Annotated in this window: 76 protein-coding genes and 1 pseudogene (2 of these 77 only partly in view); 14 read left to right on the top strand and 63 right to left on the bottom strand. The window is 70.0% G+C overall.

Annotated elements, in window-relative coordinates; all coding sequences use genetic code 11:
- The 43 genes from ACIHAD_RS12465 to ACIHAD_RS12255 form a co-directional block, all read right to left on the bottom strand.
- Window positions 1–133: the 5' portion of a hypothetical protein gene (locus tag ACIHAD_RS12465; RefSeq protein ID WP_397354445.1), read on the bottom strand. 104 nt of this gene lie to the left of the window's left edge; 133 of the gene's 237 nt are visible here — the first part of the coding sequence; its start codon is at window positions 131–133; its stop codon lies beyond the left edge, outside the window.
- Window positions 134–195: 62 nt separating this feature from the next.
- Entirely contained in the window at window positions 196–534 is a 339-nt protein-coding gene (locus ACIHAD_RS12460; RefSeq protein WP_397354444.1) for a hypothetical protein, read from the bottom strand.
- A gap of 118 nt (window positions 535–652) precedes the next feature.
- Window positions 653–1,495 carry a hypothetical protein gene (locus tag ACIHAD_RS12455; protein WP_397354443.1) on the bottom strand — a complete coding sequence of 281 codons (843 nt, stop codon included), beginning with the start codon at window positions 1,493–1,495 and terminating at the stop codon, window positions 653–655.
- 39 nt (window positions 1,496–1,534) lie between these two features.
- The gene (locus tag ACIHAD_RS12450) at window positions 1,535–2,113 is read right to left on the bottom strand and encodes a DUF4192 family protein (RefSeq protein WP_397354442.1); all 579 of its coding nucleotides are present in this window, start codon (window positions 2,111–2,113) and stop codon (window positions 1,535–1,537) included.
- A 20-nt stretch (window positions 2,114–2,133) separates the two neighbouring features.
- The gene (locus tag ACIHAD_RS12445; RefSeq protein ID WP_397354441.1) at window positions 2,134–2,622 is read right to left on the bottom strand and encodes a DUF6349 family protein; all 489 of its coding nucleotides are present in this window, start codon (window positions 2,620–2,622) and stop codon (window positions 2,134–2,136) included.
- 56 nt (window positions 2,623–2,678) lie between these two features.
- Window positions 2,679–3,185: a DUF6349 family protein gene (locus ACIHAD_RS12440; protein WP_397354440.1), complete on the bottom strand. Its 507-nt coding sequence runs from the start codon at window positions 3,183–3,185 to the stop codon at window positions 2,679–2,681.
- 19 nt (window positions 3,186–3,204) lie between these two features.
- Window positions 3,205–3,777: a DUF4192 family protein gene (locus ACIHAD_RS12435; RefSeq protein ID WP_397354439.1), complete on the bottom strand. Its 573-nt coding sequence runs from the start codon at window positions 3,775–3,777 to the stop codon at window positions 3,205–3,207.
- Between the two features lie 64 nt (window positions 3,778–3,841).
- On the bottom strand, window positions 3,842–4,342 hold the full coding sequence (locus ACIHAD_RS12430) for a hypothetical protein (RefSeq protein ID WP_397354438.1): 501 nt from the start codon (window positions 4,340–4,342) through the stop codon (window positions 3,842–3,844).
- Between the two features lie 124 nt (window positions 4,343–4,466).
- Window positions 4,467–5,024: a hypothetical protein gene (locus ACIHAD_RS12425; RefSeq protein ID WP_397354437.1), complete on the bottom strand. Its 558-nt coding sequence runs from the start codon at window positions 5,022–5,024 to the stop codon at window positions 4,467–4,469.
- A complete protein-coding gene (locus tag ACIHAD_RS12420) occupies window positions 5,021–5,287 on the bottom strand; it encodes a hypothetical protein (protein WP_397354436.1) in 267 nt (88 codons plus the stop codon). The genes ACIHAD_RS12425 and ACIHAD_RS12420 overlap by 4 nt, the downstream gene beginning before the upstream one ends.
- Window positions 5,288–5,408: 121 nt before the next feature.
- Complete coding sequence (locus ACIHAD_RS12415; RefSeq protein ID WP_397354435.1) at window positions 5,409–5,795, bottom strand: hypothetical protein; 387 nt, start codon at window positions 5,793–5,795, stop codon at window positions 5,409–5,411.
- 213 nt (window positions 5,796–6,008) lie between these two features.
- Window positions 6,009–6,467, bottom strand: coding sequence for a hypothetical protein (locus ACIHAD_RS12410; protein ID WP_397354434.1), 459 nt, complete (start codon window positions 6,465–6,467; stop codon window positions 6,009–6,011).
- Window positions 6,468–6,588: 121 nt separating this feature from the next.
- Complete coding sequence (dnaN, locus tag ACIHAD_RS12405; RefSeq protein ID WP_397354659.1) at window positions 6,589–7,767, bottom strand: DNA polymerase III subunit beta; 1,179 nt, start codon at window positions 7,765–7,767, stop codon at window positions 6,589–6,591.
- Window positions 7,768–8,144: 377 nt separating this feature from the next.
- Complete coding sequence (locus ACIHAD_RS12400) at window positions 8,145–8,315, bottom strand: hypothetical protein (protein WP_397354433.1); 171 nt, start codon at window positions 8,313–8,315, stop codon at window positions 8,145–8,147.
- Window positions 8,316–8,392: 77 nt separating this feature from the next.
- Window positions 8,393–8,755 (bottom strand): hypothetical protein, encoded by a 363-nt coding sequence (locus ACIHAD_RS12395; protein WP_397354432.1) that lies wholly within the window; start codon window positions 8,753–8,755, stop codon window positions 8,393–8,395.
- A complete protein-coding gene (locus ACIHAD_RS12390; protein ID WP_397354431.1) occupies window positions 8,742–9,227 on the bottom strand; it encodes a hypothetical protein in 486 nt (161 codons plus the stop codon). Before ACIHAD_RS12390 ends, ACIHAD_RS12395 begins: the two co-directional genes overlap by 14 nt.
- Before the next feature lie 19 nt (window positions 9,228–9,246).
- Entirely contained in the window at window positions 9,247–9,570 is a 324-nt protein-coding gene (locus ACIHAD_RS12385; RefSeq protein WP_397354430.1) for a hypothetical protein, read from the bottom strand.
- A gap of 82 nt (window positions 9,571–9,652) precedes the next feature.
- Window positions 9,653–9,895: a hypothetical protein gene (locus tag ACIHAD_RS12380; protein ID WP_397354429.1), complete on the bottom strand. Its 243-nt coding sequence runs from the start codon at window positions 9,893–9,895 to the stop codon at window positions 9,653–9,655.
- 315 nt (window positions 9,896–10,210) lie between these two features.
- Complete coding sequence (locus ACIHAD_RS12375; protein ID WP_397354428.1) at window positions 10,211–10,549, bottom strand: hypothetical protein; 339 nt, start codon at window positions 10,547–10,549, stop codon at window positions 10,211–10,213.
- A gap of 32 nt (window positions 10,550–10,581) precedes the next feature.
- Window positions 10,582–10,857: a hypothetical protein gene (locus ACIHAD_RS12370; protein WP_397354427.1), complete on the bottom strand. Its 276-nt coding sequence runs from the start codon at window positions 10,855–10,857 to the stop codon at window positions 10,582–10,584.
- Complete coding sequence (locus ACIHAD_RS12365; protein ID WP_397354426.1) at window positions 10,854–11,300, bottom strand: hypothetical protein; 447 nt, start codon at window positions 11,298–11,300, stop codon at window positions 10,854–10,856. Before ACIHAD_RS12365 ends, ACIHAD_RS12370 begins: the two co-directional genes overlap by 4 nt.
- Window positions 11,301–11,319: 19 nt before the next feature.
- Window positions 11,320–11,580: a hypothetical protein gene (locus ACIHAD_RS12360; protein ID WP_397354425.1), complete on the bottom strand. Its 261-nt coding sequence runs from the start codon at window positions 11,578–11,580 to the stop codon at window positions 11,320–11,322.
- Window positions 11,581–11,783: 203 nt separating this feature from the next.
- A complete protein-coding gene (locus tag ACIHAD_RS12355) occupies window positions 11,784–12,239 on the bottom strand; it encodes a hypothetical protein (protein ID WP_397354424.1) in 456 nt (151 codons plus the stop codon).
- Window positions 12,240–12,378: 139 nt separating this feature from the next.
- Window positions 12,379–12,822, bottom strand: coding sequence for a hypothetical protein (locus ACIHAD_RS12350; protein ID WP_397354423.1), 444 nt, complete (start codon window positions 12,820–12,822; stop codon window positions 12,379–12,381).
- Window positions 12,815–13,201, bottom strand: a complete 387-nt coding sequence (locus ACIHAD_RS12345; RefSeq protein ID WP_397354422.1) for a hypothetical protein — start codon at window positions 13,199–13,201, stop codon at window positions 12,815–12,817. Before ACIHAD_RS12345 ends, ACIHAD_RS12350 begins: the two co-directional genes overlap by 8 nt.
- Window positions 13,202–13,652: 451 nt before the next feature.
- Entirely contained in the window at window positions 13,653–14,084 is a 432-nt protein-coding gene (locus tag ACIHAD_RS12340; protein WP_397354421.1) for a hypothetical protein, read from the bottom strand.
- A gap of 68 nt (window positions 14,085–14,152) precedes the next feature.
- Window positions 14,153–14,395 (bottom strand): hypothetical protein, encoded by a 243-nt coding sequence (locus ACIHAD_RS12335; protein WP_397354420.1) that lies wholly within the window; start codon window positions 14,393–14,395, stop codon window positions 14,153–14,155.
- Window positions 14,396–14,457: 62 nt separating this feature from the next.
- Window positions 14,458–15,228: a hypothetical protein gene (locus ACIHAD_RS12330; protein WP_397354419.1), complete on the bottom strand. Its 771-nt coding sequence runs from the start codon at window positions 15,226–15,228 to the stop codon at window positions 14,458–14,460.
- A complete protein-coding gene (locus ACIHAD_RS12325; protein ID WP_397354418.1) occupies window positions 15,221–15,703 on the bottom strand; it encodes a hypothetical protein in 483 nt (160 codons plus the stop codon). The genes ACIHAD_RS12330 and ACIHAD_RS12325 overlap by 8 nt, the downstream gene beginning before the upstream one ends.
- A complete protein-coding gene (locus ACIHAD_RS12320; RefSeq protein ID WP_397354417.1) occupies window positions 15,696–16,037 on the bottom strand; it encodes a hypothetical protein in 342 nt (113 codons plus the stop codon). The genes ACIHAD_RS12325 and ACIHAD_RS12320 overlap by 8 nt, the downstream gene beginning before the upstream one ends.
- Window positions 16,024–16,386 carry a hypothetical protein gene (locus ACIHAD_RS12315; protein ID WP_397354416.1) on the bottom strand — a complete coding sequence of 121 codons (363 nt, stop codon included), beginning with the start codon at window positions 16,384–16,386 and terminating at the stop codon, window positions 16,024–16,026. Before ACIHAD_RS12315 ends, ACIHAD_RS12320 begins: the two co-directional genes overlap by 14 nt.
- A gap of 11 nt (window positions 16,387–16,397) precedes the next feature.
- Window positions 16,398–16,688 carry a hypothetical protein gene (locus ACIHAD_RS12310; protein ID WP_397354415.1) on the bottom strand — a complete coding sequence of 97 codons (291 nt, stop codon included), beginning with the start codon at window positions 16,686–16,688 and terminating at the stop codon, window positions 16,398–16,400.
- 37 nt (window positions 16,689–16,725) lie between these two features.
- Window positions 16,726–16,932, bottom strand: a complete 207-nt coding sequence (locus tag ACIHAD_RS12305; RefSeq protein ID WP_397354414.1) for a hypothetical protein — start codon at window positions 16,930–16,932, stop codon at window positions 16,726–16,728.
- Window positions 16,929–17,162 (bottom strand): hypothetical protein, encoded by a 234-nt coding sequence (locus tag ACIHAD_RS12300; RefSeq protein ID WP_397354413.1) that lies wholly within the window; start codon window positions 17,160–17,162, stop codon window positions 16,929–16,931. The genes ACIHAD_RS12305 and ACIHAD_RS12300 overlap by 4 nt, the downstream gene beginning before the upstream one ends.
- 104 nt (window positions 17,163–17,266) lie before the next feature.
- Entirely contained in the window at window positions 17,267–17,650 is a 384-nt protein-coding gene (locus tag ACIHAD_RS12295) for a DUF6907 domain-containing protein (protein WP_397354412.1), read from the bottom strand.
- Complete coding sequence (locus tag ACIHAD_RS12290; RefSeq protein WP_397354411.1) at window positions 17,647–18,258, bottom strand: hypothetical protein; 612 nt, start codon at window positions 18,256–18,258, stop codon at window positions 17,647–17,649. Before ACIHAD_RS12290 ends, ACIHAD_RS12295 begins: the two co-directional genes overlap by 4 nt.
- Before the next feature lie 13 nt (window positions 18,259–18,271).
- Window positions 18,272–18,517, bottom strand: a complete 246-nt coding sequence (locus ACIHAD_RS12285) for a hypothetical protein (RefSeq protein ID WP_397354410.1) — start codon at window positions 18,515–18,517, stop codon at window positions 18,272–18,274.
- A 56-nt stretch (window positions 18,518–18,573) separates the two neighbouring features.
- Window positions 18,574–19,005, bottom strand: coding sequence for a hypothetical protein (locus ACIHAD_RS12280; RefSeq protein WP_397354409.1), 432 nt, complete (start codon window positions 19,003–19,005; stop codon window positions 18,574–18,576).
- Window positions 19,006–19,162: 157 nt separating this feature from the next.
- Complete coding sequence (locus tag ACIHAD_RS12275; RefSeq protein ID WP_397354408.1) at window positions 19,163–19,786, bottom strand: hypothetical protein; 624 nt, start codon at window positions 19,784–19,786, stop codon at window positions 19,163–19,165.
- Entirely contained in the window at window positions 19,783–20,043 is a 261-nt protein-coding gene (locus tag ACIHAD_RS12270) for a hypothetical protein (protein WP_397354407.1), read from the bottom strand. The genes ACIHAD_RS12275 and ACIHAD_RS12270 overlap by 4 nt, the downstream gene beginning before the upstream one ends.
- 40 nt (window positions 20,044–20,083) lie before the next feature.
- Window positions 20,084–20,479 (bottom strand): hypothetical protein, encoded by a 396-nt coding sequence (locus ACIHAD_RS12265; protein WP_397354406.1) that lies wholly within the window; start codon window positions 20,477–20,479, stop codon window positions 20,084–20,086.
- A gap of 51 nt (window positions 20,480–20,530) precedes the next feature.
- Complete coding sequence (locus ACIHAD_RS12260; protein WP_397354405.1) at window positions 20,531–20,971, bottom strand: hypothetical protein; 441 nt, start codon at window positions 20,969–20,971, stop codon at window positions 20,531–20,533.
- Between the two features lie 13 nt (window positions 20,972–20,984).
- Entirely contained in the window at window positions 20,985–21,338 is a 354-nt protein-coding gene (locus ACIHAD_RS12255; protein ID WP_397354404.1) for a DUF6011 domain-containing protein, read from the bottom strand.
- Between the two features lie 546 nt (window positions 21,339–21,884).
- Here ACIHAD_RS12255 and ACIHAD_RS12250 point away from each other — a divergent pair.
- On the top strand, window positions 21,885–22,304 hold the full coding sequence (locus tag ACIHAD_RS12250; RefSeq protein WP_397354403.1) for a helix-turn-helix domain-containing protein: 420 nt from the start codon (window positions 21,885–21,887) through the stop codon (window positions 22,302–22,304).
- A 285-nt stretch (window positions 22,305–22,589) separates the two neighbouring features.
- Window positions 22,590–23,555: a hypothetical protein gene (locus tag ACIHAD_RS12245; RefSeq protein ID WP_397354402.1), complete on the top strand. Its 966-nt coding sequence runs from the start codon at window positions 22,590–22,592 to the stop codon at window positions 23,553–23,555.
- A 417-nt stretch (window positions 23,556–23,972) separates the two neighbouring features.
- Here the strand turns inward: ACIHAD_RS12245 and ACIHAD_RS12240 are convergent, their stop codons facing one another.
- Window positions 23,973–24,392 (bottom strand): hypothetical protein, encoded by a 420-nt coding sequence (locus ACIHAD_RS12240; RefSeq protein WP_397354401.1) that lies wholly within the window; start codon window positions 24,390–24,392, stop codon window positions 23,973–23,975.
- Window positions 24,393–24,565: 173 nt separating this feature from the next.
- Here ACIHAD_RS12240 and ACIHAD_RS12235 point away from each other — a divergent pair, with 173 nt between their 5' ends.
- Entirely contained in the window at window positions 24,566–25,303 is a 738-nt protein-coding gene (locus tag ACIHAD_RS12235) for an XRE family transcriptional regulator (protein WP_397354400.1), read from the top strand.
- Window positions 25,300–25,794 carry an NUDIX domain-containing protein gene (locus ACIHAD_RS12230; protein WP_397354399.1) on the top strand — a complete coding sequence of 165 codons (495 nt, stop codon included), beginning with the start codon at window positions 25,300–25,302 and terminating at the stop codon, window positions 25,792–25,794. Before ACIHAD_RS12235 ends, ACIHAD_RS12230 begins: the two co-directional genes overlap by 4 nt.
- Before the next feature lie 343 nt (window positions 25,795–26,137).
- Here ACIHAD_RS12230 and ACIHAD_RS12225 read toward each other — a convergent pair whose 3' ends face one another.
- From ACIHAD_RS12225 to ACIHAD_RS12165, 13 genes are all read right to left on the bottom strand, one after another.
- On the bottom strand, window positions 26,138–26,440 hold the full coding sequence (locus ACIHAD_RS12225; RefSeq protein WP_397354398.1) for a hypothetical protein: 303 nt from the start codon (window positions 26,438–26,440) through the stop codon (window positions 26,138–26,140).
- A 39-nt stretch (window positions 26,441–26,479) separates the two neighbouring features.
- Entirely contained in the window at window positions 26,480–26,776 is a 297-nt protein-coding gene (locus tag ACIHAD_RS12220; protein WP_397354397.1) for a hypothetical protein, read from the bottom strand.
- Complete coding sequence (locus ACIHAD_RS12215) at window positions 26,773–28,140, bottom strand: hypothetical protein (protein ID WP_397354396.1); 1,368 nt, start codon at window positions 28,138–28,140, stop codon at window positions 26,773–26,775. Before ACIHAD_RS12215 ends, ACIHAD_RS12220 begins: the two co-directional genes overlap by 4 nt.
- A 42-nt stretch (window positions 28,141–28,182) precedes the next feature.
- A complete protein-coding gene (locus ACIHAD_RS12210) occupies window positions 28,183–28,590 on the bottom strand; it encodes a hypothetical protein (RefSeq protein WP_397354395.1) in 408 nt (135 codons plus the stop codon).
- 126 nt (window positions 28,591–28,716) lie between these two features.
- Window positions 28,717–31,080 (bottom strand): hypothetical protein, encoded by a 2,364-nt coding sequence (locus ACIHAD_RS12205; RefSeq protein ID WP_397354394.1) that lies wholly within the window; start codon window positions 31,078–31,080, stop codon window positions 28,717–28,719.
- A 2-nt stretch (window positions 31,081–31,082) separates the two neighbouring features.
- Window positions 31,083–31,478, bottom strand: a complete 396-nt coding sequence (locus tag ACIHAD_RS12200) for a hypothetical protein (protein WP_397354393.1) — start codon at window positions 31,476–31,478, stop codon at window positions 31,083–31,085.
- A 3-nt stretch (window positions 31,479–31,481) separates the two neighbouring features.
- Window positions 31,482–31,913, bottom strand: a complete 432-nt coding sequence (locus ACIHAD_RS12195; protein ID WP_397354392.1) for a hypothetical protein — start codon at window positions 31,911–31,913, stop codon at window positions 31,482–31,484.
- Window positions 31,910–32,353 carry a hypothetical protein gene (locus ACIHAD_RS12190; protein ID WP_397354391.1) on the bottom strand — a complete coding sequence of 148 codons (444 nt, stop codon included), beginning with the start codon at window positions 32,351–32,353 and terminating at the stop codon, window positions 31,910–31,912. Before ACIHAD_RS12190 ends, ACIHAD_RS12195 begins: the two co-directional genes overlap by 4 nt.
- Before the next feature lie 144 nt (window positions 32,354–32,497).
- Window positions 32,498–32,830, bottom strand: a complete 333-nt coding sequence (locus ACIHAD_RS12185; RefSeq protein ID WP_397354390.1) for a hypothetical protein — start codon at window positions 32,828–32,830, stop codon at window positions 32,498–32,500.
- A 245-nt stretch (window positions 32,831–33,075) separates the two neighbouring features.
- Window positions 33,076–34,056, bottom strand: coding sequence for a hypothetical protein (locus ACIHAD_RS12180; RefSeq protein WP_397354389.1), 981 nt, complete (start codon window positions 34,054–34,056; stop codon window positions 33,076–33,078).
- Window positions 34,057–34,460: 404 nt separating this feature from the next.
- On the bottom strand, window positions 34,461–34,613 hold the full coding sequence (locus ACIHAD_RS12175; protein ID WP_397354388.1) for a hypothetical protein: 153 nt from the start codon (window positions 34,611–34,613) through the stop codon (window positions 34,461–34,463).
- Window positions 34,614–34,759: 146 nt separating this feature from the next.
- Window positions 34,760–36,217, bottom strand: a complete 1,458-nt coding sequence (locus tag ACIHAD_RS12170; protein ID WP_397354387.1) for a recombinase family protein — start codon at window positions 36,215–36,217, stop codon at window positions 34,760–34,762.
- Window positions 36,214–36,702 (bottom strand): recombinase family protein, encoded by a 489-nt coding sequence (locus tag ACIHAD_RS12165; RefSeq protein WP_397354386.1) that lies wholly within the window; start codon window positions 36,700–36,702, stop codon window positions 36,214–36,216. Before ACIHAD_RS12165 ends, ACIHAD_RS12170 begins: the two co-directional genes overlap by 4 nt.
- Window positions 36,703–37,208: 506 nt before the next feature.
- Here ACIHAD_RS12165 and ACIHAD_RS12160 point away from each other — a divergent pair.
- Window positions 37,209–38,171, top strand: coding sequence for a GlxA family transcriptional regulator (locus tag ACIHAD_RS12160; protein WP_397354385.1), 963 nt, complete (start codon window positions 37,209–37,211; stop codon window positions 38,169–38,171).
- 4 nt (window positions 38,172–38,175) lie between these two features.
- Window positions 38,176–38,799: a DJ-1/PfpI family protein gene (locus tag ACIHAD_RS12155; RefSeq protein ID WP_397354384.1), complete on the top strand. Its 624-nt coding sequence runs from the start codon at window positions 38,176–38,178 to the stop codon at window positions 38,797–38,799.
- Between the two features lie 69 nt (window positions 38,800–38,868).
- Here the strand turns inward: ACIHAD_RS12155 and ACIHAD_RS12150 are convergent, their stop codons facing one another.
- On the bottom strand, window positions 38,869–39,474 hold the full coding sequence (locus ACIHAD_RS12150) for an ArsR/SmtB family transcription factor (RefSeq protein ID WP_397354383.1): 606 nt from the start codon (window positions 39,472–39,474) through the stop codon (window positions 38,869–38,871).
- Between the two features lie 65 nt (window positions 39,475–39,539).
- Between ACIHAD_RS12150 and ACIHAD_RS12145 the strand changes: the two genes are divergently transcribed.
- Window positions 39,540–40,793, top strand: coding sequence for an MFS transporter (locus ACIHAD_RS12145; RefSeq protein WP_397354382.1), 1,254 nt, complete (start codon window positions 39,540–39,542; stop codon window positions 40,791–40,793).
- Between the two features lie 56 nt (window positions 40,794–40,849).
- On the top strand, window positions 40,850–41,656 hold the full coding sequence (locus ACIHAD_RS12140; protein WP_189652565.1) for a serine/threonine-protein kinase: 807 nt from the start codon (window positions 40,850–40,852) through the stop codon (window positions 41,654–41,656).
- Window positions 41,657–41,672: 16 nt separating this feature from the next.
- Here ACIHAD_RS12140 and ACIHAD_RS12135 read toward each other — a convergent pair whose 3' ends face one another.
- Window positions 41,673–42,419 (bottom strand): lysophospholipid acyltransferase family protein, encoded by a 747-nt coding sequence (locus ACIHAD_RS12135; protein ID WP_397354381.1) that lies wholly within the window; start codon window positions 42,417–42,419, stop codon window positions 41,673–41,675.
- A 155-nt stretch (window positions 42,420–42,574) separates the two neighbouring features.
- On the opposite strand from ACIHAD_RS12135, the gene dhaK reads away from it, so the two are divergent.
- The 3 genes from dhaK to dhaM are packed head-to-tail and all read left to right on the top strand — an operon-like array spanning window position 42,575 to window position 44,564.
- Window positions 42,575–43,555, top strand: a complete 981-nt coding sequence (gene dhaK, locus ACIHAD_RS12130) for a dihydroxyacetone kinase subunit DhaK (RefSeq protein ID WP_397354380.1) — start codon at window positions 42,575–42,577, stop codon at window positions 43,553–43,555.
- Complete coding sequence (gene dhaL / locus ACIHAD_RS12125; protein ID WP_397354379.1) at window positions 43,555–44,202, top strand: dihydroxyacetone kinase subunit DhaL; 648 nt, start codon at window positions 43,555–43,557, stop codon at window positions 44,200–44,202. The genes dhaK and dhaL overlap by 1 nt, the downstream gene beginning before the upstream one ends.
- A complete protein-coding gene (gene dhaM / locus ACIHAD_RS12120; RefSeq protein WP_397354378.1) occupies window positions 44,190–44,564 on the top strand; it encodes a dihydroxyacetone kinase phosphoryl donor subunit DhaM in 375 nt (124 codons plus the stop codon). Before dhaL ends, dhaM begins: the two co-directional genes overlap by 13 nt.
- Window positions 44,565–44,568: 4 nt before the next feature.
- On the opposite strand, the gene ACIHAD_RS12115 is transcribed toward dhaM, so the two are convergent.
- Window positions 44,569–46,260 (bottom strand): thiamine pyrophosphate-binding protein, encoded by a 1,692-nt coding sequence (locus ACIHAD_RS12115; RefSeq protein WP_397354377.1) that lies wholly within the window; start codon window positions 46,258–46,260, stop codon window positions 44,569–44,571.
- A gap of 2 nt (window positions 46,261–46,262) precedes the next feature.
- Window positions 46,263–46,829 (bottom strand): annotated as a pseudogene (locus ACIHAD_RS12110) (cyclase family protein); the annotation flags it as partial.
- Window positions 46,830–46,876: 47 nt separating this feature from the next.
- On the opposite strand from ACIHAD_RS12110, the gene ACIHAD_RS12105 reads away from it, so the two are divergent.
- The gene (locus ACIHAD_RS12105) at window positions 46,877–48,349 is read left to right on the top strand and encodes a recombinase family protein (protein ID WP_397354376.1); all 1,473 of its coding nucleotides are present in this window, start codon (window positions 46,877–46,879) and stop codon (window positions 48,347–48,349) included.
- A gap of 436 nt (window positions 48,350–48,785) precedes the next feature.
- On the opposite strand, the gene ACIHAD_RS12100 is transcribed toward ACIHAD_RS12105, so the two are convergent.
- Complete coding sequence (locus ACIHAD_RS12100) at window positions 48,786–49,433, bottom strand: hypothetical protein (RefSeq protein WP_397354375.1); 648 nt, start codon at window positions 49,431–49,433, stop codon at window positions 48,786–48,788.
- Window positions 49,434–49,692: 259 nt separating this feature from the next.
- Between ACIHAD_RS12100 and ACIHAD_RS12095 the strand changes: the two genes are divergently transcribed.
- Window positions 49,693–50,073 carry an HNH endonuclease signature motif containing protein gene (locus tag ACIHAD_RS12095; RefSeq protein ID WP_397354374.1) on the top strand — a complete coding sequence of 127 codons (381 nt, stop codon included), beginning with the start codon at window positions 49,693–49,695 and terminating at the stop codon, window positions 50,071–50,073.
- Between the two features lie 54 nt (window positions 50,074–50,127).
- Window positions 50,128–50,577, top strand: a complete 450-nt coding sequence (locus tag ACIHAD_RS12090) for a hypothetical protein (protein ID WP_397354373.1) — start codon at window positions 50,128–50,130, stop codon at window positions 50,575–50,577.
- A 45-nt stretch (window positions 50,578–50,622) separates the two neighbouring features.
- On the opposite strand, the gene ACIHAD_RS12085 is transcribed toward ACIHAD_RS12090, so the two are convergent.
- Window positions 50,623–50,725, bottom strand: the final stretch of a protein-coding gene (locus tag ACIHAD_RS12085; RefSeq protein WP_397354372.1) for a hypothetical protein. 233 nt of this gene lie beyond the right edge of the window; only the last 103 of its 336 coding nucleotides appear in the window; its start codon lies beyond the right edge, outside the window; its stop codon occupies window positions 50,623–50,625.

Here is a 50,725-nt window from a genome sequence, read left to right as displayed (position 1 = left end):
ACCAGCGGCCCGCACCGGCGACCCAGCCCCTCTCCTCGGGGGTGACGCCCTCCCATTCGGTGTGCTCGGCCTGGTGGCCGCACACGAGGTGCAGAGTGAAGGAGGTGGTCGGGGTGCCGGCGGGGAAAGACATGTGACGCTCCTTCGCTGAGGGGGGCGGAGGCGGCGCGGATCGCCGCCTCCGGCGCGTGCGGGTTACTCGCAGCCGGTCTGGCCGGGCGCGTGGGGCATGAAGCACGACGAGCAGCTAGCGGCTTGGATCTTCGCCGCCTGCCGCTCGTTGATCGCGCGCTGGCGGTTCGCCTCGAGTGCCGCGGCGTGTGTGTCGATCCGCTGCTGCAGCTGGTGGGCTTCCGCGGTGCGGGCCCATGCCTCGTAGGCTTCGATCTCTTTGAAGACGCTGCGGATGTCTTCGAACGAGCTGTGCAGGGTGAGCGGCCGGGTGGGTAGAGCGACTCCCGCTCGTGCCTTCGCCGCGGCGAGGTCTGCGGCGAGCTGGTCGTAGTAGGCGGTGGTGCCGGGGAGAACGCTCATGCCCTGCTCCTTTGCTAGCTAAGCCCGAATTTGTATATCTTGATCATAGCTTTCTATTTTTCTGATATTGTCTTGGGCGGCGGGATGAGCCGAAGAATTTTCCGGCCCCGGGAGCGGGTCAGGCGGCGAACAGGTGGAGTTGCTTGGGCTGGGCCAGGTGCCAGCTGTGGTTGCGTATCGTGCACCCGTCCTGGCCGGTCGGGATGACGGCCAGGACGGTGTTGATGGTGGTCCCGGACTCCTTGAACGACTCGGCCGGTAGGGGGATGAGCTCGCCTCCGTTGTGATGGACGAGCTCGCGGAACTCGGCGTAGACGCGGTCGGTTCGCCACGTGACGGACGCCGGGAGGACTGACACCAGGACCGCGTCGTCGGCCATGAAGCCCATCGCATGGTTGACGTGATCAAGGGCATAGTCGAACGGCGGATTCATAACCACCCGTTGGAAACCGGTCGCGTAGTCCAGCGGCTTGACGTCGGTGAGGAAGTTGCCGTGCAGGACGAGGCGGGCGTAGCCGCTGTCCTGCAGAACGGCGGCGCGCCGCTCGTCGATCTCGACGCAGTCGACGATGCCGCCACGGGTGGCGGCCGGACCGGCGATGCAACCGGTCCCGGCGGACGGCTCCAGGACGGTCAGGCCCGCGTACTGCTCGCTGATGCCGGCGAGGAACAGGATCTCCTCCACGACCCGCGGCGGGGTCGGGAACCATCCCAGGTCGCTGCCGGAGACGAACTCGCCGGACAGGACGATCTGCCGCACCAGCTCGGTGACGTCGAACGGGAAGACGACGCGTGCGTTGGCCTTCCTGCGGCCGTCCCAGTTCCCGCCGACGGCCCTGAGCACCTTGGTCGTGGCCTCGTACAGGGGCTTGCCCAGCTCCCAGGGGATGCGGATGCTGTCGCCGTCGACCACCAGGCGCGGGTCGGCCAGCACATCGAGGACATCGGGGCGAATCTTCAACGGGGTGTCCCTTCTCGGAGGTACAGCGGGGGTGTCGGGTCAGTGCTTCTGCGTGGGTGCGGGGAGGCCACGCTGGCGGAACCACTGCAGGCGCGCGGTGAGCGGCCGCAACCAGTCGGCCGTGGGCTGCATCGCGTCCAACTGCTCGGCGGCGTCGTCCATCGGTATGGAGCGATCGCCGGCCACGACGAGATCAGCGAGCAGTCGCGCCGCCTTGTAATCCGGCTGGAAGGACAACGCGACCTCCAGGGCGGCGCCGGTGGCGGCCACCTCGCCGCTGAGGCTGAACGCGTGAGCGGCGACGAACGCGGCGGGAGCGACGAACGCGGGGTGCAGGCTCGTGGCCACGCGTGTCCATGTGACGCCCCGGGCCCGGCCGTTGCCGGAGGTGATGGTGGTGAGGGCGTAGTCGCGCAGCCACATGACGTGCAGGGCGATGCCGAGCTTCATCGCCTCCTCGTCGGACAGCTGCTCGCCGCCGTCGCTTTCGTGGTTCAGGGCGTCGATGCGAGGCCGGGTTTCGGCGACGAGCTCGCGCGGGTAGTCGCGCCGGTTGCCGTTGGCGTGGATGCGGTTGAGGATTTCCTGGCAGTGGCCGCGGGTGGCGTGGAGGTCCATGGCGTTGGTTTCCTTTCGGGTCAGCCGAACAGGCTGGTCTGGACGGTGCGGACGGGGGCGGGCTTGGGCATGGTGCACATGACCGCCATGCAGTAGCCGCCACCGGGCGCGAAGGCGGGCACGTGCCGGGTGCCTCCCGAGGGGCGGTACTCGCGGACGGGGCCTTGGCGGTCGAACCAGCCGGGCGGGTAGGCGCGGCGGCAGTCGGCTTCCCAGCGGGGGCGGTCGCCGAGCTTGTAGGGGCGGGGCTCGACGACGGGCATGGTGCGCCAGCCCGGGTAGGCGTGGTCGCAGGCGTCCTCGACCGCGGCGCCTTCGCTGCTGCGGATGGGGCCTTCGTCGCCGCAGGCTCGGCAGGAGGCGCGGTAGCGGGCCACGCGGCGCCGGGCGCCGGTCGGCGGGGCGGGTTCGCCGTCTTCTACGCGCCAGGAGCGGATGGTGGCGCGGCAGTCGTCGCCCGGCGGGCGCGGGTGGCCGGTGGCGGGCTGGCCGGCGCTGGCGGGGATCACGGGTGTCTGTTCCTTTCATTCACGGGCGGGCTGAGCGGGGGGCCGGCCGGGGCGGGTCAGCCGAACAGGGCGCCCTGTACGGCGGCCGGGGTGGGGTGGTTGGGCTGCGGTCGCTGGCGCAGGACGGCCATGCAGTAGCCGCCGCCGGGCGCGTAGCCGGGCACGTGCCGGGTGCCTCCCGGGTTCCGGTATTCGCGGACGGGGCCCTGCCGCTCGAACCAGCCGGCCGGGTAGACGCGGCGGCACTCCTCCTGCCAGCGGGCCAGCGGCTTGCCCTCGTAGGGGCGGTGCTCCATGACGGGCAGGTCCCGCCAGCCCGGGTAGGCGTGGTCGCAGCCGTCTTCGGCGGCCTCGTTCTCGCGGGAGCGGACGGGGCCTTCGTCGCCGCAGCCGCCGCAGTGAGAGCGGTAGCGCATGTGGAAGGTCGGGTCGTGGACGGTCGGCGGGGAGGGTTCGCCGTCCTTGACGTGCCAGTAGCGGACGGTGACCCGGCAGTGGCCGCCCGGGTGGCCGGGGTCGGGGTGGCTGATGGCGACAGACGGTTGGGTGAGCGTCGCGGTCATGGCGCTGGTCGTCCTTTCTTCAGTTCTGGGAGGGGAGCCCGTCGAGCTGGTGGAACAGGTGGATGCGGTCGCGCAGCGGCTGCAACCACTCGGCAGCGGGGGCGCTGGTCAGCAGGCCCACGGCATCGTCCATCCGTAGGGGCAGCACTTCGTGGGCGACGTCGGAGAGGAGCAGCAGGGCGGCTCCGTAGTGCGGGTTGCACGTCAGCGCGACCTCCAGCGCGGCCCGGGCGCTGGGGAAGTCGCCGGCTGAGCTGGCGGCGTAGGCGGCGAGGAACGCGGCGGGCGTGATGAACGCGGGCGGCAGGGTTACGGCGACGGATGCCCACTGTTCAGCGCGAGCCTGGGCGTTGTCGGTGGTGATGTCGGCCCAGGCGCGGTCGCGTAGCCACCAGATGTGCAGGGCGATGCCGAGCTTCATCGTCTCCGCTGCGGTCAGCGGCGCGCCGGCGGTGTCGTCGCCGTACAGGCGGCGGAGCCGGTCGGTGTTCTCGGCGATGAGCTGGGCCGGGTAGTCGCACCGGTTGCCGTTGGCGTCGATGCGCTGGAGGAGGTTCCGGCAGTGGGCGCGGAGGTCGTCGTGGTCGGTCATCAGGGTTCCGCTTCCTCGACGGCCGGGGCGGGCGAGCCACCCCGGCGGGTTGGTGGGTGGGGGGTCAGCGGCGGCTGGCGCGGGTGCCACGCGGCCGGCGGGGGGCGCGGGTCGGGCGGGCGGGGGTCCGCTTGACGCGGCGGGCGATGCGGGCGCCGTGCACGCGGATCGCGTCCGCGGTGCAGCTCGCGCGCACGCAGTCGGCGCACATGCGGTCGGCGCGGGCGCGCACGCAGTCGTAGCCGAGGGAGTCGACGATGTGGGTGGCGCCCTCCGTGAGGGCGCATACAAGGATGGCCCAGGTGGAGGCGGAGAACGCCAGGGTGATCAGGCCGTGCCGGTCGCCGAGCATGCGGGTGATCTCGGCGGCCAGCTCGCGGTACTCGTAGGCGCGGTCTTCGCGCTCGCCGCAGGCGCGGCAGATGTCGTTGCCGTCGGCTTCGGGGCAGAAGCACCAGCCGGGGCCGTCGGAGGCGAAGCCGGCCTCGGCGAGGCCGTCGAGGATGAGCTCCCACTGGGTGCGCCGCAGGGCGGCGGTGATCTTGTGGGTGCGGGTTCCGAGCATGCTGACGCCTCCTGGTGAAGTGGGGGAATCAAGTTCTTATATCAAAATCATATGTTGCCATGACTTTGATAGTACAGCGTTTTCGCAGGTGAGAGCCCAGAAAGTCCCCCCCAGGGGCCGCTTTTCAGCTTCGCGCCGCCGCGTTCAGCCGGTCGCAGATCTCCTGCATGACCTCGCGGCCCGCCTGCAGGGCCGCCCGGCCGGGCCCCTCCCGGTAGGCGAGCCCCGTCTCCAGGTCGAGGACCTCGAAGTGCGTCGGCCACGTCATCGACAGCACCACGTACCGCTCGGACACGTCATACGGCGGCCGCCGCTGCTCGATCCACGCATTGCCGGTCATGAACCAGCCGCCCGTCACGCGGGGGCTGCGCTGAACCTGCAGCCGGGTACAGCCGTCGGCTCGCAGGCTCCGCATGAACTCCAGCGGCGTCGGGTCGCTCTTCCCCGCCCGACGCGCCAGCGGCTCCAGCTGCATGTACGTGGGCTCACCGGCCGGCGGCCCGTCGCACTCCAGCGACGCGATCACCGCCGAGCTGCCCTTGGTGAACCGCAGCCGGGTGCCGTCGACCGCGATCTCGATTGCCGCGCCCGGATCGGCCTCGGCAGCCGTTTCGGCGTGCGCGAGCACCTCGGCCAGGTCGAACATCGTCTGGAACCCGTCCTCCACCTCGGTCATCGTCACCGTTGTTCCTCCTCGTCGTTGTCGTCGTCGATGGGTGGCGCCTGCACCAGGACGGCGCCGCAGCCGCTGCAGAGCAGGTCTTCGCCGCCTGGGTCCAGGTCGACCGTCCACGAGTGGACGTCACCGGCGCGCTGGTCGGCGTCGGCGAGTTGCTGCGCATCCTCGTGCGACAGGCAACCGGGCGCGCACAACACCCGCCGGTCGCTCACCTGGTAGGCGATCGGTTGCGGCCCGGGGGTGCGCGCCCGGAACCCGGCGATCATGCGGCGCCTCCGGCGCCCACACGGGCCGCGCGGCACAAACGGCCGGTTGTGACGATGCTTTTCACGGTCTCCCCTTTCCGCTGTCGCGGCCCGGGGCGGGCGGTCCGCCCCAGGCGGTGGTTCACGGTCGGCTGTTGATCAGGTCGTAGTAGTCGGCCCACACCGCGATCAGCTCCCCCTCGACGAGGGCGAGGGCGGCCAGGCGGCTGCTCCTGGAGGCCGGCCCGTCGGCCTGCTCGACGAACTCCGTGGCGGCCTTCTTGGTGCGGCCCTCCAGGCGCCGGGCGGCGACCAACTGGTGGCGGTGCGCGTCGTAGCGCCCTTCCGCCCGCTGCCGGGCCTCGGCCGAGCCGTAGAAGCCGTTGCGCTTGTCGTCGCGGTCCACGGCCTGGAGCCACTCGCTGCGGGAGCTTTCCTCTCCGACCTGGGCGGCCAGCAGGTTCCGTCCCGCGCGCAGATAGGCGTCGGCGGCCGAGTTGCCGGGGTAGACGAGACGGTCGCGGATCATGGAGGCCTCCAGCACTGCTCGGGTGGGTGGGAAAAGCCGGTCTTTCATATCTAAATCATATCTTACTATCTTTCTGATATTAGAATGTTTGGCGAGATGGAGCGTAGAAAAAGCCTTCCGCGGGCGCACGGCCGACGAAGATCACCCGGAGGCCGGCCGGGTCGCGGGCCGTTTCGAGCAGCGCCCCGCAAGAGCAGACGGGAGGGGGCCTGATCACACCTGTGATCTCGCTTGAGCCGCGGTCAGGTGGTGGGATGGGCGGGCATGCCGAAAGGGGCTGAGATCGGCCGTGGGCGCGCCGTGGCGGGCGGCGGCCGGGGGGCGGGCGTAGCCGGCCAGGTACGACGGCGGTGCGATCTCGCCCTCATCGGCGGCGCGGCGCGCGGCGCGGCACTGCGCCTCGTCGCAGGTGGTCAGCTCACGCCTGACCTCGCACTGCCACTCCCAGGCGCGCGGCCGGGCCCTGCACCAGGAGCACGCCCTCACCGCGTCGGTGCGGGTCGTCGAGGTGACCGTGATGGGCAGCCCCCATTCGGTGGCGGCGCGCAGCATGCTCGCCACCCGGGCGTTGCCGAGCTGGTCGGCGTACAGGTCCCTGGTCGTGCCCATGTAGACGACGCGGTAGAAGCGGCGCGTCCGGCTGGCCCTCACGGTCCTCACGGTGATCATCACGTGTCCTCCATGGTCGAAGCCCCCTGCGGCTGGCAACCAGCCGCACGAGGCTATGAATTTGATATTGATCTGGGCGGCGTCCGGGGTGCTGTCGGCCATGCCCCCGGACGCCGCGCCATGGTCAGCTCAGCCGGATCGGCATGATCAGGTACGTGTATCCGGGGGCGACCTCCCCCTCGGCGGTGATCTCCACGAGGACTGCGGGCAGCGTGTCGCTCGTCATCTGCAGTCGCACCGTGGAGGTCGAGGCCGCGCCAATCCCGTCCAGCAGGAAGCCGTGGTTGAACGCGATCGAGAACGGCTCGCCGCCCCAGGTGACCGGCACCTTCTCGACGCCCTGCGTGTCGCCCCCGCCACCGGCCTCGATCGCCACCTGGCCGTCGGCGAAGCTGAGCCGGATGGGTGTGTTGCGGTCGGCCACCAGCGCGACCCGCTTGACCGCCTCGGTGAACGCGGCGGCGTCCAGGTCGACGTGCAGCGGGAACTCGGTGGGGATCAGCTTGGGGTAGTCCGGGAAGACCGGGCCCAGCAGCCGGGTCGTGGTCCGGCGGCCCGCGCCGGACAGCCCCAGGAGTTCGTCACCGGCCGCGCCCGTGGCGGGCATGGCGACCTCGATTTCGCCGGCGGAAACCAGCGATTTGGTGGAGGCGCTCAGCACTCTGGCGGGCGCGATGAGCGTGGCCGAGTAGTTCGGCGTGGGCGGCTGCCAGGTCAGCTCGCGGACGGCGAGCCGGAATCGGTCGGTCGCCGCCAGCGTGACCTTCTCTCCTTCGAACCGCACGTGGATGCCGGTCAGCATCGGCAGCGTCTCGTCCTTGCCGGCCGCGATGACGACCTGGGCGGCTGCGGCTGCGAAGGCGGCCGCGTCGATCCGGCCGGCCACCGGGGGCATCTCCGGTAGCGTCGGGTAGTCCTCGACCGGCATCGTCAGTAGCGTGAACCGGGCCGCACCGCAGGCCACGATGACCTTGACGCCGTCGACCGTGAAGTCCACCGGCTGAGCGGGAAGGGCCTGCGCGATCTCGGCGAGGACCTTGCCCGGCAACAGCAGTTGCGCGGCGCTGTCGGACTCCGCGGGGATGACCGCCTCGGAGGACACCTCGTAATCGAACGCCGACAGGCGGAGCTCGCCGCCGGCGAGGTCGAGGCGAATCCCGGCCAGCACCGGAACTGAGGGGCGGGAGGGCAGTGAGCGGGCGATCCAGGTGACGGCCTGGGCGAACTCGTCGCGGTCGACACGCCAGGCGGTGGCGGCAGGCGCCTTGACCTTCGGTGCGCTCTCCGGTGCGGCTTCGGCCACGACCTCCGGCGTGCTCTCGGTCACGGCCTCGGCCACGCCCTCCGGCTTGGCCTCCGTCACGGCCTCCGCCTGGGGTGCGGCCTCCGGCTTGCTCTCGGCCGCGACCTTCACTTCGGGTGCGGCCTTGGCGGCCCTCCCCCTGCTCTTGGGCTCTGCCTTGACCCCGGGCTGAGTGGCGGCCCGCGCCCTCCCCTTCGGCTTGGTCTCGGTGGCGGGCTTGGCCGCGGCCCTCGCCCTGCGCTTCGGCCCGGCCTCGGTGGCGGGCTTGACCTCGGTCTCGGTGGCGGGCTTGGTCTTGGTGGCAGGCATGCGAACTCCTCATTGAGAGATGGGATGGGCGGGTAGCCGGCCGGGCGCGGACCGGCTACTCGGGGTTGCTACGGGAGGACCTTCCAGTTACCGGCCGGGAGCTGGCGGACGAGCTGGCCGTAGATGCCGTGCTCATCGACCCTGTTGCCGGTGACGGTGTTCTCGAAGATCCAGCCGCCTTCGCCGCGGGGCTTGCGGCCGTGGCTGGCTTCGAAGCTCAGGGTGTCGATGGCGCACATGGCCGCTCTCCTGGGGGTAGTAATGGCCGGTTGTTATATCTCAATCATAGCAATCCGTGATCTTGATATATATCTGTTTACGGCTTTGAAGTGCAGAAATATCGGTGAGAAGGTCCGGCGCTGCCGCCCTCCGGTGAGTCCAGACCGGCCTCCACGATGGCGTTGCCGATCGTCTCGGACGCCGCCACCCGGCTGCATGCCTCCTGGGAGAGGTCGCCCCACGAGCCACTCGCGCGGACCCGCTCCCATTCGCCGTCCGTCAGCCGCCGCCCCTCGGGCAGCCCCTGGTCCGCGGTGTCACGGCCCCAGCAGGCGACGGTGATGCCGGCGTGGGAGGCGAGCTCCAGGAGCAGGTCCAGGGAGCGCTGCGGCGTCAGTTCCTCGCGCGCGGCCAGCTCGGCGACCCGACCCTCGGCCCACGAGTCGTTACTGGGATACATCGCCCTCCTTCGTGATGCGCACGTAGCTGTACTGCATCCGCTTGCCCGGGGTCACCTTGGACTGCTTGGTGACGGCGACCATCTCGATGCGCCCCTCGTCGATCAGCTCGTGCATCGACGGCGCCTCCCGCACCGGCAGCCAGCCGATCGGCATCCCCGGCCACCCGCCCTGTTCGATCTTGCGGTGTGCGCGGCGGATCGTGGCCAGGACCCACGCCTTGCCATCCTTGCTTGCCGGCGCGAACTCGAACCCCGTCGCGGAGACCAGGGCGGCCACCCGCTCGGCGTCGGCGTCCCGGCGGACCTTCTCGATCAGCGAGACCAGCGCTTCGGAGGATCCGTTCCAGGCGGTGGCGCAGACGAACGCGCGCTCCTCCTGCGCCAGTTCGATGCCGCCCAGCGCGCCGTAGATCTTTTCGCGGCGGGCCTTCGCGATGCGGCTCGCGGTCTCTGCGTAGTCGCCGGCGTTCATGGCCGTCTCCTCCGGGGCGTCAGGCGGCGAGGTTGGCGATGTGGGCCAGGCGGGAGGCGAGCTCCTCGCGCAGGGGCGCGGTCTCCGGGTCGCATCCCTCCTCCAGGTCGGCGCGCATCTCCTCGAGCGCTTCGGCCTCGGTGATGACGTCGACCGGCTCGGCCGGCCCGGACTGGGGGTCGCACAGGATCAGGGTGGCCAGCATTGCCAGCTCGACGCGCTCGGAGGACTCGATCCGGCCGACGAGGGTCCGGGGGCTCACATAGGTTACGGTGAACCGCTCGGTCGGGTGGTGGGGCGAGTGGACGTGGTCGATGCCGGGGGTGCTGCAGGTGATCTTCATGGGTGCGACTCCTTCGTGCTCGGTGGGTGGATGGTCGTGCCGGGGCGGGGCGGGAGAGCAGTGCGCCTCCCGCCCCCGCGGGTCAGTCGTCGAGGTTGGCGGGGTCGACCGAGAGGATGTCGTTGGCCATCTGGACGATCATCTGTCCCCACTTCGCGCTGTCCGTGCCGGCCTCCGGGTCGTTGACGCAGAGCTCGATGTAGTTGAGGACCTTGTGGTGGGGGACGTTCTCGTGGAGGCGGTTGGCCTGGGCGAGCAGGTCGGCCATCTCGGGGGCAGTGAGCTTGGCGCGAAGGTCGGCGGTGAGGGTGTCGAGAAGGTCCATGTCGGGCCCCTTTCCAGGGTTAGAGTGGCGCTTTTTCTTATATCTTAATCATAGCAATCGGTTATTCTGATATACATATTTTGAGCTTCTGGGCCGAAAAAATGTCCGGCTGGTTTTTCGCCCCCAAGCGCACCGGGGCGTTCCACGAGGGCACCCTGAGCAGTGGTCTGCGGTCGCGCACCATGTCCGGCGGGTAGATCGCCGGCCCCGCCGCGATCCGGCCCTGGCGGGCCTGCCTCGCACCACACAGCGCGGCCTCGCCGTCCGCCGGCGGGGCGACCGCCCTTTAAGGTGCGCCGTCCACGGTGGCCGGCATCAGGCGTTCGCCTCCATCGGCGCCTCGGGAAGCCAGGCGCGAACGATGACCGGCGCGCCCTGGTGCTCGCCGGCCGCGCAGTACTCGCCGCCGGTGCCGGTGCCGGTGCGCCTCCAGACCGGGGTGACCCTCAGGTGGTGCGCCCAGGCGTCGACCGCGTCAACACGCTCGGGCGCCTCGCCGCCGTCGCAGACGCCAACCAGCGTTCCAGCGGCGGCGCCCGTCTGCGGGACATGCCAGTTGAGCTCGGCCAGGTCGAGGCCGAGGAGCTCGACCAGGGCGCGAGAGGCGGCCTGCTGCAGGGTTCGGGGGCTACCGTCGCACACGGTGGCGGTCACAGGGTTTCTCCTTCGTTGCCGTTTCTGACGGGTTAGGGGATGGGCGACATCCGCTGCCACTGCTCCCGGGACACACAGGACACAAGCTCTCCCGGGCGGATGTGCAGGATGCCGGTGTTCGGCTGGTCGAGCTGGGGGCGGCTGAGCAGGTCCCAGCGGATCCGCCAGTAGCCACCCCCCATGTCCTTCGTGGCGCGCACCGCGCCGTACGCGTCGCTGGCGCTCAGGATCTCCGATTCGGTGACGCGGACGATGTGGCCGCGCCGGACAGCGGCGGGGTCGACGTGCTGCAGGCTCGGGAGAGTCACGCCACCTCCTGGACGAACAGGTCAAGCTGGGCGGGCCGGGCGGGCTGGGCGTGGTGCTCGGCGTCACCTGGCAGTACGGCCGCGGGGTCGAGTGTGGGGCTGCTGCGGGTGACGTGGTGGATGCAGCAGGAGCCGAGGTGGAACTGGCAGCCGTCGACGAGGCGGCCGCCGGCGCGGCGCGCGGTGTACCAGCCGCGGTTGTGCTCACCGGCCTTGGCGCGGGCCTCGGCGATGGTGTCTGCCCGCACGTACAGGCGCGTGCCGCAGCCGTCGATCTCGCAGTCCAGAGCGATGCGGGAAACTTTGCTCGCCGCCGTCTCCGGGTGCATGACGGCCAGCAGGGCACGGGCCGAGGCCACCGTCTCGACGGCGAAGCCGTGGTCGTCGTCGCACCGCAGCAAGTCCGGATGCTCGGGGCAGGACAGGAAGATGTGCGCGGTCATCGGCTTTCCGCCTTCGAGATCAGATGCAGGAGATGGCCAGCTGGAGGTGGTTGACCGCTTCGAAGTACGTTCCGGCCGGGGCTGCGACCCGGCCGTAGAGGCGGTTCGTCCACTCGTCCGGAGCTCCTTCTTCCCAGACGATCGTCCACTGACGGTCGTCGAAGCCTTCCTCCATGAGGTGGGGCCCATAACCGGGCTCGTGGAGGAAGGCGGCGGCGATGTCGTCGCGGGCCTGCTGGGCTTCGGCGAGGGTGCAGACGCAGGTGAGCTCGTCGAACACGGTGACTCCTAAGGGGCGATAACCAACCATTGTTATATCAACATCATACCTTTTTACTATTTAGATACTCTCCTGGTCGCGGAGAATGACTAAGAAAAATGCCTGGCCGGAGCCCCTCCCGGCCGGTTCCGGCGCGGCCGCCGTGAGACAGCACAACGCCCCCGACCCTCATCGGGGGCGGGGGCGGCGGCCGGGCAGGCGGGCTACCGCTTCAGGGCGTCCGCGCGCACACTCACCGTGCGCTCCTCAACCAGGAGCGGCCGGAACTTCACGATCGCGTTCGACTCCAACATCTCCACCCCGGCCGCGATGTCCCCCCAGGCGACCCTTGCGGTACGCGCACCGGCCACCGCTTGCAGCTCGGCCATTTCGGCCCGCTGGTGCGCCTCGTACGCCATGCGCACGGCAGCCCGCGCAAGAAGCTGCGGAGCCACCTCATTCGGCCACAGATTCCGAGGAGTCCCGGCGTCCACGAAAGGCTTGTACTTGCGCGTCGCGTTCGGCTGGGCAATGCCCAGCTCCTCGGCAATCTCCCGCCACGTGACCTTCACATGGCGCGCGTCCACGATGGCCTGCGCCACGGCCTTCTCCGCCGCCTTCAAATTCCGGTGCGCGACGCCAACGGCTTCCCGCGCGGAGTCCTTCCCATCCTCATTCATAACAAAACCATTGCATACTACTGATCTGATATCAAGGCTGTTCGGTGGTGTCGGCGTTCCGGAACAGCGCAGCGACTGGCCATGGCCTCCACCGGGCACAGGCGGAGGCGCCACGTCGCAATGAGGCCAGGGGCACAGCTCAGGGAGTCAGCTGCACTTTCCGCAGCGACTCCGCCGTACTCCGGCCCCTTTCGATCTTCGCGAGTACCGCGTCCATGACGCCCGCGTACACGTTGCCCGCGAGCATCTCCGGGGTCACGATCTCCGCGATCTCCAGGCTGTCACCCACGGCAAGAGCCACCGTGATCACCCCTGATCGCATGACGGCGTCAACGCGGCCGGCGAACTCCGCACCGTTAGCGGCGCGCAGCTCGGCGACCTGGGCCGGCGACACGGGAACGTACGCCCACACGTTGATGTCCCAGGCGTGGCCTTCGACGCAGTCGAACAGGTAGCGCTGATCGTGCTGTTCGAGCAGTCCGCACGTGGGCCGGTCGTGCCGGTCGAACACCTCGATGAGGCTCGCGCTGTCGGCGGGATCCCACGGCTTCGCTCCGAAGCGGAGGTGAATCTGATCAGGCATCGTTCTCCTCCATCCATGTCGGGCCACCGAAGCAGTCGTTGAAGCGTGCGCTTTCATCGTCTGTCCATTCAGTGTCCCCGTCCAGGCTCACGGACACGTGATTGGGGTTCCTTTTCCCTCCGTCGAGAGTGAGGGTGAACCCGGCTGCGCGGAGCCGGCCCGCGGTTGTACGCCGCACCCCGTCGTGCATGCTGGCACTGCGACGGCCCCGGTACAGCAAGTCGACCACCTCTTTGACGCTGGGCTCTCCGAGCGTGAGCGACAGCCCCTTCTCTCCGAGGCGCAACTGGTTACGGAAGGGGAAGATACAGAACCCAGGGTTCAACCTGTTGCCGAACTGGGTGAGGATCGCATCGTCGGGGATGTCGGGGGGCGGCATAACTCAACATCGTTGCCCCGTTACTGATCGTTAGCAGGGGACTCCTGGAATTCAGCTGCCACGTCGGGGAACTCCTCGGGTGCACCTCGCCCTGACCGGGCCGTGAACGTCCGACGCCCCTCGCATCCGCACGATACGAGGGGCGTCGTCGCATTGGGGCGCTTAGAGCACGCTCACGAAGATGATCGCGTGGTTCAGCACATCGTTCAGAATGTTGATCATGACCTGCTCCTTTTCGCTGTTATCAACTGGGCTGTCTGTCCCTCGGCCGCGGCCCGAGGCCGCCCGCGGAGGCCCGCGCGCATAGCCGCGCCCGCTCATAGCCGGCCCTGCTCGGGGCAGTGAGCCAGGCGTACACCGCCGTCCGCCTGGCGCCAGTGGCCGGCACACTCCAGCGTGTTGCCCCGCACGAGGTACACCGCGGCGTGCAGCCGCGCCTTCGCCCCCCAGGTCATTGCGGAGGCGCGCCCGCGCACGAGCCTGGGCAGCCTTGGTCGGCCAGCAGGTTCAGGCCCGGAGCGGCGCTGGACTGGTCGGCCGTCAGCGGGCTGGACTGCTCGCAGACGGTCATCTCCCCGCCGGGTGCGGCCGCAACGCCGAGGAGGTCGCCGCGGGGCGCGGTGCCCGCGCCGGAGCTGGGGCATCCGCCTGGGCGGGCATCCGGGTCGGGGGCCAGGGCGAGTCCGGCGTTCGCCCACATCGCGACCTGCCTCAGGTGCCAGAGCGCACCGTCCAGCTCGTTGCTCGGCGGCACCGTGTCCGCGAGCTGGTGGGCCAGGGTCCGGCAGCCGTCCCGGACTGTGACGTGCGCCTGCCGGCGCGTGTCGGACTGCGGCGGGTGGAAGGTGAACCACTCGTCGACCTGGTCGTGGATGTCGCGCATGTTCCTATCCCCTGCCTCGTGTTGAAGGTGTCGGCCGGCCAGGGCGGCGCCGGCGGGAGGGCCGTCGCTCACGCCTCGATGCCATTCCGCACACCCCCGCCATTAACAATCTTCGCGTTGTGTGTCGGGGCCGCGGGGGCGGGCTGGTGCGCCGTGGTCGTGACGGTCTTCACGGGGGCGGTGGCGCCGGTCCTGCGCTTCTCCGCGTCCGCTTCCCGGGCAGTGGTGTACGGGGCGCTCTCGGTGCCGTCGTTGTAGACGACGACGAACCGGCTGGCCTGCTGGTTCCTCTTGTTGCAGCCGCATCCCATGGGGTCCTCCTATCGAATGCCGGCGGCCGCGCGGCCGCGTCGGCGAGCAGGTGCGAGGCACGTCATGCGCCGCTGCACACGCCTTGGTCGATCGTGTACAGCAGTTGGATCGCCCAGCTGCGCCAGGCGACGACCTCGAGTTCGGCTGTGTGACCGGGGCAGTGCGCGCACCGGCCGAGCAGCCGGTGCGCGGATTCGCTGTGCCCGATCGAAATCCAGTCGCGCGGCGGCGCACCGGTCGACGGGCAGCGTGTGCTGCGCGGGATCGGCGCCACGCGGCTCGCCGACGGGTCGTAGGCGCAGGGGTCTTCACCGGCGTAGGCGTCCAGGTCGATGCCGGTCGCCAGCAGCGCGGCCCGGCACTGCTCGCAGATGCCGGGGCCGCCGCACCGCCACCCCCACGATTCACGGCGGGCGGCGTAGACGACTTCCCGCCACTCCTGCCGGCACACCTGGCACTCGGCTGGGCCTCCGCACCGCGCCTTACCGCCGTCCGGCAGGGGGATGACCCAGCCGTGCGCGCCCATCGGCGGGTTCGGCGGCGCCTGCCCGGCCGGGCTGCTGTGGTCATCGGCGTGCTCAACGGGCGTGAACTCAGCGATCTTGCCCTGCGGGTCGAAGGTGAGCTGATGCTCGGTGAGGGGGATGTGGTGGGAGCAGCTGGTCATCCAGGCGATCACCCGGGAATGGGGGGCTTCCCGCATGCCTGGAGTGATCTCGGCGTTGTCGTAGTCGACGATGACGGGGGCGACGGTGCAGCGTTGCCCGCACTGGGGGCAGGCCGTCCTGTACGGCTCTGCTGTGCCCGGGATCAGCGCTTCAAGCTCAGGCATTGTCGTCTTCCTCGAAGGCGGTGCGCGCGGCTTCGACGGTGTCGAAACGGCCGGACAGCGGGCCGGTGCGGTCGGAGATCCGGAAGAACAGCTGGTTGTCCTTGCGCAGGAAGTAGATGCGGCGGTCGCGGTGCTCCTCGACGAGGCCCTCGGGGTAGCCCAGGGCCAGCCGGCCGCCGGGCGTCGCGTGGTCGTGGGCGTGCTGCAGCAGACCTTCGGGGAGGTGCACGTCGATGTGGAGCTGCTGGTGGATCCGCTGGTACAGGCCCGTCAGCAGGAACGCGAACTCGATGTCGCCGGGCGGTGTCGGCCCGACCTCGGCGGTGATCGCCGTGATGCGGCGCATCAGGTTGCGGCACTGGGGCGACTGCTCGGGCGGGTTGGTGCGGCTGCGACGGTGGGCGGCGGCCAGGTCGTGCCACAGCTCGGCCAGCTCTTCCCGCAGGGCCGCGCGGAGGCGGCGCAGGTCAGTCACTGGCCGTCCTCTGCTCGGGGACGCCCGCCGGCTGCGCCATCGCGTCGTCGATGGCGGCGTTCACGGCAGCCAGCGCGGTCGGGTACGGCGCCAGCGCTCGTGCGATGACGGCTGCGAGGGAGCGCCACAGGTGCGGCTGGTCGGCCGGGACCATCGCCCAGCCGGGGTGCCCGCAGCGGCGGGCGCAGAACGCGGCTTTCGGCTGCAGGAACAGGCCGCCCACGATGTGCTCCAGGTCGTGGCCGTGGCGGGCGCACTCCAGCCGGTCGAGTTCGGCCTGGGCGCCGCCCAGCGTGTAGAGCGGCTCGTCGGCCGGGACGCTACGGGCGTTCACGTTCATCTCCTGTCGTCAGGGCCCGCATCAGCCAGCGCGTCTCGTGCGGCTGCCCGGAGCGCAGCAGGTCGCGGACGTACCCGTCGACGACGGTGATCAGGTCGTCGCGGTGGGGCAGGACCTGCGTCAGGCAGGTCCAGGCGTCGGCGAGCAGCCGGTCCAGGTCTTCCTCGGGGGCCGGGATCTCGGTGTGGAGCTCCCAGGCGGGCAGGTGCTGGTACTGGGAGCGGCGGTCCCGGGTCAGGAGCCGTTTACCGGCGACCTCAAGCGCCCGCATCACCGCGACGTTGGCGGCCAAGGCGACGCAGTCGGGGTCGTCGGCGTCGACCGGCCGAGCGGGCGAGGTCACCGGGCGGCCCCTCAGTCGTCCAGCTGGGTGGCGGCGATGCCGTACAGCCAGGACGCGCCGAACCCGGTGGCGATGAGCCGGAACCAGGTGCGGTCGCCGTAGCGGTAGGCGAGGGGGACGGCGACGGCGGCAACCCAGATGGAGGCGCACCAGCCGCAGCCGACCAGGTAGGCGGCGCGGGATTCCGGGCCGAAACGGCGGTCGACGTATTCGCGTATCGGCCTGGCCAGCTCGTCAGAGGTGATGAACCGCGTGACGCGGAACACGATCGCCAGGACTGCGAGGATCAGCGGTATGGGCACAGTGATCGACTGTATCCACATGGGTTCAAAGGGCGAGTCAGGCCCGCTTTGCCGTGTCCTGGGGTGCGGCGGGGCGCGGGTTGGCCCAGGAAGCGACGACCGCTTCCCAGTGGCGAGCGCACTTGTCGCAGTACCAGCCGTTGAGGAACCGGCGGGTCGGGATACGGCCGCAGCGCTTCGGGGCGCCGTCCACCATCGTCACGTAGGTGCACGGCGCCCGGTACTTCAGGTGGTACTCGGTCACCCGTTGATCGGGCCGGCGTCGAGCGGGGCACCGCAGGCGACCAGCGCCATGACGGCGAACAAGGCGGTGTATCCGGCGATCAGCTGGGACAGCGCCAGGTACGCGGCGTAGGCGAGGATGGCGACCGAGGCGACCGCCGCGGCGGTGAGGATCAGGGCCCGGGTGCGGGCAGCGGCGGGCGGCGGCGGGGCGGGCCGGCGCGGCGGCCGGGCAGGCGTGATTTGAGGCATGAAGGACTCCCCCGAGTTCCCTGGTGGCGGTAGTTCAAACCCTATCGAGGTGAGGGGGGACAATTAGAAGTGTTCCTCCTGCGACCCGCCGGGCTTTGCTCAGCTCATCCACCGGCTCGTCCGGTGGAGACGGCTCGGCGTAGCGCCGCGATGAAACCGCGGGTTTTGTGGCTCGGATCGGCGGCGGCGAGAACGTCGGCGAGGGTCTGCGCGGACGCCAGGTCGAGCGAGGCGGATGCGCCGGGTGCGTTGATGAACACCTGGGGGTTGTCCGGCTGGCCGCGCAAGTCGACGCGCATGACGGCCACGAACGACACATGGTCGGATAGGTCGCCCCACTGGACGGGGCCCAGGTGGACGATCGTGGGGGCGCTGCCGCACAGGTCGACGGTGAAAGGCACGTCGTCGTGGGTTTGGACGCACCACGGCGGGCAGCCCAGCGTGCTCTTACGCGCGCTGTGCTGCCCGCCGGTGCCGGCGCCGGTCACCTCCGTCCTTCGTGGGTGTCGCGCCGCCGGAGCATCTCCTGCTGCGCGTTACCTGCGGAGGAGCTGGTGCGGTGCAGCAGGTCGCCGGCGTGGCTCAGCTTGTCGGCCGCGGCGGCGGCCCGGACTTCGACGACGTCCCAGTGGCGGGTGTCGGCGTGGTCGCCGGCGGCTTCGGCGGCGGCGACGTCGCGCACTTCGCCCGCGAAACCGCTCAGGTGCCCGACGGCCTCGCCGACGTCGCGGAGCATGTCAGCGAGACCAGCCGTGTAGGTGATCATGTCGTTGGTGTTGTCCGGCGGCGCGTGGCGGATGGGCAGGCCGCGGACGGCGCGGGCGGCGGCCTTGAGGGTCTGCAGCAGCGCCCACGGATCTGTCGGCATCATCGGCACGAGCAGTTCCTGTTCCCACTGCGCGACGTGCGGGCTGGCGCCTCGGCCGGTGGCGCGGTACTCGGCGATCGTGAGGGCGGTGATCGCTTGGTTGCGGCTCAGCGCGCTGCGCCGGCCGGTGACGACCCACAGCTCGGGCTCGCCGGGCGCGGAGACACGTTCGGCGTTGACCGGGGTGAGGCGGCTGGTCATCGCCGCTTCGGTGATGGTGATCGTCATCGCTGGGGGCTCCTTACAGGTTGGCGAACAGGACGAAGACAAGGAAGATCGCGGTCCAGCCGAGGGTCGCCACGCTGGTCAGGTCGACGGGGCGACGCGTCAGGCCGCAGCGGATCAGGTCGAGGCCGGCGAGCATGACCCCTACGCCGATGACGAGGGCGCGGCCCTCGTCCAGGTGCAGGACGGCCAGTAGCTCCCAGCCGCCGGTCCGGGCGGCGGCCAGGACGGCGCCGATCAGGGCGGCGCCCGTCAGGGCCATTGAGGCGGTGGCGACGCGGGCGCGCCAGCGAGCCCTGGGGGGCGTTGCGGCGCCCATCAGATGGCAGCCGTGAGCTGACCGAACAGGAAGTCGAGATACAGGGCGCTGAGCATGGCGCTGCCGATGAGGGTGCAGTAGACCAGGCCGCCGATGGGGTGGAGGACGGCGTACAGGTTGAGGCCGCGGTGCCGCTGACTGGTGAACAGCTCGTACCAGGCGGCCAGTTCAGCGCGGCCGCGCCGGGTGCCGGCCTGGAATGCCCAGGCGAGCCCCAAGGCGATGAACAGGGAGGTCCAGGAGGAGTGCATCAGGAGGGCCAGCAGGAAAAGCAGGGGTGGGCTCACCAGCCGGTCGGGGCGGTCTTCTTCGACGTGGCCGCTGGTGGTGCGCTCGGCGTTCTTGGCGCGGCGGCGCATTTCCCAGGTGATGCCGACCGTGAGGAACAGCAGGATCGTGGCGAGCGCGATCCGCCACTCGGTGAAGGTCAAGTCAGGCAGCAGGGAGCCGCTTTGGGGGGCTGTGAGACGCATGGCGGGCCTTTCGGTGCGGGTTGGTGAGGTGGAGGGCCAGTGTTCGGCCGGGCAGCTGTCGGCCGCATGACGAGCACCGCGGCCGACAGCGGGAACACGACGCGGAAGCCGATGTTCACGGCCGGCCGGATGCGAATTCGGCCTGTCCCTGCAGCGCCTGTTCGGAGGCCGTCTCCAGGTAGCCGGAGGCGGACGCGAGCTGCCGATGCGCGTTGCCGGCGCGGTCGGCGGTGACGCCCCAGGGGTGCGAGCGCAGGTCGTGCCCTATGTGGTCTGTGGCGGCGGCAACTCGGCTGCAGGAGCTGGCGAGGCACGCGGTGCCTCGGGAAAGGTGGGCGAACAGGGAGCTGTAGTCGCCGTTGAACGTGCCGTCGGACTGGAGGGCGGCGTCCAGGTCGATGAGCATGAGAGCGGCCCGGGCGGCGATCGCCACCGGGCAGTCGATCGGGCCTCGTGCGTCCTGCTGGGCGATCACCCTGTGCACGGCTACCGGCAGGTCGGCGTCGGTGACGCCCGTCAGCGCTGTGAGGGTTTTGCCGGTGCCGGCGTCCAGCAGCGCGACGCGGTAGGTCAGCGGTTCGCCGAGCGGGGTCACTTCGATCTGGTAGCGGTCGGCCGCGAACGCAGGGGTGTCGGTGTGGGTGGGCGACATGACGGGGTCCTTTCCACGGGGCAGGGCGGAGTGCCGGGTTTCGGCGCTGTCGGCGTGCCACAGGCAGGTGTGGAGGTGGAGGGTCACGGCTGGGCCGCCTTCATGGCGGCTGGGTGGCAGCAGTCGATGACGAAACGGATCGCGGCGTCGGCGCCTCTGACGTGGACGGCGATGACGCCGGCGGGGGCGCCCGTCTGCCAGGCCGGGCGGGGGCGGCACATCTCACCGCCGAGGGCTTTGAACGCGTCGGCCCACTGCTGGCTGGTCTGGTCCGGCTTGCAGATCCCCCGTTCCAGCCACTGGTCCCGTTGGTAGATGACGGTCACTTCGGTCGCTTCGCGCACTGCTCCTCCAGGTGCTGCCGGGCTGGGCGGCTGGTGTGCGCTACGGGCGGTCGATGACCGTGCAGGCGGCGTCGGTGTTCTGCGGCTGGGTGACGTCACGGAAGAGTTGAATCGGCCCGTTGGTGTTGTTGAGGTGCTGCCAGCTCCAGCTCGTGCCGTCCGCTGACACCATGGTCGGGCCGGAGCCCTCGGCGGAGCCGCAGGCGAACCATTCAGCGCCGGAGTGGTCGGTCCAGATCTGGCCAGGCAGGGGCCTGCCGTCGGCCGGGCAGGCGCGGGTGACCTGAACGCACGCGTCCGGCCCGGCGAGCGGCAGCTTGGTTTGGCGGCCGTCGGCGAACGCGATGACGTACCGGTCGGGGGCGGGGCGGGACACGATGTGGACGGTCGCCGACAGGTGGAGGGTCTCGCCTACGGCGTACACGGGGGTGATCATCTGCTGGTGCTCGCTTTCGCTGGTTGACGGATCGGTGACGGTCGCCCGGGATTACGACAGGGCGGGCTTCCAGCCGGTTGGGCTGCGGTCGACGAGGGACGCGTCGGCCGTGAGGTGGACGGCGGCCTGCAAGGTGTGGATCTCGTCGAGGACGGCGCGGTCGGAGACGGTGGCGGCGGCGTGGCGGGGGACGACGAGGATGGCTTCCCGGCCGGCGGTCAGGCGGTAACCGAGGTGGGCGGCCGGTCCGCCGTCGCGCTGACCGGCGACGTACCCGCCGGTGATGAGGGTGGCCTGACCGGTGCGGAAGTCGCGGGCGTAGTCGCAGGGGCCTTCGCCGTCGTAGACGCGCTGCGCGCGGATCCACGGCGTCTGCGCGGGAGGGTGGGCGGTTCCGTCGGCTTCGGTTTGGAAGACGATCCAGATGCCGGGGGTGTCCTCGACGATGACGGCGTCTCCCACGTTGAGGGTCGACGGGTCGGTGGGGGTCATATGGTCCTTCCGGTCAGGCGGCCCGGCGGGCGGGCTGTGCGGCGGTGAGGATGGTGGCGGCCGCCCGGTGGTAGCAGCGGCGCTGCTTGATTCCGGCCGGGCAGGTGCAGCCCTGGAGGGCGACGAGGTAGGTCGTGGTGCCGTCGCTGCTGACGGCGGTCCAGAGGTTCGGGCGGCTGGTGGGGACGACGCCGCCTTGCTCGATCACTTCGTGTGCTCGTTCGATCTGGGCGGGCTTGTAGTCGGTCAGTGCGACTGTGCGGGCGGCGGCCTGGACGAGGTTCCGGCAGCGGCGGCCACGCCGGTTGGCGATCGATTCGGCGGAGCGGAGCTTGCGCCCGCACCGCAGGCAGTTGACCGTCTCCACCTGGTTTCCCTCCCTGTGGCCTCAATCAATGATGCAATTCTTACACTACAGTGATGGGGGTACAGTTGCAAGTGTTACCGTACAGGAGGTTGGAGAAGTGTCGAGGAGAGTTCGCAGGTCAGGGGTCCGGAAACGACGAACGCCCAGGTCGTGGGACCTGGGCGTTCGGACTTTCTCCTCGCTATGAGCCGTTGCAGGCCGCCCCCGCGGAGCTGCTCGGCACGCGAGGCGGGGCGTCCGCGCCGAGGATGTGAGCGGCGGAGCGCCATACCTCGCCGGCGGACCCTCCCCCCGGTGGGTCCGCGCGGCGAGGCCGCATGCGAGGCGCCGCCTGCGCGCAGCGTTCGCACGTTGAGTGCACCGCCGCCCGCACCGGGTGAATCCTGGGAGATCCACGGCGGCGCACTCAGGGAGTATGGCACAGGTCACTCTAGGTCGCTATAGGTCGATATAGAAATAGCGCGTTCTGCTTCGCCACAGAACCGCAATAGGCCGCAATAGGACGGTCTATACATAGAGCGACCTATGGCGTGTCATGCTGAGCGCGTGGACCCTGACCCGCATCTCGACCACGCCCGGTTGGCCGCGGCAGTGAAAACCCGCCGCCAGGCACTCGGCCTGTCGATCAAGAAGGCCGCCCGCCTGGCCCCCATGAGTCCGATCACCTGGACTCGGGTGGAGGAAGCCCTCCGCGTCCGCGAGCTCACCTACGCAGGCGTCGACCGCGTCCTCGGGTGGGAGCAGAACACCGCGGCCACCATCCTCTACGGCGACGCCCTGTCTCCGGCGCGCTACCCGGACAATCCCGTGCTCCAGCATCTGTGGGATGTTCCCGACCCCGAGCTGTCCGATGAGCAGCGCCTGTCGCTGGTGCAGCTGTATCTCGCGCTGAAGCGGACCGCGGATCGCCCGCAGTCCGACAAAGTGAGTCATGGTCATGTCACACGCATAGGTCACGCGGTGTAACCATTTGATTTCATGTTGTTGCCTTCTCTTGTCTGAGCGCAGATCCCAGGATGAGCTGAACGACACCCTCTTCTCTTCTGCAACTTCCTGCGCATTTCAGGCGGTATGTCGGTGACAGAAAGCGACGATGGATCGACCCTCCGGGATCTGCTGGCGATGGTTAGGCATCGCCTGCAAACAGTCCGCGGCATCACACCCGTAGGCGACCTCTCCACACGCATCGAACTTCGCAAGGAGATCGACAGTCTGCGTCGCGCTCTCGACGCGGCCCTCAGCCTCCACGAAGTGCCAATCGAGCTATGCCACACCCTGCGAGCCCCCGCCGGGGAAACACACATCGTCGAGCTGGTGAGCGGCGACCGGCCGGTCCGCGCGGTCATCAGCGCGCTCGGCTGCGTCGACCCCGAACGTGAGATCGCCGTCTGGCGGGACCTGCTCGACGCCGCCGCCGCCTGCACCCGGCCCGGCGAAGAACTACGACGCATGGACTCCACGCTGCTCGCCGTCCGGATAGGCGGGACGACGCTCGTGGTCAACGCCGTGCACTCACGGTCCGCGGTACGGGCCGCGATCAAGCTGCTGCGCTCGGGCGCGTTCGTGCCGCTGCCGCTGGTGTGGCTGTGGCAGCAGGCGCGCAAGCGCCCCGGTCGGGCGGCCGTCGCCGTCGTGGGAGTGGTGACCGCCGTCGGCCTGGCCCTCGCCTCAGCCAACCAGCCGACGGCCATGGAAGCCAGCGACAGGCCCACAGCGTCCGCCCAGCCGTTCAGCAGCAAGCCCTCCCCCGATACCTCCCGCTCACCCACCCCCTCCCGGGCACCTTCTACGCCGCCTCGGAAACCACTCGCGTTCGAGCCCACCCCACTACCGTCCGGGGACACTGAGCCCGCCGACGACGACGGCGAACCCCGCCGCCCCGACGAACAGCCGAACGACGACGAGTCCAATGAGCCTCGCGGGCCGGACAGCCGACGCGACGACGACGGTGGCGAGGACACCGAGGACGGCCCTGACGGGAGCGGGCCGCCCACCGCGGAGCCGACCAGGACAAGCCCGCCACCCCGCGACACCCCGTCGGGCACCGACCAGCCGATCCGCGACAGCACACCGTCTCGTTCACCGTCGCCAGCGCCGGCACAGGAGCCGACAGAGGCGCCGACGACCACACCGCCGACCACCGCCGCAGCGTCCCAGTGCAGCCTGCTCGACGTCGACGTGGACCTTCCCATTCTGAATGTCGACCTCTGCCTGTGACCGAAGCTCGGCCAAAGGCGCGGCTGGCAACCGGTCACGGCGAACAGTCCGAGTTGCTGAGCTGGCTGGCCAGGTAGAGGCTCACCAGTTCCTCCCGGACAGGCATCTTCGGTCCTGACACGGCAAGGCCCCCACCGCTCCGGTGGGGGCCTGGATCCCGTGACGATGCCCCAGGGGAAGATCGGGGAGTGCTGCGGGACCCTACGAGGTCCGAGCGCCGCGCCGGCAGCCCGGGCCTCGCAAGTCTGATTCAGCCGATGAAATTCCGCGATTTCAGTGGCAACCAGGGCGCGGACGTGTCACGAATACATGGCGAGGGGGCGTCGCTCTGCCGCACCTTGCGTGTGGGTCTGGGAGATCCCAGAGCGGCGCCCCCTCCTCATCGCACCCTCGATTCCCGGCGGGAGCGCGACGTCCTCAGATGGTGGCCGGCTGCAACGCCAGGACGTGCGCGATACGGTCGGCCGCCGTCTCGATGTCCTCCCCGTCGGTGAGGCGTTGCATCTCGTCGGAGGAACTACCGCTGGCGAGGCGATCGCCCTGCCACCACCAGTACCAGGCCAAGACGATCGGCCCACCCTCCGGTTGCGCGGCTTCCCGGTCAGGCAGGAGAACGACCATCTGGGACAGGCCGTTGAACATCTTTTCCGCCACGGCCCGCTGCTTGGGTTCGAGCTCGCTGTAGTCGGGCGGCCGGGAGAAGTGCAAGATCGCGTGGGCGACCTGCTTAGCGGTCAGGCCGCGCTGCTCGGCGGCTCCGATGAGCTGGTGGACGAGGTCCGCAGGCTTAGGGGGCGCCGGCGGCATTGTCGCGCTGTTCATCTGTTCTGTTGTCATGTGTCGGCTTCCGTTTGTGGCTTGTCAGGAGTGCAACGAGAAAGCCCTTCGTTGGGAGGTAGTCCCAGCGTGACGGCCATGTAGCGGACAGCACATCGACACTGTGAGACATCTACCGACAACTATCCGCAATGACTACGTCGCAAGATGTCCTTAGCTGTCAGCATGGGAACGTGGTCAACGAACGCTTCCGCCGAGCGATGCTCCGGGCGGGACACGACATCGCGAGCCTTGCCCAGGCCGCTGAAGTATCGACCAAGAGCGTTGAGCGGTGGATCAGCGGCGACTCGGTGCCCTACCCGCGAACGCGGTATCGCGTGGCCGCGATCCTCCAGGAAGACGAAAGCTATCTGTGGCCTGAAGCGGTCAACGGCGCGTCTTTGGCCGGTGCGGAGCTGGTGGCGACCTACCCTCGGCGCAGCGATGTGCCCCGGCACCTGTGGACCGAGCTGCTGCGCGCCTCTGAGCGCACGGTCGATCTGCTGGCGTACGCGGGCCTGTTCCTCACCGAGGAGCACCCCGACTGGATTCCGACGCTCATCGCCAAGGCCAACGCCGGCGTCCGGGTCCGGCTGCTCCTGGGCGACCCGAAGGGCAAACAGCTCGGCTACCGCGACTCGGAGCAGCGAATCGGCGGCGGCGTCGCTGGCCGGGTTGCCGCGGTGCTGGCCTACTACTCGCAGAACATGCCGCCCGCGGTGGAGGTCCGGCTACATGACACTCCGCTGTACAACTCGATCTACCGGTTCGACGACGAACTGCTGATCAACGTGCACGTCTACGGGATCCTCGCGGCCTACACGCCGACCATGCACATCCGCCGCATCGACGGCGCCTACTTCAACACCTACGTAGAGTCCTACGAGCGGGTATGGGCCACGGCACGGCCCGTCGAGGAGGACGACCTGTGAGCAAGCACACCCGCCGGATTGACCACTGGCAAGACCCTGACGCTCCGAAACCGACCAGCCGTAAGGCGTCGGCGAGCGTGTTCGTCCGCAACGATGAAGGCGCTGTGCTGCTGCTGCGGCGCACGGACAACGACCTGTGGACCATCCCCACGGGCGGCATCAAGAAGGGCGAGACCGTCGCGCAGTGCGCCGTCCGGGAGTGCGAGGAGGAGACCGGCCTGAAGGTCGAGATTATCGGCCTCGTCGGGATCTTCTCCTCCCCGGAGCACGTGATCGTCTACATGCATGGAGACGACGTTAACGAGGTCCGTCAGCCCATCAACGTCTGCCTGCGTGCCCGCGTGGTCGGAGGAGTCGTGAAGCCGGACCCGAAAGAAGCGCAGGAGGTGCGCTGGGTCGCCCCCGGCGACCTCGGCGACTACTCCGTGCATCCCGCCCTGCAGCGCCGCATCGAGATAGGGCTCGGCGATCAGGAGCCGTACATCGAGTAGCCGGGCGACTGTAGGCGGCCGGGTACTTGCTTCCTGGCGGGCAGCCGCAGCGGCTACCCTGAAAACGCGCCACTCCCGAATCGGGAGAGGTTCGGCGGACTTGTCAGGTCCTTGCTGCAGGCGGCCCGATGTGCATCAGCTAGGGGGCTGGTGGACGTCGGGCCGTTCGCATGTCCGCCGTTGGCCAGCCCTGGATTTGTCTGGGCGCAGTGACGGCTCGGGGTCCTGGGCCGAGGCGGGCGTGGAAACGCCGGCGCCTGCGGGCGACGCCCAGGGCCGAGCCGTCACCGCCTGTTGCCTTGGAGGCGGGAACGGCTCTACGCACGAGTCCGTCCGGCGGCCGCTACGACTCGCCGTCGCGTACGGCGAGCTCCTCCCGGCGGCGCTTTTCAAGGTCGCGCCGCATCTGCTTGGTGTCGGCGCGCTCGATGTAGCGCGACAGGCTGCTGCCCACTCCGAGCCTGCGCTCGACCTGGCCGCGCGAGCCGGGACGGAGCTGGCCTTCCGGCGTCCGAAGCAGCGCCTGCGCTCGTTCGTAGAAGACGATCTGATCCAGGTCCGCCTGGTAACGGCTGTCCTGCCGGCGCCGCAGCGCGGCGCGAGCAGCCTCCCATTCCTGTTCGGATGGCCCAGACGGCGTGGTCATGATCGGAGTGTAGTGGGCGCGTTGCATGACCACGCGTCGTCACGCCTCTCGTTGCGGGCTCAGGCAGTCCGGCATACCGGCATCGCATTGCTCATTTGGCGCCGTGCTCTGCCCGTGTAGCGGCGGGGCCTCGGGCAGCACGGTGGCGAGCAGTTGCATGGCCTGGTCGTACAGCTGCCCAGCGGCGTGCGCCATCCAGCAGCCGGTGCCGGTGCTACCGGGTTGCGCGTGCCGGCGGGCGAGATGGCGGCGTGGCGGCGGAGCGGGTGGGAGGCCGGAGGTGGCCATGTCGGCGGTGCGGCTCATCAGTTCGCCGGGAGTGTGTCGGCGCTTCACGGTGCCGCCCCTTCCTGCTCGTCGCCCTCGGCCTCGTCGTCGATCTGCCCGACGAGCACCTCGCGCACTCGGCGGGCGCGGGCCCGGCCCCATGAGTGGCTCATGCCGTAGTGCGTGCCGAGCAGGGCGCCCGGTATCTCTGTGTGGTCGAGCAGGGCCTGCCGGAAAGCGTCTTCTGCGCTGTCGCGCTTCTCCTGATCGTCTGTCATGGCGGCGACTTCGTCCGGCGTCGGCAGGTAGGGCATCAGGTTCGAGGCGCCGGCGGCGAGTTCGCGTCGCTGCGTGGTTTCGAGGGTGGCCTGTGCAGCGACGAGCAGCTCGCGCATCTCGGTCACGGCGCGCTCGGCGGCGACCGCCCGTTCCTCGGCTTCCTTGATCACCTTGACCTTGATGTCGATCTTGCTGTGGCGTGCTGCGTCCTTGTCGGCCGCGTGCTGCGCGGCAGCACGGTATGCCGCCTCGGGGTCGGTGAGGCCGTAGCGGATCGCGGCGCGCTTGGCAGCGAGGGTGCTCGGGAACCACAGCAGCCACTGCAGGCCGGTGAACTTGGCGATCTCCGTGCTGCCGCCCGTTACGGCGCCATGCTCCCTTACCGCGATCTTGCTGCCCCTTGCTGCACGGGCAGCAAGATCACGTGCGGGGGTCGTCTCGGCGTCCCGAGCTGCGTGGTACCAGGCCCACAGCAGGGGGCACAGCAGGGACAGCAGCAGCATCGGGACCGAGAGCCCTTGCCGCTGGGGCGTCACGCTCCAGTGCGAGTAGTTGAGCGAGGCAACAACCCCCGCCAGCAGGGCGGCAGCGGCCATCTTGAGCTTGTACGGACGGCCGGCCTTGCGGGCGGTCAGGCCGTAATCGAGCGTCGTGACGGCCACCAGTTCAAGGGCGGCAGCAAGCATGACGGCCACCGGCAAGGGCACAGCAAGGTGATCAAACATGTAGGCCGCCTGACCGTAGCCGGCGCCGACGTTCACGACGATGTTGACGGCCAGGCGTCGGAAGCGCTCGCCGAAAGTGGCGATCGTGACGCGCCGCGTGCTGCCGCGCTCGGCACGCTTGACGGCCTCGGCGTCAAGATCAGCTTGCCGTGCCGCTTCAGCAGCACGGGCGCGTTCATCGGCGAGCCGGGCCTCACGCCGCTCGTTTTCGATCTTGGCTTTGTGCTCGATCGCAGCGATCTTGGCGGTGTCCTCGGCGGCCGCGCGCGCGGCCGCGCGCTCAGCCGCCTCGGCCTTGGCGCGCTCCTCGGCGGCGAGCCGGGCGGCCTCGGCGGCCTCAGCGTCGGCGAAGTAGTCGGCGGCCGTCTTGAGGACCGGCTCGGGCTCGGGGTCGGGCTGCCGGCGCAGGCGGGTCAGCAGGTTGATCACGTCAGGTCGCCTTCTGTCGGATGATCTCGGTCGGGGGTGGGGCTACAGCGGCAGGGCGGCCAGGGCGATCGCGACGAGCGTCACTCCCCCGCCAATCAGGACGATCACGGTCGGGAGGACGCGACGGGGGCGGCCGCCGAACGAACATGCCGCGACGTCGGTGACCGCCAGACAGAACCCGCCGGAGAGGGCCGCCACGACGTACGGCGGCAGCGGCGCGAGGCTCAGAACATCGGGAAAGAAGATCACCGCGAGCATCAAACCCATGATCGACAGGACGCCCTGCGTGATCTCCACAGCCCTGGTCGGGCTGGTGCGGCCGAGCACCCGGCGCTCATGTCGGGTCGGCATGTCGATGTCGTCGGGGGGCGGGGGAATGGGCATCGGATCTCCGTTCGTGATCTTGTCGTGGTTACTGTGCGTGCGCGGGCGCCGAGCCGTGCCCAGCACTGCAGGTGACTGTGACGCGCACTGTGACAGGGACGCTGTTCCGCCTCGTGTCTTTAAGGGGGAGCGGCGAAAACGGCCGCCACAGCGCCGGGGAACTGTGACGATCTTCCGCGTCACAGTTCCCCGTCACAGTTCGCCATCTGGTGACTCTGGGTAGTCATCGAGGTCGCCCCGGCGGGTGTGGATGACCTCGAACACGCCGAACGTGTCGGTCTCCTGAATGCAGCCCCAGCCCATGAGGATCGGGCGGCACTTGCGCACCCATGACTCGCCCCGCCGGGCCCGCCGTTCGAGTTCGTCGTACAGGTCCGACCAGCGGAACCGGCTACCCTCGCCGATCTTGGTGTTCAGGACGTCGAGCAGGATGTCGAGGGCCTCGTCGCGGTGCACGATCGGCTGAAAATGGGCCTCGTCGGGGTCGGCGGGAAAGTCCATGTCCCGGCCGGGCAGCATGCCGCCGTCATCGACCTCGGTCTCGAAACCGTGGCGTTCGAGCTCGGCGATCGCCTCGTCGAGCACGGGCTGCGCCTCGGGGCTCTCGCTGAGGACGATCGCCAGATCGCCGACGACAGCGTCGGCGACGTGCTCGCGCTCGGCCTGTTCTTCCTCGGGGCTGGGCTCGGTCTCATCGTCGTAGGGGTCGCCGAGGTCGAACCCGGTGTCGGGCTCGTCGAGGGGCGCAGGCTCACTGCGGCGCCTAGCTGCCGGAGGCGCGGGCGGCAGCGGCGCGGCGGGGATCGTCACCTGCGGGGCGGACTGGTCGCCGATCAGCACGGCGCCCTGCAGCGGCGCGGGGCCGGCGAACGCGTACTGCCGGGGGGCACGGTCACGCTCGGCGGCCCGGGTGGCGGCGAACTGCTCGTATGGCTCGCCCCACGACTCGGCCGTGGTCGGGTCGAGCGGGTCGACCAGGTGCATGTACTCGGCCAGCGCGGCCGTGATGTCGGACCCGTCGCGGGCCGGGCGGGCGAAGCGGGCCGGGATGGCTTGGCGGTTGAACGGCAGGTGCCCAAGAGCGGCGTAACACATGCCGCCCTGGCGGTTGCCCCACGCCCACGGTGCGGCCCCCATGTCGAGCAGCTCGGGTGGCATGACGAGAGCGGCGTCGTCGGGGTCCTTGACGCCGAAGTGCAGCAAGTCGCCACAGTTCGACCGCAGGTTCGTGTCGATCTTGTCGTGCTTGGCGATCTGCACCTCGGGGATCAGTTGGATCCCGACCGAGGCGGCCTGCTCGCTGATCTGCGTCAGGTGCGGGTTGTTGAACAGCGCGGCCGCCTCGTACATGTGCACGAGAACGAAGGTGAGGCCGCAGCCGGGTTCCCATTCCTTGCACACCTTGCCGAGCCCGTTGCGGCGCGGGTCACCGAGGAAGGCCGAGCGGCGCGGGATCGTCACGTGCACGATCCGGTGCAGGAACGCGCGGATCGCCGAGCGGTTGGTCAGCACGTAGGCCGCGCCCTGGCTGATCGCGCCGAGCTGCTGGTCGGCCTTGACGGGGTCGCACAGCACGATCGCGGCGTCCTTGCGGGTGGCGACGCACACGTCGATCTGCTCCCCCGCCGAGCCCTTGCCCGAGCGGGACATGCCGACGATGGTCATGTGTGAGTGCGGCTTGTCCTCGCCGTCCTCGGTCTTGGCGGCGACGTGCGGCAGCAGCAGGGACAGGTCGATGCCGTCGCGGTACTTCCCGAGGTTCTCGATCGGCTCGATGATGCTCTCCCCCGGCGCGGTCGGCCCGGCCCACGGGAACGGTTTCTTGAGCGGGTCGACGCGCAGCACCGTGATCCCGACCCGATCGAGGTAGTCGCCGACGGCGAGGGTCGTGCCGCCGATGATGCCGCCGCCGAACCGGGTGATCTTCTGCAGGGCCGAGCGGTCGGCGAGGTCTTCGGGCAGCTCGCCCTCGCCGAGTTCGACGCCGACGTGCAGCACCTCGGGCGTGTTGGCGAACACGGTCATCTGCGAGTCCTTGACCTGCGGCATGTGATCGGCGGTGAACTGCTGCCAGCGGACGGGCACGTTGCCCGCGGCCGCGCCGAACCCGCCGGCGGCGCGTTCGAGCTCGCGCATCGCCGTACTCGTGTGCCTCCTGTTCCAGATGATCGCCGAGGCGACGCCGAACACCCCGGCGGCGATCAGCACGTACTTGTTCGGGCCGTACGCCACGGTGTAGGCGATGACGCCCACCGGGGCGGTCACATTGAACAGCTCGTGCCATCGGCCGAGGTCACGCCGCCGGGTCAGGTGTAGCGACACGTACAGCATGAGCGCCCCGGCGACCGCGATGCAGAACGCGGTGAACCCCTGCACGTCGTAGTGGCGGGCGAGCCACCAGGCGGCCGGGGCGATGCCGATCGCGGTGACGACCAGGACCCACGGGGCCAGCGCTCGCCACAGGGCCGACAGCTCGCCCCCGACCTCGCCGAGCTGACGACGAACCTTGCGCTCGGCCTTGCGGTCCTCGCGCAGGTGGCGGTTCGTCCGGACCATGATCAGATTTCCATCTTCTCGTCGTCCAGGGGCTTGGGCCTGCCCTTGCCTTTGCCGTACTGCTTGTCGCGCAGGCCGTCGACCGCGATACCGCAGTGCTTCTCGAACGAGGGGTACACCGAGCGCACCCCGGCGCGGGCGAGCTTGATGCACACCGCGGCCGTCACGAGGCCGACGGTCGCGCGCATCGCCCGCAGGTACTTGTCGTCGCCCTGGTCGACGCCTTGGCGCTGCGCTTCCTTGAGCAGCGCGTAACAACGTTTGACCAGCTCGCGGCGGCGATCGGAAAACTCGTGTTCGAGGTCGCGCAGCAGTTCCTCGGCGTAGCGGCCGTACAGGCGTATCTGCTCGGGCTTGCGGGTCGGGTACTTGACCAGGTCAGCGGCACGTCGTGCCATGCGTCACCACTCCAGCGCTCGGGGGTTGTGCGGGTCTTCCGTGTCGGGGGGTTCGGGCAGGGTGCCGGGCGGCCAGGTGAACGGGCCGGTCTCGTTGTCGGGCTGGTCGACGTCGTCGCGTTCGTGGAGGTAGCGGTGCGGGGCCGAGGCGCGGGCGGCGCAGCGCAGTCGCCACCAGGCCCACGCCAGCGCCGCGCCGGCGAGCAGGGCGGCCGCGAGCACGCCGAGCAGCAGCAGCCCGGCGACGAACGCGCCGACGAGCAGGGCCGCGCCGAGCAGGAGCTTGGTCAGGCGGCCGATGATGTGCGCGGGGCGGCGGTGCAGCCGCTGCTCGCGCCACCAGATGACCGGCCCGACGGCGTCCCATCGCCGCCGCCGCACGCCGCCGGCCACCGCGACGGCGAGCAGGACGGCCGAGACGATCCACCAGTTCACGGGCGGGCCCTGCTCGTCGTCTTGCCGGGTGCGATCCATTTGGCGAGGCGGCGGCGGGCGTGCAGGAGGGCCTGCCCGAGCAGGGGGCACAGCCCTGCTGACAGCCCGGCGAGCACGAGCGCCATGTCGCGCGGCCACCCGAGGACCTCGTGCGCCACGGCGTAGACGGCGAACCCGGTCAGCGTCATGAAGATCAGGCCGCCGATCGCCAGCTCGGCGCCCTTACGGGTGCGACCGCGCGGCTGCCGGGTGGTCGTCTTGGTCTTGGCGGTCTTGGGCGTGGCGGCCGCAGGGCGGCGTTTGCGGGTCACGGTCGGCTCGCCGGGGTCGTCACCCTCGCCGTCATCGTCGGGGGCGGCGTCGTCGTCCTGGCGGCCGCGCAGATCGACGTACGGGTACAGGTCGTCAGGCTGGCCACTGTCATGGTTTCCATAGGGCATTGTTCCCCCATAGGTAGCTGTAGCGTGCAGCATACTGCACAGAGCTTCCGTTGAGATCGACAGTTGGCGCGATGAGCGAGCGAATACGAAAAGCCCCGCCGTTCCAGCGCGGAAACGGCGGGGCTTTCCGGGATCAGGGCCGGCTCAGCCGGTGGCGACGAGCTTTCCGTCGGGCCGGGGACCCATGCCGCCCGCGGCGGCCGCCGCGGCCTGAGCTTCGATCGCCTGCCGGCCATCCTGCGGGAACGGGTTCAGGCCCGGCCCGGACGAGATAGTGGCGAGGTTTCCTCGCAGTTCAGGAGTTGAGCTGACGCGCGGCGCCCAGCAGGATGCGCTGCTGAGAGCGCATGCGAACACCTCGCCGCCACGGTCGTCGAAGAACGACAGGATGCGTCCTTCGTGCGTGAGCTTGTAGCCGCTGGCGGTTATCTCCTCATCGGCCACGGCCAAATCACGGAACTTGATCGTCCAGAGCATGAGCATTTCTCCTCGACTTCCCCTGTCTGTTCCTCATCCGCGTGGCCTCGGTCCGTGGGGGGCGGAGCGGGCGCGGCGCGCAATACGGTGCAGGGAGACAATGAAACTTTGTCACCCTGCTGCTGTAGCTGGCTACACACGGTACCGATGCGACGCCGTTCCGCAATGCACTTCGCGTAAGACAAAGGGGCGCAGTCCGCCTTCCATCGATCAGACCGTGCCCCCGGCGGCTTCAAGCACGCGGCCTACGATCCGCGAGCGACCGTCATGACGGTGGTCGCGGCGTCGGCTGCGACGCTGCCAGGCACCGCCGTCGGCGCGGCGGGCGGAGCCATGATGGCGTCCCACAGCCCGACGGTCAGGTCCAGGCATCCGGCCGCGGAGACGGTGTCGGCGTACACGGCCGGCGGCAGGCCCATCTCGGTCGCGATGTCGGCCGCATGCCACGGCAGGCCGTAGCCGCTGGTGTCGATGCGGCGGTTCAGCATCGTCGGCGTGGCTGACGTCTCGCCGTCGCCGAGCAGGTCGGACTGGACGCCGTCGATGTGCCGGTTCCACCCGGCGGCGTAGCCGTAGGCCGCGCCGGCGGCGAACGCGGTGAGCGGAACGGCGCTCTTCCACGCGGCGGGCTGGCCGTTGCGGCGCAGCAGCGCGGCCAAGAACGGCTGGTCGTGCTCGGCGTACAGCATCACCGGGTGGGCGTCGACGAGGAACGCGGCCAGGATCCGGGTCAGCTCGCCCATGGGGACCGGCCGGTAGCTGTTGAGCTCCACGTCCAGGGCGGCCGGCTCGCCGAAGCCCCGGTAGCGGGTGTAGAAGCCGCCGCTGTGCAGGCGGCCGCCCTCGGCTCGGCGCAGGTCATGGACCGGCATCTGCCAGTGGTAGACGGCGTCATGCGCGCCCCGCGCGTCGTGGCGCAGCCGTGCCGACAGCTCCCAGATCTCGTGCGTGTCGGCGGAGGAGCCGGTGGTGGTCATCGCGATGAAGGCGAGGTTGGGCATGGCGCCGTCCTTGTCGTCAGGGTCGTCAGGGTCGATCAGCCGGGTGACGTCCAGCACGCGGCCCAGCGGGTGGGTGACGCGCATCGGCACCCGGGAGGGGGTGACACCGCACAGCTGCAGGCCGTGCCAGCCGATCACGCGCATCGGCGCCAGGGTGTCGTGGATGACGTCGCACGCGCGGAGCGTCCAGGCGGGCCGGGGCCGGCGGTCGGCGTGCGTAGTCATCTCGGTGATGGTCGGTCGCCGCCCGGCAGGCGGGGGATGCGGCGGTCGAGCACGTCGGTCTCCTGGTCGAGCAGCAGGGCCGCCAGCGGCGCGAGGGCCTTCGAGGGGTCCACCGCAGCGCCTCGCACTGTGTGGGCGAGGACGGCCTGGGTGGCTCGATGGAGGGAGCCGGCCGCTGACGGGTCATTTCAGCGTGTCGCACTCCGCGCTGTCCGGTGCTCGCGAGGAGTCGATGCAATTTTTACCGTACGCCTCGATGTTCAGCCATGACAACTGTTGCCATAGTGGACGGCACAGTGGCGGGCGCACAGAAAAGGCCGCGGAGTCACTTTCGTGATTCCGCGGCCTTCCGCGTGTCGCGCCCCACCGTGGCGGGGACTGAGCGTCGTGGTCTCCTCGCCGGCTCAGGCCACGGCGCGATAGACCATGCCGGAAGCGCCATCAGCTCCGATGATCAGGGCCGCGGCCTCCACCTGCTCGTCGCTCATCTTCACCTCCGGCTCGTCGGCCAGCAGCTCGGCGATTCGGGTGGTGAGGCGGTCGACGTCATCATCCACAGGACCCTCCGGTGGTGCATGGCGGTGAGGGCAACCCTACGGGCGATCTCCCAGGATCGGTGTAGCCCAGCGTAGGCGCACGACCACGTACCGCGCAGCCGAAACGGCGGATTCACGGCAACCGCTCGTGTTCGTCCCGTTCTCGGTCAGTCTCGCCACACCCAGTTCAACCGGTCCAGGTCCAGCCCGGTATAGCCCACTCTGGTCACCGGGCCGACGGCGATGTGGTCGAGCACCGTGGACACCAGGTCCCGGCGCCGGTCCAGCGAAGCGTCCGCCCACCACTCGGCGAGCTCGCGGGGGCCCAGCCCCTCCGGCAGCGTCGACAGCCGGTTGGACTGGGCGATCTGTCCGCGCAGCTTGGCGATCTCCTGCTGGGTGCGGCGGTCGGCGGCCTGGAACGCCATCCGGGAGATCTTCTTCGCGACGAGGTCCGCCGCGAGTTCGCCGATGCTCTCCTCGTGCTCCTTGATCTGGTCGAGGATCTGCTGCTCACCCTGGGAGGTCATTGCCTGGCGCAGGCGCCGCGTGACGGCCGGCGAGGCGAACCGCGACAGGACTCGGGCGGCCACCTCCTGCTCCAACGCCTCGGCCCCTACGCGGATGCGGCCGCAGCCGCCGACCGGCGGGCTCTTGCGGCACACGTAGCCGCGCGCCCCGGAGTTGGACGGCTGGGACTGCAGCGCCTTGCCGCAGCCGGGCAGGCCGCACACCAGCAGCCCTCCCGACAGCAGATACTTGCGGGCCGCGGAACCGCCCCCGCCGCCCTTGGACCGCTCAGGGTCAGCGAAGATCGCCGTGATCTTCGCCTGGGTGTCGTCGTCGATGATCGCTTCCCATTGGCCCTTGGCGACCTTCTCGCCGTTGGACGTCCGCCAGCCGGCGATCCGCGGGTTCTGCAACGCCCGGCGCAGCGTGACGGCCTGCCAGGGCCGGCCGGTCGACGTGCGGATTCCCCGCCGGTCCAGGTCGACGACGATTGAGCGCAGCGTCTCCCGCTTGATGAGGCGCTGGGCCACTTCGCGCAATACCTCGGCCTCGGCCTCAATCAGGGTCGTGCCGTCTTTTTCATATCCGTAGGCGCGCATTCCGCCGTACCAACTCTCGCCTTGTAGTGCCTTTTGCCGATTAGCGGATTTCTGCCGTGCAGCTTTCGTCTCGACTTCCAGCCGAGCCGCCGCCGCGTGCATGCGGGCCGACATCCTGCCACCCGGCGTCCGCAGGTCGATATATCCGTGGACCGCCGCGAACAACGTGCCGATCTTCTCCGCGTACTCACACAGGAATTCCAGTTCGACATTGCGGCGCGTCACCCGGTCCAAATGCCAGGAGCCGACCGCGGTGACGACCCGCGATTCAATATCGGCGACCATCCGCTCGTAATCCTTGCGGCGCTTGCGCACGTTGCTGGCGCTCATGTCGTTGTCGTTGTAGACGCCGACGATCACACCCTCCGGGTCGAGGCGTGCGATCATCTCTCGGACCTCAACCTCCTGCCGCTGCACGCCCAGCCCGGCACCCACCCGGTCCTGGGAGATCCGCACGTAGATCGCCCAGCGGTGGCCGGTGCAGTCCAGCGTCTCCGACCAGTACGGCAGCGTCATAAACCGCCGCCGGGGCGACGGCGCGGGCGGCGCGCCTGCTCGGCCACGACCGCCGCCACGCTGAGCGTCGCGGCGACGAACGCCCCGTCGACGTCCTCGCCGGTGCCGGCGAGCGTGACCCCGACGCCGAGGTCACGCAAGGCCGTCAGCGTCTGCGTCATGTCCCCGGTCCGGCCGCCGAACCGATCCAGGCTCCAGGCCATGACACGGTCGGCGTCGCCGCGGTGCGCGGCCCGGATCAGCTCGGCCATGCCGTCGCCGACCACGCCCAGGTCGGAGAAGTGGCCGGCGATCGTTCCGCCGAGCCGGGCGACGGTCTCCTCCATGAACGCGAACTGCTGCGCAGTCTGCTCCAGGCTGCCGCCCCCAGATCGCGCGTAGAGCGCCCAGCGGACGCCCTCATGAGGCTTGGGGCCCGCCGGGCGGGTTTCGACGCTCTGCGGCGCCCTGAGGGCCGCGGGGAGCACGTTGGGAGTCTCGGTCATCTGTCCCCCTGACGGTCGGGCAGGCGAACAGGCGCACACGCCGGCCCGGGAGCGGCCTCGAAGACGCTCATACGCTCCGCACTCCCTCCTGAGCCGTGCGGCGCCTCCCAGCCGTGGCCGGGCACGCCTATCCGAACACCTGTATGGCTCCGCGATAATCGCGGACTCGACAAGAAGCCGAACCATACAGGGGAGATATTCCTCCCCAACGGCGTTGAGAGTACGACGCCCACCAATCCTCGGCCAGTCGCAAACTGTCCCCTCACGACCAAACAGCCCGCAGCCCCGGCGACACCGGCCGCGTCCACGCAGCTCAGACCTATATGGCTGTGCGATGATCGTGCCGCCGACCGACCACCGCTACCCGCACATGGGCTGACCACCCACCCAGAGCCACGGCCGGCACCCCAGCAGGGGTGCCGGCCGTCTCCATTTCCAGGGGTGTGGCGTAATATGCAAGGTTTGTGTCATTGACGCCATCGCAGGGCTGCGACCAGCATGAAGGCATGCAGCGGCGGATCGTGATCGTCGTCTTCCCGGGCTTCCAGTTGCTGGACATGGCCGGGCCGGCCGACGTGTTCGCGACCGCCGACCTGATCGCCCGGGGGCGTGGTTACCGGGTCGAGGTGGCCGCCGTGGAGGCGGGGGCGGTGAGCGCGTCGAACGGGGTCAGCGTGATGGCGGGGGCGGTCGGCGAGGTGACGGGGGCGATCGACACGCTCCTGGTCGCCGGCGGGCTGTCGGTGCCCCGGCAGGTGGAGGACCGCGTGCTGGTGGCGGCCGTCGGCGACCTGGCCGGGCGGGCCGGGCGGGTCGCCTCGGTGTGCAACGGGGCCTTCCTGCTGGCCGAGGCCGGGCTGCTCGGCCGTCGCAGGGCCACCACCCACTGGCTGTCGGCCGACGACCTGCGCCACCGTTACCCCGACGTCGAGGTGGACCCCGACCCGCTCTACATCGAGGACGGCAACGTGTGGACCTCGGCGGGCGTGCTGTCCGGCGTGGACCTCGCGCTCGCGCTGGTGGCCAGGGACCAGGGCCACGAGCTGGCCCGCGACGTCGCCCGCGGGCTCGTCGTCTACCTGCACAGGCCGGGCGGGCAGAGCCAGTTCAGCGCGCCGATGCGGGCCATGACGCCGCGCAGCCTGCCGCTGAGGGAGCTGCAGGGCTACATCGACGCCAACCCGGCCGCCGACCTGAGCGTGCCCGCGCTCGCCCGGCGCGTCGGGATGAGCGAACGGCACTTCTCGCGCGTCTTCACCGAGCAGACCGGCCTGCCACCCGGCAGGTACGTCGAACGCAGCCGCGCCGACGCCGCCAGACGCCTTCTGGAGGTCACCGGGCACCCTCTGGAGACCGTGGCCAGGGAGTCCGGGCTCGGCACGCCGGAAACCCTCTATCGCGTCTTCCGCCGCCACTGGCGGGTGTCGCCGGGCGAGCACCGCCGCAGATTCCAGTCGAAGGAGAAATGACACCATGCATGTGGCAATTCCGCTTTACCCGCGTTTCACCGCCCTCGACGCGGTCGGCCCCTACACGGTGCTGGCGTTCGCGCCCGGCGTGACGGTGACGTTCGTGGCCGGGGAGGTGGGGCCGGTGACCGACGACCAGGGCACGCTGTCGATCACGGCCACCGCGTCCTACGCCGACCTGCCCCGTCCCGACGTGGTGGTCGTGCCCGGCGGGCCCGGCACCCTGGAGGCCATGTCCGACGAGCCGCTGCTCGCCTGGCTGCGCGAGGCCCACGAGCACACGCGGTGGACGACCTCGGTGTGCAGCGGCTCGTACGTGCTGGGCGCCGCCGGGGTGCTCAAGGGCGTGCGCGCGACCACCCACTGGGCGGTGCTGGAGGGCCTGGCGGACGTCGGCGCCGAGCCGGTGAGCGAGCGCGTCGTCGCCGAGGGCAAGATCGTGACGGCCGCCGGGGTGTCGGCCGGGATCGACATGGCCCTGACCCTGCTGGCCCAGGCGGACGGCGTCGAGACGGCGCAGGCGGTGCAGCTCGCGATCGAGTACGACCCGCGGCCGCCGTTCGACGCGGGCTCGCCCGCCAAGGCGCCCGAGGGCACGGTCGAGCGGGCCATGAGCCTGATCTCCTGACCGCCCGGCCACAGCGCCCCCGTCCCCCGCCCGGGACGGGGGCGCCGCCGTTCCCGGGACAAAGGGGCGTCAGGCGCGGTCTTCCGGGGGGTCGCCGATGGCGCCGAGCGGCAGGACGTCGAAGTGCACGACGACGTGGCCGCCGCCGGAGGGGGCGTCCCTGCCGTCCGACAGCCGTCGGAAGTGGTCCAGCACCTCCAGCACCTGGTCGCGCAGGTCGGCCGTCTCCTCCGGGGTGAGCCGCAGGGAGCGGCGGGCGAACACGCCGGCCTGCATCCATTCCTCGGGAGCCCGCATCGCCCCCTCCCGCCAGCGGGTCAGCTCCGCGCCGCGCTGCCGGACCATGTCGTCCAGCAGGAACCTCAGCGCGGCGTCGACCTCCTCGGGGTTGCCCTTCGCCGGTCCGAAGCTGAAGCCGCCGGGCGTGATCCGCCAGTACTTCTCCTTGCCCCGGCCGAGCTCGGGCGCGACCTCGATCATGCCGTGGCGGGCCAGCTCCCGCAGGTGGTAGCTGGTGGCCCCGGTGTTCTGCCCGAGCAGGCCGGCCAGGCCGGTCGCCGTGGCCGGGCCGTGCTCGTCGAGCAGCTCGTAGATGCGCAGTCGCAGGGGGTGCGCGAACGACTTCAGCGCGTTCGCGTCGAGGGTGCGGGCGGAGAAGCTCTTGCCTTCTGTCACTGTGCAAGCCTATCTTTGCAAAGAGATCTATGCACACTTTTCCTTACACACTATCGGAGTGAGCCGTGAACCGTCTCGGCCGGGCCTTCTGGTTCCTTTGGTCGTCCACCGCGCTGTCCAACCTGGCCGACGGCGTCATGCGGGTCGGCGCGCCGCTGCTGGCCGTGTCGATGACCCGCTCCCCCACCCTGGTGTCGCTGGCGGGGGCCGCCGCCACCGCGCCGTGGTTGCTGTTCGCGCTGCACGCGGGGGCGGTCGCCGACCGCGTCGACCGCCGCCGCGTCATGACGGTGGCCAACACCGCGCGTACGGCGGTGCTGGCGGTGGCGGCGCTGCTGGCCGCGGCGGGCCTGCTGAACCTGTGGACGCTGCTCGCGGTGGTGTTCGCGGCCGGGGTGAGCGAGGTCTTCGCCGACACCTCGGCGCAGTCCGTCCTGCCCATGACCGTCTCCAGGGACGACCTCACCCGGGCCAACGCCCGGATCATCAGCGCCCAGACCGTCGGCAACGACTTCGTCGGCGCCCCGGTGGCCGGGCTGCTCGCCGGCCTGCTGCCCGCCGCCCTCTTCGGCGCCCCCGCCCTCCTGTACGCCGCCGCCGCCCTGCTCCTGACCGGCATGGCGGGCTCCTTCCGGGCCGCCCCGGCAGCGTCCGGGCCGCGCCGACCGCTGCGCGCCGACATCGGCGAGGCGCTGCGTTACCTGCTGGCCCACCGGATCCTGAGAAGGCTGGCGATCTCGGCGGGCCTGCTGAACCTGGCCAACGCCGGCTACTTCGCCGTGTTCGTCCTGTGGGCCGTCGGCGACGGGTCGCGCATCGGCCTGGACCCGAGCGGCTACGGCCTCATGATGACGGCCTTCGCGGCCGGCGCGGTGCTCGGCTCCCCGCTGGCCGGGCCGGTCACGCGGCTGGCCGGCGAGGCTCGCACGCTGGTCGGGGCGTGGCTGGTCAGCAGCCTGCTGCTGCTCGTCCCCATGCTCGTGCCGTCGCCCTGGGCGCTCTACCCGGTCGCGGTGGTGTGGGGGCTGACGGGGGCGGCGGCCAACGTGCTGGTCGTCTCGGTCCGGCAGCGGCTGATCCCCGGCGAGCTGCTGGGACGGGTGAACTCCGCCTACCGGCTGATCGGCATGGGCGGCATGCCGCTGGGCGCGGCGCTCGGCGGCATAACGGGCGACCTGTTCGGGCTGGCCGCCGTCCTGGCCGGGGCCGCCGGGCTGTGCCTGGTGGCGGTGGGGCTCGTGTGGCGCGCCCTGCCCCGGCGAATTTCTGCGGCGCTGACCAGCGAACCTACACTTTCCGACATATCCAGATCACCTTAGGCACCCTATGCCGTGTGCGGAGATGACATGATTATCCCCGAGCTTGAGGGGATGGTATGCGGGAGATCGGCGGACGGTACCTCCTGAACGAGGAGGCCGGTCGTGGGGGTATGGGGGTCGTCTGGCGGGCGTTCGATCGGCTCCTCCACCGAGAGGTGGCGTTGAAGGAGCTGACTCTGGCCGGTGAGGCCGAGATGGTTCGCCGCCGGGTGCTGCGTGAGGCCAGGATGGCGGCCGGGCTGACGCACCCCAACATCGTCACGGTCCACGACCTGATGGAAGTGGGCGGAAAGCTCTGGATCGTGATGGAGTACCTTCACGGGCTCTCACTCCACCAGCTGCTCTCCCAGGTGGGCACGCTGCCGGCGCAGTCGGTGGCGGCGATCGGCCAGCACCTGCTCGCCGCGCTGCGCACCGCGCACAAGGCCGGCGTGCTCCATCGCGATGTCAAGCCCGCGAACGTGATGCTGACCGGCGACCGCGTGGTGCTGACCGACTTCGGCATCGCCACCGCCGAGGGCGACATCCGCATGACGACCTCGCGGCGCCTGCGCGGCACGCCCGCGTTCATGGCCCCGGAGCGGCTGCACGGCGGGCCGGCCAGCAAGGAGGCCGACATGTGGTCCTTCGGCGCGACCCTCTACAGCGCCGTCGAGGGCCAGCCGCCCTACCCCGGTCAGGACGCGGCCACCGTGCTGGGCATGGCCCGCAGCGGCCCCTACCCGCCGCCGCGGCGGGCCGGGGTGATGCGCCCCCTGATCGAGGGGCTGCTGCACCACGACCCGGTGCGCCGCTACACGCCGGAGCAGACGGCGGGCCTGCTGGCGGGCATGCGCGCCAGCGCCTACCAGGCCGCCATCTGAGCCCCGGCGGGCGGCGTCAGTCCCTCTGGGCGCGGGCCTCGGCCTCGGCGGCGTCCATGGCGGCCGCCTCCTCGGGGGTGGGCGCGGTGCCACCCAGGTGCGCGGGCTGCCACCACACGCCCGGCGGCACCTCCGGGTAGGTGCGCTGCGCCCGGTCGACCAGCTCCGACAGGCGCGTGTGCAGGTCCACCGTGTGCTGGTTGACGTCTTCCCCGCGCTTGGGGTGGAACGGCTCGCCCACCAGGATGGTGATCGGCACGTGCCGCTGGGTGAGCTGCTTGGGCCTGCCCTTGGTCCACAACCGCTGGCTGCCCCACAGGGCGACCGGGATGACCGGCACGTTGGTGGCCTGGGCCATGCGGATCGCGCCGTTCTTGATCTCCTTGACGGTGAAGGAGCGGCTGATCGTGGCCTCGGCGAAGACGCCCACCACCTCGCCGGCCTTGAGCTTGCGCAGCGCGGTGGCGTACGAGCCGGCGCCGGCCCCGCGGTCGACCGGGATGTGGTGCATGCCGCGCATCAGCGGCCCGGAGACGCGGTGCTCGAAGACGTCCTGCTTGGCCATGAACCGCACCAGCCGCTTGGACGGCAGCGCGCCGAACCCCGCGAAGATGAAGTCGAGATAGCTGATGTGATTGCTCACCAGCACCGCTCCCCCGGTCCGCGGCACGTGCTCCGTGCCCTCCATGTGGAAGCGGTAGTCGAGCACGCGAAAGAGGGTCCGCGCGGCGGCGATCACCGGCGGGTACACAATCTCAGCCATGAGCAGAAGGTAGCCTACTCACACCGGTCGGCAGGCCACCCGGCGGAACCGTCCTCGGCTGGAGAAGATCGGCTCAGGTCACGAGATCGTAGGACATCGGCCCTGTTCACGCGGCGGCGCTTGCCCTCCCGTGAGAACGGGCAGATGTTCTGACCATGAAGAAGCTCATCAACACCGCCGGCTCCGTGGTCGAGGACGCGCTGAACGGCATGGCCGCGGCCCATCCCGCGCTGCGGGTCCGGGACCGCGTGGTCTACCGGGCCTCCGGACCGCGCCCCGGCAAGGTGGGCCTGGTGTCGGGCGGCGGCTCGGGCCACGAGCCCCTGCACGCCGGGTTCGTCGGCCACGGCATGCTGGACGCCGCCTGCCCCGGCGAGATCTTCACCTCGCCCGTGCCCGACCAGATCATCGAGGCCACCAAGGCCGTCGACGGCGGCGCCGGCGTGCTGCACATCGTCAAGAACTACACCGGCGACGTGCTCAACTTCGAGATGGCCGCCGAGCTGGCCGAGGACGACGACGTGGCCTCCGTCCTGGTGGACGACGACGTGGCGGTCCAGGACTCGACGTACACGGCCGGGCGGCGGGGCACGGGCGCGACGCTGTTCGTGGAGAAGATCGCGGGCGCGCTGGCCGAGGAGGGCGCGCCGCTGACCGAGGTGGCCCGGGTGGCCGGCGAGGTGAACGAGCGCAGCCGGTCGTTCGGCATCGCGCTGACCTCCTGTACGACGCCGTCGGCGGGCAAGCCGACGTTCGACCTGCCCGAGACGGACGTGGAGCTGGGCATCGGCATCCACGGCGAGCCGGGCCGCGCGCGGGTGCCGATGGCCTCGGCCCGCGAGCTGGCCGCCGTCGCGATGGAGGCCCTGCACAGCGACCTGCCGCTCCGCGGCGACCTGCTGGTCATGGTCAACGGCATGGGCGGCACCCCGCTCATGGAGCTGTACGTGCTGTTCGCCGAGGTGGCGGCGTTCGTGAAGGGCAAGGACGCCCGCGTGGCCCGCTCGCTCGTCGGCAACTACGTGACGAGCCTGGACATGCAGGGCTTCTCGGTCACCGTCTGCCGGCTCGACGACACCCTCACCCGGCTCTGGGACGCGCCGGTCGAGACGCCCGCGCTGCGCTGGGGGCGTTGATGGACACCCGCTTCTTCGCGGCCTGGCTCGACGAGGCGGCCAGGCTGGTCCGCCGCGACCGGGAGCGGCTGACGCGGCTCGACGCGGCCATCGGCGACGCCGACCACGGCACGAACCTCGACCGCGGCTTCACCGAGGTCGCCAAGGCCCTGGCCGACCGGCCGCCGGGCTCGCCGGGGCAGGTGCTGACCGAGGCGGGCACGGCCCTCATCCGCCGCGTCGGCGGCGCCTCGGGCCCGCTGTACGGCTCGATGTTCCGCCAGATGGGCCGCACGCTGGAGGCCCCCGTGACGCTGGCCCGCTTCGAGGCGGCGTTCGAGGAGGGGGTCGTCGCGCTGGAACGGCTGGGCAAGGCGGCCCTGGGCGACAAGACCATGGTGGACGCGCTCGTCCCGGCCTCCCGGTCGCTGGCCCTGGCCGTACGGGACGGCATCGGGGCGCTGGAGGCGTTCCGGCTGGCGGCGGACGCGGCGGCCGAGGGCGCGCGGGAGACGATCCCGCTCCAGGCCCGCAAGGGCCGGGCCAGCTACCTGGGCGAACGCAGCGTCGGGCACGAGGACCCGGGGGCGGCCTCGGCGGCCCTGATCATGCGGGCGCTGACCGACGTGGCCGACCGGGACCAGGCGGAGGGCCGATGGTCGGACTAGTGCTGGTCTCGCACAGCGCCGGGCTGGCGTCCGAGACCGCGGCGCTGGCCCTGGGGATCGCCGCGGAGACCGTACCGGTGGCGGCGGCCGGCGGCACCGCGGACGGCGGCCTGGGCACCAGCCTCGACCTCGTCGAGCGGGCGGTGCGGAGCGTGGACCGGGGCGACGGCGTGCTGATCATCCCCGACCTCGGCAGCTCGGTGCTGACCGCCCGGCTGCTGGAGGAGGAGGGACGGGTGGTGATCGCGGACGTGCCGTTCGTGGAGGGGGCGGTGGCGGCGTGCGTGGCGGCGTGCGCGGGCGGGTCGCTGGCGGAGGTGCTGGCCGCCGCCGAAGAGGCCCGCACCTACCGCAAGCTCTGACCGCTCAGTGACCCTTGAAGGCCTCCTCCAGCCACCAGGAGCCGCGCTCGCCGGTGATCTTGGCGTGCACCAGCAGCGGGCGGTCCCTGGGCCCCTTGAGCCATTCGGCCACGCCCGCCAGCCCGGCGGCGTCCGTGACGGTCACCGCCGCGAACCCGTGCCCCCGGGCGATCGCGGCCAGGTCGGCGGGCGGGAACCGGACCGTGTCGAGCCGATGCCCGTGCGGGCCGAAGTGGTGCACCTCGGCCCCGTACGCCTCGTCGTCGTAGACCACGACCACCATGGGCAGGCCCAGCCGGACGACGGTCTCCAGCTCGGCGATGCCCATGAGCGCGCCGCCGTCGCCCAGGGCGGCCACGGGGAGCCGGTCGGGACGGGCCAGGGCGGCGCCGATCGCGGTGGCCAGGCCGAGCCCGATCGACTGGAACGCCTGCGTGAAGCAGAAGCCGCCCTCGTCCGGGACGTCCAGGAACATCGAGGGGTATCCCATGAAGTTGCCGGAGTCGACGGACACGACGCGCTCGGCCGGGAGCAGGTCGTCCAGGGCGATGGTGAGCGTCTTAGGGTCGACGCGTCCCGCGCCGCTCTCGTCCCGGTACGGGACCGTCCGCCAGCGCCCCTCGTCCCGGATGCGCCGGGCCAGTTCGGCCGACCGGTAGCCCGGCGCGGCGCCGCCCGGCCCGGTCAGGGCCGCCGCCACGGCGCGGACGTCGCCGACCACGCCCAGGTGGACCGGGGCGTGCGCGCCGACGGCCGCCGGGTCGAGGTCGACCTGGGCCACCTTCGCCTCCGGCGCGATCAGCGAGCCGTGCCGGGTGGTCCACATGTTCAGCGCGCAGCCCCAGCCGACGATCAGGTCCGCGCCGCGGATCAGCTCGGCGGCCAGCGGGGTGGCGAAGCCGCCGCTCACGTCGAGGTCCCAGGGGTTGCCGCGGAACAGGCCCTTGGCCACGGCGGAGGTGGCCAGCAGGGCGCCGGTGCGGTCGGCCAGCGCCTCCAGCTCGCGGCGGGCGTGCCGGGCGCCGCGGCCCGCGACGAACACCGGCCGCCGCGCCTCGGCCAGCAACCGCCCCAGCTCCGCCACCTCCTCCCCCGCCCCGGCCCGGCCCTCGTGACCCGACGGGCCGCCCACCTCGGACCGGTCCGCCTCACCCGCCGCCGTCGCCGCCGGGCCGGACGAGGACGCGGCCGGGCCGGACGACGGCGCGGCGAGGGCGGACTGCACGTCGAGCGGCAGGTTCAAAAGGACCGTGCGGCGCTCCTGGGAGGCCACGCGGAAGGCTTCGAGCGCCCGCTCCCACGCCCCCGCGGCCTGCGTGACCCGCATGGGGACCGCGCCCACCGCCGTCGCCAGGGCGTCCTGGTCGATGTGGAAGTTGGAGCGCGCGTCCGTCGCCTCGCCGGCCAGGACGATCATCGGGGTACGGCTCTTGGCCGCCTCGGCGATCCCCGTCATGGCGTTGGTCAGCCCCGGCCCCTGGTGCACCGTGACGACGGCGACCTCGCCGCTCATCCGGGCGTAGGCGTCGGCCATGGTCGCCGCCCCACCCTCGTGCCGCGCCGCCACGAAGCGCACACCGTGCTCGACCAGCGCGTTCGTGACGTGGAAGTTGCCGCTGCCGACCACCCCGAACGCCGTACGGACGCCGCGCTCGGCCAGCGCCCGGCCGACCGCGGCGGCCGCCGTCTCCGGCACGGTCAACGCTCCACCAGGGCCAGGACCCGGACGGGGCTGCCGGAGCCGCCCGCGATGGGCAGCGGCGGCGCGACCACGGCGGCCCCGGTGACCGGCAGGCGGTCGAGGTTGCGGAGCTGGGTCAGGCCGTACTTGCCCGCGCCGAGCAGGTAGGAGTGGCAGGGGAAGGCCGGGTCGAAGGAGTGGGCGGCGCCGGCGTCGGTGCCGACGGTCTCCACGCCGAGCCCGAGTATCGGGGTCTCGGCGGCCAGCCAGGACGCGCACTCGACCGAGATGCCCGGCGTGTGCGGGCCGGTCTCGTCGGCGTTGAGGAAGGCGGCCTGGTCGGCGGAGCGGGCGTCCCAGCCGGTGCGGTAGAGCAGCCAGCCGCCGTCGGGCAGCGGGCCGTTGGCGCGTTCCCACTCCTTGACGTGGTCGATCCGGAGGAGGAAGTCGGGGTCCTTGGACGCCTCCGCGGCGAAGTCGAGCACGACCGCGGGCGCGATCAGGCTGCGTACGGGCACCTGGGAGACGTCCTGGCCGTCGCGGGCGGTGACCCAGTGGACCGGGGCGTCGAAGTGGGTGCCGGTGTGCTCGCCCGTGTAACTTACTCAAAGACACACTAGAAGGCAGGAACGTGACGTACGCCATGCACGGCCCCCAACCAGGCGGAACCCTCCTCGCGGGACTATACGCCCGCATCTCGAATGACCGGGAAGGGCGAGAACTGGGGGTGACCCGACAGCAAGAGGACGGGCGGGCACTTGCCGCCCGCATCGGCGCGACGATCGTAGACACCTACATCGATAACGACATCTCGGCCTCGACCCGTTCACGCAAGCGGCGGCCCCAGTTCGACCGTCTTCTAGACGACGTGCGGTCAGGCCGTATCAACGCGGTCATCTACTACAGTTCGTCGCGCCTCACGCGGCGCCCCCTCGAATTCGAGACGATCATTCAACTCGTCGAGGAAACCGGCGTGATGCTGTTCACAGTAACGGCCGGCACCGTGGACCTGACGACGCCGCAAGGGCGCATGATGGGGCGATTCTTCGCCGCGAAGGATGCCGCAGAGGCGGAGGAAACTCAACAAAAGGTTCTCCGGACCCTTCACCAGAACCGCGAACTGGGCAAGCGGCCTGGCGGGCAACACATGAAGGGGTGGCTCAAGCCTGACCCGCTCAAGGGCATCGGCTACATGGAAGTTCTCGACCCTGAAGCCGTCAGGTGGATCGACTGGGCGGCTGACTGGCTCATCGGGGGCGGTAGCCGGGGCGCGGTCACACGTCGATGGAACAAGGAAGGATTCACCACGACGAACGGTCGCCAGTGGGTAGACAGCACTGTGACGACCCTGCTCACGTCCCCCCGCCTTGCGGGCATGATCTTCTATGACGGTGAGCTGGTCGGCGAGGGCGAATGGCCGAAGGTGCTCGACCCTGACAAGTGGCGGGCAATGCAGCTTCGCCTAGGCCAGCGGAAGGGGTACAAGGAAGCGCGCACGCCCATCGACAAGGTTCGCAAGCATCTGCTCAGCGGGTTCGTGAAGTGCTTCGAGTGCGGTAGCACGATGCTCGTGCGTCGAGGTCCGAAGCGTGTACACAGGTTCGCGTGTGTTACTGCCGTTCGCGGTGGGTGCGGCAAGCTGACGCGCAACATGGAATGGCTCGAAATGGTGCTCGACGAGTACGTGACTGAACGCATTCGGACAGAAGAGGGTGAGATGCCCGATCAGGACGCGTCAGGCGAAGCCGCCCAGCTCGACGCTAGGGTTCGCGCGCTAGAGAACCGCGTCAGGGAGGTTCGCGACGCTGCGATGCAAGGCGTACTCCCGATGGTGGACGCCGGGCAGATGATGACCGAACTTCGCGAAGGCATCGACGAGCTACGGCTAGAACAAGCGAAGGCTGTAGCAGAGCAGCAAGCCGCGTCGATGGGGCAGGCCGAAGTACTGGACATCTGGAACAACACCGACCCCGAATATCTGGGGCATCGGCGTCAGATCCTAGGCCGCTACGTGAAGGCGATCATCATTCACCCGCTACCACCTAACGGCTACTGGCGGAAGCATACGATCCCCCTCGACTCGATCACGATCGTTCCGGCATAGCAGAAAGCCCCCGGGTTCCCGGGGGCTTTTCTATGCGGCTTTGGTCTGCCTGATCACGTCTCGTCGTACCACGCGAGCGGAAGCGAGTACAGCCGCCCACCTTTCAGCGTCCGGCTTGTGGTCCCTTCGGGCTTGCGCGCGGATCGCCTCGACCAGTTCGGGGGGAAGGCTCACGCGGCAACCCTTCGGTCTCGCGACCGCTCAACGTCGCTACGGTCGCCCTCCCCTCGCCAGAGCACCGTCACGACGACTTTGGCGTGAGGTTCCACAACCAATGCCAGGCGGCCCGCAACACGTACCTTGTGCCCGAAGTAGGCGGGGTTCGTTTCCTGGTCGTACACCACTTCGGGGCTGTCGAGGCAAGCCCTCAGCTCGTGAGGGTCTACGGCCATATCAACGGCCCTGCTAAGCGCGTGCTTGGTAAAACCCCAGTCCTTCACCACAAACCGCCTTCGCCTAGAAAGTCTTCATTACGCTTTTCGTCGAGCGTCATAATCAGCGCCCGGAAATGCTTGCCGACCTTGCCGAACACGGCGCCCACTTCCGGCATGGGGCCGATCTCCGGAACGGCGACCAGGTGAGCCCCCCGGCCCGCCACGTCGGGCCGAACCTTGTTGAGCAAGGTCATGTACTGGGGCGCGACCATTAGCCACGGCTCGTGTGTCTCGGCGATCGTCCAGAGGTCCGCGAGCATCGCCCATTCGGGCCGGTACTCATTGCCGTTCACGGCAAGAGCTGTCGCAGGCTTCGGGTTCTTCTCGTCGATGGCACCATGAAGGATCACGCCCGCCCCGGCCTCGACCGTGATACGGGAATGCGTCTTTCGGGTGCCGTCTTCGCGGGCGCGCTTCGCAAGCGCGATCAGGTCCGCCCTCGACACTTCGACGGCTTCGGGTTCGCCGATGAACGACTCAACCGGGCACCGAGCTTCGCCCGCCGTGAAGGTGTCCGTAACTGTGACCACGAGGGCATCCATCTCAGCGGACAACAGCGCCACGGGAACCGGCGACTTCGCCGGTAGCCACGCTTCCGCGTTGCTGAGCGCCTTGGACAGGTCCCCGGAGAGGACCGTGAGAGTTGCCATGTCGGAGACCGTAGCGCTTCAACCAACTTGCAGCCAACTTGTAGTGTGGCCGTGTGACGCGGATCACATCCGACCAGTGTCGGCGAATCGACCGGCCGGACATCTATATAGGGATAGGAAACCCCCTTGGGGGGGCTAAGGGGGGGCAGCTAATAGGAACGCTGCCCCTTGGCAGCTAGCTAACTATTAGGCGATCGGGGAGTCCTAACGGACCCGATCGCAACTGTCTATAACTACCTAGCTAGCTCACACAACAACCATGTTCGCTAGTAACGCGCCCCCGGGCGCGCGGGGATTCATGCCACGAGCAAAAGCAATCTGCTCGACGACAGGATGTCGTAAGACGGTTTCAGCTAGGGGCAAGTGTGTCGAGCACGATCCCGGCCCGTGGGCCGGACACACGCGACAGGACATCTCTCGACTCCCTAGCAACTGGTCTACGATCCGTCGCCGAATCCTTCGGCGCGATCGGTTCTGCTGCTACGTGTGCGGCGAAGACGCTAACGAGGTTGACCACATCGAACCAGGCGACAATCACGACCCGTCCAACCTGGGCGCGATATGCGCCCGATGTCACCTTGCTAAGACGCTCAGAGAGCGCCAGAAGGGGCCTCAGGCGGCCCCGGGCGTGAACCCCTAGGGGCAAACACCATCCCGCCCTTTCAAGGGCGTACGTTTCGACTTCGGAGCTTGCATGCCGCTTTTCAGGGAAACCATTCAGAGCATCACTGCTGTCGGCGGGGCTATCGACGACACGCTAACGATGTCTTGCGAAGTCAACAGCCTGTATCACTTCCACGGTGTGATCAACTACGAGCTTCGAGACAAGGATGCCCCGTTCGCCATCCGGGCGAACCTGCCGAACGGCAATGACGGCGAACTGTGGGCTATGCGCGTAGTGCCGGGCGCCACCGTCCCTGAAATGCAGAGCGGCAAGACCGTCCTTCCCGCGCTAAGTGCCGGCCTGCCTGTAGGCGCTACCGAGAACTTCGGTCAGCACATGATGTACATCAGCGGTTGGTTTGCGAACTGGGGCAGCAAGACCGGTCAGTTCAGCCTTGCCTATCGGAACATCACCGGCTCGCTAAACTTCGGCCTCGACATCCGCCACGGCTCGTGGCTGACCGTCGAAAAGGTCGCCTGACACACGAGAACGGCCCCCGCCGAAGCGGGGGCCGCCTTGTGCTAACTACAGGGCTTCATCCGGGCGAAGCTGCCGAATGATTCCCGGGCTGTATATCTCCAAGCCGTCAGGCAGAAGCCGCACGGCGTAAGGCCGTCCAAGCTCCGAA

Origin of the sequence: Nonomuraea sp. NPDC052265, from assembly GCF_044547985.1 — a bacterium.
Classification (GTDB): domain Bacteria; phylum Actinomycetota; class Actinomycetes; order Streptosporangiales; family Streptosporangiaceae; genus Nonomuraea.
Note: the sequence above shows the minus strand (reverse complement) of the source record. Positions and strands in the feature narration are given on the sequence as shown.

Excerpts from the sequence above, each read along its gene's own strand:
- ACIHAD_RS12460 (WP_397354444.1), bottom strand. The coding sequence starts at position 534 with ATGAGCGTTCTCCCCGGCACCACCGCCTACTACGACCAGCTCGCCGCA.
- ACIHAD_RS12450 (WP_397354442.1), bottom strand. The coding sequence starts at position 2,113 with ATGGACCTCCACGCCACCCGCGGCCACTGCCAGGAAATCCTCAACCGC.
- ACIHAD_RS12440 (WP_397354440.1), bottom strand. The coding sequence starts at position 3,185 with ATGACCGCGACGCTCACCCAACCGTCTGTCGCCATCAGCCACCCCGAC.
- ACIHAD_RS12435 (WP_397354439.1), bottom strand. The coding sequence starts at position 3,777 with ATGACCGACCACGACGACCTCCGCGCCCACTGCCGGAACCTCCTCCAG.
- ACIHAD_RS12430 (WP_397354438.1), bottom strand. The coding sequence starts at position 4,342 with ATGCTCGGAACCCGCACCCACAAGATCACCGCCGCCCTGCGGCGCACC.
- ACIHAD_RS12420 (WP_397354436.1), bottom strand. The coding sequence starts at position 5,287 with ATGATCGCCGGGTTCCGGGCGCGCACCCCCGGGCCGCAACCGATCGCC.
- ACIHAD_RS12415 (WP_397354435.1), bottom strand. The coding sequence starts at position 5,795 with ATGATCCGCGACCGTCTCGTCTACCCCGGCAACTCGGCCGCCGACGCC.
- ACIHAD_RS12400 (WP_397354433.1), bottom strand. The coding sequence starts at position 8,315 with ATGTGCGCCATCGACACCCTGAGCTTCGAAGCCAGCCACGGCCGCAAG.
- ACIHAD_RS12395 (WP_397354432.1), bottom strand. The coding sequence starts at position 8,755 with ATGTATCCCAGTAACGACTCGTGGGCCGAGGGTCGGGTCGCCGAGCTG.
- ACIHAD_RS12390 (WP_397354431.1), bottom strand. The coding sequence starts at position 9,227 with ATGAACGCCGGCGACTACGCAGAGACCGCGAGCCGCATCGCGAAGGCC.
- ACIHAD_RS12385 (WP_397354430.1), bottom strand. The coding sequence starts at position 9,570 with ATGAAGATCACCTGCAGCACCCCCGGCATCGACCACGTCCACTCGCCC.
- ACIHAD_RS12380 (WP_397354429.1), bottom strand. The coding sequence starts at position 9,895 with ATGGACCTTCTCGACACCCTCACCGCCGACCTTCGCGCCAAGCTCACT.
- ACIHAD_RS12365 (WP_397354426.1), bottom strand. The coding sequence starts at position 11,300 with ATGACCGCGCACATCTTCCTGTCCTGCCCCGAGCATCCGGACTTGCTG.
- ACIHAD_RS12355 (WP_397354424.1), bottom strand. The coding sequence starts at position 12,239 with ATGAATGAGGATGGGAAGGACTCCGCGCGGGAAGCCGTTGGCGTCGCG.
- ACIHAD_RS12350 (WP_397354423.1), bottom strand. The coding sequence starts at position 12,822 with ATGCCTGATCAGATTCACCTCCGCTTCGGAGCGAAGCCGTGGGATCCC.
- ACIHAD_RS12345 (WP_397354422.1), bottom strand. The coding sequence starts at position 13,201 with ATGCCGCCCCCCGACATCCCCGACGATGCGATCCTCACCCAGTTCGGC.
- ACIHAD_RS12340 (WP_397354421.1), bottom strand. The coding sequence starts at position 14,084 with ATGCGCGACATCCACGACCAGGTCGACGAGTGGTTCACCTTCCACCCG.
- ACIHAD_RS12335 (WP_397354420.1), bottom strand. The coding sequence starts at position 14,395 with ATGGGATGCGGCTGCAACAAGAGGAACCAGCAGGCCAGCCGGTTCGTC.
- ACIHAD_RS12330 (WP_397354419.1), bottom strand. The coding sequence starts at position 15,228 with ATGCCTGAGCTTGAAGCGCTGATCCCGGGCACAGCAGAGCCGTACAGG.
- ACIHAD_RS12300 (WP_397354413.1), bottom strand. The coding sequence starts at position 17,162 with ATGCCTCAAATCACGCCTGCCCGGCCGCCGCGCCGGCCCGCCCCGCCG.
- ACIHAD_RS12290 (WP_397354411.1), bottom strand. The coding sequence starts at position 18,258 with ATGACGATCACCATCACCGAAGCGGCGATGACCAGCCGCCTCACCCCG.
- ACIHAD_RS12285 (WP_397354410.1), bottom strand. The coding sequence starts at position 18,517 with ATGGCCCTGACGGGCGCCGCCCTGATCGGCGCCGTCCTGGCCGCCGCC.
- ACIHAD_RS12265 (WP_397354406.1), bottom strand. The coding sequence starts at position 20,479 with ATGATCACCCCCGTGTACGCCGTAGGCGAGACCCTCCACCTGTCGGCG.
- ACIHAD_RS12260 (WP_397354405.1), bottom strand. The coding sequence starts at position 20,971 with ATGACCCCCACCGACCCGTCGACCCTCAACGTGGGAGACGCCGTCATC.
- ACIHAD_RS12240 (WP_397354401.1), bottom strand. The coding sequence starts at position 24,392 with ATGACAACAGAACAGATGAACAGCGCGACAATGCCGCCGGCGCCCCCT.
- ACIHAD_RS12225 (WP_397354398.1), bottom strand. The coding sequence starts at position 26,440 with ATGACCACGCCGTCTGGGCCATCCGAACAGGAATGGGAGGCTGCTCGC.
- ACIHAD_RS12205 (WP_397354394.1), bottom strand. The coding sequence starts at position 31,080 with ATGGTCCGGACGAACCGCCACCTGCGCGAGGACCGCAAGGCCGAGCGC.
- ACIHAD_RS12200 (WP_397354393.1), bottom strand. The coding sequence starts at position 31,478 with ATGGCACGACGTGCCGCTGACCTGGTCAAGTACCCGACCCGCAAGCCC.
- ACIHAD_RS12190 (WP_397354391.1), bottom strand. The coding sequence starts at position 32,353 with ATGCCCTATGGAAACCATGACAGTGGCCAGCCTGACGACCTGTACCCG.
- ACIHAD_RS12185 (WP_397354390.1), bottom strand. The coding sequence starts at position 32,830 with ATGCTCTGGACGATCAAGTTCCGTGATTTGGCCGTGGCCGATGAGGAG.
- ACIHAD_RS12180 (WP_397354389.1), bottom strand. The coding sequence starts at position 34,056 with ATGACTACGCACGCCGACCGCCGGCCCCGGCCCGCCTGGACGCTCCGC.
- ACIHAD_RS12170 (WP_397354387.1), bottom strand. The coding sequence starts at position 36,217 with ATGACGCTGCCGTACTGGTCGGAGACGCTGGACTGCACCGGCCACCGC.
- ACIHAD_RS12165 (WP_397354386.1), bottom strand. The coding sequence starts at position 36,702 with ATGACCGAGACTCCCAACGTGCTCCCCGCGGCCCTCAGGGCGCCGCAG.
- ACIHAD_RS12160 (WP_397354385.1), top strand. The coding sequence starts at position 37,209 with ATGCAGCGGCGGATCGTGATCGTCGTCTTCCCGGGCTTCCAGTTGCTG.
- ACIHAD_RS12155 (WP_397354384.1), top strand. The coding sequence starts at position 38,176 with ATGCATGTGGCAATTCCGCTTTACCCGCGTTTCACCGCCCTCGACGCG.
- ACIHAD_RS12140 (WP_189652565.1), top strand. The coding sequence starts at position 40,850 with ATGCGGGAGATCGGCGGACGGTACCTCCTGAACGAGGAGGCCGGTCGT.
- ACIHAD_RS12135 (WP_397354381.1), bottom strand. The coding sequence starts at position 42,419 with ATGGCTGAGATTGTGTACCCGCCGGTGATCGCCGCCGCGCGGACCCTC.
- dhaK (WP_397354380.1), top strand. The coding sequence starts at position 42,575 with ATGAAGAAGCTCATCAACACCGCCGGCTCCGTGGTCGAGGACGCGCTG.
- dhaL (WP_397354379.1), top strand. The coding sequence starts at position 43,555 with ATGGACACCCGCTTCTTCGCGGCCTGGCTCGACGAGGCGGCCAGGCTG.
- dhaM (WP_397354378.1), top strand. The coding sequence starts at position 44,190 with ATGGTCGGACTAGTGCTGGTCTCGCACAGCGCCGGGCTGGCGTCCGAG.
- ACIHAD_RS12100 (WP_397354375.1), bottom strand. The coding sequence starts at position 49,433 with ATGGCAACTCTCACGGTCCTCTCCGGGGACCTGTCCAAGGCGCTCAGC.
- ACIHAD_RS12095 (WP_397354374.1), top strand. The coding sequence starts at position 49,693 with ATGTTCGCTAGTAACGCGCCCCCGGGCGCGCGGGGATTCATGCCACGA.
- ACIHAD_RS12090 (WP_397354373.1), top strand. The coding sequence starts at position 50,128 with ATGCCGCTTTTCAGGGAAACCATTCAGAGCATCACTGCTGTCGGCGGG.